This window comes from Salinispora sp. CH2A1_6 (genome assembly GCF_056820975.1).
Genome location: NZ_JBXEDG010000016.1, coordinates 169,123 through 224,915, shown reverse-complemented (window position 1 = coordinate 224,915; position 55,793 = coordinate 169,123). Strand labels below are relative to the sequence as shown.

58 protein-coding genes and 5 pseudogenes (1 of these 63 running past the window's edge) are annotated in these 55,793 nt (G+C 68.7%); 36 read left to right on the top strand and 27 right to left on the bottom strand.

What is annotated here, in order from left to right:
• Positions 1-131 precede the first annotated feature (131 nt).
• Positions 132-506 carry a VOC family protein gene (locus AC1UKG_RS22035; protein ID WP_018744683.1) on the top strand — a complete coding sequence of 125 codons (375 nt, stop codon included), beginning with the start codon at positions 132-134 and terminating at the stop codon, positions 504-506.
• A 49-nt stretch (positions 507-555) separates the two neighbouring features.
• Here the strand turns inward: AC1UKG_RS22035 and AC1UKG_RS22030 are convergent, their stop codons facing one another.
• Complete coding sequence (locus tag AC1UKG_RS22030) at positions 556-765, bottom strand: winged helix-turn-helix domain-containing protein (RefSeq protein WP_018744684.1); 210 nt, start codon at positions 763-765, stop codon at positions 556-558.
• 347 nt (positions 766-1,112) lie between these two features.
• Between AC1UKG_RS22030 and AC1UKG_RS22025 the strand changes: the two genes are divergently transcribed.
• On the top strand, positions 1,113-1,436 hold the full coding sequence (locus AC1UKG_RS22025; RefSeq protein WP_018744685.1) for a DivIVA domain-containing protein: 324 nt from the start codon (positions 1,113-1,115) through the stop codon (positions 1,434-1,436).
• Entirely contained in the window at positions 1,433-1,690 is a 258-nt protein-coding gene (locus AC1UKG_RS22020) for a hypothetical protein (RefSeq protein ID WP_018744686.1), read from the top strand. Before AC1UKG_RS22025 ends, AC1UKG_RS22020 begins: the two co-directional genes overlap by 4 nt.
• Positions 1,691-1,755: 65 nt before the next feature.
• On the opposite strand, the gene AC1UKG_RS22015 is transcribed toward AC1UKG_RS22020, so the two are convergent.
• Positions 1,756-2,610: an SCO4651 family lipoprotein gene (locus tag AC1UKG_RS22015; RefSeq protein WP_018744687.1), complete on the bottom strand. Its 855-nt coding sequence runs from the start codon at positions 2,608-2,610 to the stop codon at positions 1,756-1,758.
• A gap of 134 nt (positions 2,611-2,744) precedes the next feature.
• A complete protein-coding gene (locus AC1UKG_RS22010) occupies positions 2,745-3,269 on the bottom strand; it encodes a TetR/AcrR family transcriptional regulator (RefSeq protein WP_018744688.1) in 525 nt (174 codons plus the stop codon).
• A gap of 297 nt (positions 3,270-3,566) precedes the next feature.
• On the opposite strand from AC1UKG_RS22010, the gene AC1UKG_RS22005 reads away from it, so the two are divergent.
• A complete protein-coding gene (locus tag AC1UKG_RS22005) occupies positions 3,567-3,977 on the top strand; it encodes a VOC family protein (protein ID WP_029123340.1) in 411 nt (136 codons plus the stop codon).
• Positions 3,978-4,007: 30 nt separating this feature from the next.
• Here AC1UKG_RS22005 and ligD (AC1UKG_RS22000) read toward each other — a convergent pair whose 3' ends face one another.
• Together ligD (AC1UKG_RS22000) and ligD (AC1UKG_RS21995) are read right to left on the bottom strand one after the other, a co-directional pair.
• Positions 4,008-4,916 (bottom strand): non-homologous end-joining DNA ligase, encoded by a 909-nt coding sequence (gene ligD, locus AC1UKG_RS22000; RefSeq protein WP_482643069.1) that lies wholly within the window; start codon positions 4,914-4,916, stop codon positions 4,008-4,010.
• Positions 4,909-5,847 (bottom strand): non-homologous end-joining DNA ligase, encoded by a 939-nt coding sequence (gene ligD / locus AC1UKG_RS21995; protein ID WP_018744691.1) that lies wholly within the window; start codon positions 5,845-5,847, stop codon positions 4,909-4,911. The genes ligD (AC1UKG_RS22000) and ligD (AC1UKG_RS21995) overlap by 8 nt, the downstream gene beginning before the upstream one ends.
• A gap of 85 nt (positions 5,848-5,932) precedes the next feature.
• Between ligD (AC1UKG_RS21995) and ku the strand changes: the two genes are divergently transcribed.
• The 5 genes from ku to AC1UKG_RS21970 all read left to right on the top strand — a co-directional run bounded on the left by ku (position 5,933) and on the right by AC1UKG_RS21970 (position 10,601).
• On the top strand, positions 5,933-7,009 hold the full coding sequence (gene ku / locus AC1UKG_RS21990; protein WP_026271584.1) for a non-homologous end joining protein Ku: 1,077 nt from the start codon (positions 5,933-5,935) through the stop codon (positions 7,007-7,009).
• A gap of 116 nt (positions 7,010-7,125) precedes the next feature.
• Positions 7,126-7,812, top strand: coding sequence for an FKBP-type peptidyl-prolyl cis-trans isomerase (locus AC1UKG_RS21985; protein WP_018744693.1), 687 nt, complete (start codon positions 7,126-7,128; stop codon positions 7,810-7,812).
• A gap of 133 nt (positions 7,813-7,945) precedes the next feature.
• Positions 7,946-8,800 (top strand): SCO6745 family protein, encoded by an 855-nt coding sequence (locus AC1UKG_RS21980; RefSeq protein ID WP_026271585.1) that lies wholly within the window; start codon positions 7,946-7,948, stop codon positions 8,798-8,800.
• 35 nt (positions 8,801-8,835) lie between these two features.
• Positions 8,836-9,537 (top strand): HAD family hydrolase, encoded by a 702-nt coding sequence (locus AC1UKG_RS21975; protein ID WP_018814788.1) that lies wholly within the window; start codon positions 8,836-8,838, stop codon positions 9,535-9,537.
• Positions 9,538-9,587: 50 nt separating this feature from the next.
• Positions 9,588-10,601, top strand: a complete 1,014-nt coding sequence (locus AC1UKG_RS21970; protein WP_482643070.1) for an NADPH:quinone reductase — start codon at positions 9,588-9,590, stop codon at positions 10,599-10,601.
• Positions 10,602-10,822: 221 nt separating this feature from the next.
• Here the strand turns inward: AC1UKG_RS21970 and AC1UKG_RS21965 are convergent, their stop codons facing one another.
• Positions 10,823-11,689 (bottom strand): MmyB family transcriptional regulator, encoded by an 867-nt coding sequence (locus AC1UKG_RS21965; RefSeq protein WP_018814790.1) that lies wholly within the window; start codon positions 11,687-11,689, stop codon positions 10,823-10,825.
• Positions 11,690-11,791: 102 nt separating this feature from the next.
• On the opposite strand from AC1UKG_RS21965, the gene AC1UKG_RS21960 reads away from it, so the two are divergent.
• Entirely contained in the window at positions 11,792-13,318 is a 1,527-nt protein-coding gene (locus AC1UKG_RS21960; protein ID WP_482643071.1) for an MFS transporter, read from the top strand.
• A 52-nt stretch (positions 13,319-13,370) separates the two neighbouring features.
• Here AC1UKG_RS21960 and AC1UKG_RS21955 read toward each other — a convergent pair whose 3' ends face one another.
• Positions 13,371-15,020, bottom strand: a complete 1,650-nt coding sequence (locus tag AC1UKG_RS21955; protein ID WP_033669322.1) for a fatty acid--CoA ligase — start codon at positions 15,018-15,020, stop codon at positions 13,371-13,373.
• An 83-nt stretch (positions 15,021-15,103) separates the two neighbouring features.
• On the opposite strand from AC1UKG_RS21955, the gene AC1UKG_RS21950 reads away from it, so the two are divergent.
• From AC1UKG_RS21950 to AC1UKG_RS21940, 3 genes are all read left to right on the top strand, one after another.
• Positions 15,104-15,595, top strand: coding sequence for an NUDIX domain-containing protein (locus AC1UKG_RS21950; protein ID WP_018744700.1), 492 nt, complete (start codon positions 15,104-15,106; stop codon positions 15,593-15,595).
• A gap of 61 nt (positions 15,596-15,656) precedes the next feature.
• Positions 15,657-17,345: a D-glycero-beta-D-manno-heptose 1-phosphate adenylyltransferase gene (gene rfaE2 / locus AC1UKG_RS21945; RefSeq protein ID WP_026271587.1), complete on the top strand. Its 1,689-nt coding sequence runs from the start codon at positions 15,657-15,659 to the stop codon at positions 17,343-17,345.
• Complete coding sequence (locus tag AC1UKG_RS21940) at positions 17,342-18,202, top strand: glycosyltransferase family A protein (protein ID WP_018744702.1); 861 nt, start codon at positions 17,342-17,344, stop codon at positions 18,200-18,202. Before rfaE2 ends, AC1UKG_RS21940 begins: the two co-directional genes overlap by 4 nt.
• A gap of 57 nt (positions 18,203-18,259) precedes the next feature.
• Here the strand turns inward: AC1UKG_RS21940 and AC1UKG_RS21935 are convergent, their stop codons facing one another.
• Genes AC1UKG_RS21935 through AC1UKG_RS21925 form a run of 3 tightly spaced genes read right to left on the bottom strand, consistent with a single transcriptional unit; the run spans position 18,260 to position 20,433 of the window.
• Positions 18,260-19,390 carry a glycosyltransferase family 9 protein gene (locus tag AC1UKG_RS21935; RefSeq protein WP_482643072.1) on the bottom strand — a complete coding sequence of 377 codons (1,131 nt, stop codon included), beginning with the start codon at positions 19,388-19,390 and terminating at the stop codon, positions 18,260-18,262.
• Between the two features lie 7 nt (positions 19,391-19,397).
• Positions 19,398-19,931 (bottom strand): Hsp20/alpha crystallin family protein, encoded by a 534-nt coding sequence (locus AC1UKG_RS21930; RefSeq protein ID WP_018744704.1) that lies wholly within the window; start codon positions 19,929-19,931, stop codon positions 19,398-19,400.
• Positions 19,932-19,941: 10 nt separating this feature from the next.
• Positions 19,942-20,433, bottom strand: a complete 492-nt coding sequence (locus AC1UKG_RS21925) for a DUF2231 domain-containing protein (RefSeq protein WP_018814796.1) — start codon at positions 20,431-20,433, stop codon at positions 19,942-19,944.
• 97 nt (positions 20,434-20,530) lie between these two features.
• On the opposite strand from AC1UKG_RS21925, the gene AC1UKG_RS21920 reads away from it, so the two are divergent.
• On the top strand, positions 20,531-21,148 hold the full coding sequence (locus AC1UKG_RS21920; protein WP_026325383.1) for a pyridoxamine 5'-phosphate oxidase family protein: 618 nt from the start codon (positions 20,531-20,533) through the stop codon (positions 21,146-21,148).
• A gap of 15 nt (positions 21,149-21,163) precedes the next feature.
• Here the strand turns inward: AC1UKG_RS21920 and AC1UKG_RS21915 are convergent, their stop codons facing one another.
• Positions 21,164-22,792: an isovaleryl-CoA dehydrogenase gene (locus AC1UKG_RS21915; RefSeq protein WP_482643073.1), complete on the bottom strand. Its 1,629-nt coding sequence runs from the start codon at positions 22,790-22,792 to the stop codon at positions 21,164-21,166.
• Positions 22,793-23,232: 440 nt separating this feature from the next.
• Between AC1UKG_RS21915 and AC1UKG_RS21910 the strand changes: the two genes are divergently transcribed.
• The 3 genes from AC1UKG_RS21910 (at position 23,233) to AC1UKG_RS21900 (ending at position 26,528) form a co-directional block, all read left to right on the top strand.
• Positions 23,233-24,624, top strand: a complete 1,392-nt coding sequence (locus AC1UKG_RS21910) for a right-handed parallel beta-helix repeat-containing protein (protein WP_482643161.1) — start codon at positions 23,233-23,235, stop codon at positions 24,622-24,624.
• Positions 24,625-24,772: 148 nt separating this feature from the next.
• Complete coding sequence (locus AC1UKG_RS21905) at positions 24,773-25,267, top strand: OsmC family protein (protein ID WP_018746093.1); 495 nt, start codon at positions 24,773-24,775, stop codon at positions 25,265-25,267.
• 88 nt (positions 25,268-25,355) lie between these two features.
• Positions 25,356-26,528, top strand: coding sequence for a serine hydrolase domain-containing protein (locus AC1UKG_RS21900; protein ID WP_018815706.1), 1,173 nt, complete (start codon positions 25,356-25,358; stop codon positions 26,526-26,528).
• A gap of 85 nt (positions 26,529-26,613) precedes the next feature.
• Here the strand turns inward: AC1UKG_RS21900 and AC1UKG_RS21895 are convergent, their stop codons facing one another.
• Positions 26,614-27,705, bottom strand: coding sequence for a sulfite exporter TauE/SafE family protein (locus tag AC1UKG_RS21895; RefSeq protein ID WP_018746095.1), 1,092 nt, complete (start codon positions 27,703-27,705; stop codon positions 26,614-26,616).
• Positions 27,706-28,226: 521 nt separating this feature from the next.
• Between AC1UKG_RS21895 and AC1UKG_RS21890 the strand changes: the two genes are divergently transcribed.
• From AC1UKG_RS21890 to AC1UKG_RS21875, 4 genes are all read left to right on the top strand, one after another.
• A complete protein-coding gene (locus AC1UKG_RS21890; protein ID WP_482643162.1) occupies positions 28,227-29,564 on the top strand; it encodes a right-handed parallel beta-helix repeat-containing protein in 1,338 nt (445 codons plus the stop codon).
• A gap of 402 nt (positions 29,565-29,966) precedes the next feature.
• Positions 29,967-31,337 carry an autotransporter outer membrane beta-barrel domain-containing protein gene (locus AC1UKG_RS21885; RefSeq protein WP_482643163.1) on the top strand — a complete coding sequence of 457 codons (1,371 nt, stop codon included), beginning with the start codon at positions 29,967-29,969 and terminating at the stop codon, positions 31,335-31,337.
• A gap of 177 nt (positions 31,338-31,514) precedes the next feature.
• Positions 31,515-31,895, top strand: a complete 381-nt coding sequence (locus tag AC1UKG_RS21880; protein WP_018738489.1) for a hypothetical protein — start codon at positions 31,515-31,517, stop codon at positions 31,893-31,895.
• Between the two features lie 77 nt (positions 31,896-31,972).
• On the top strand, positions 31,973-32,527 hold the full coding sequence (locus AC1UKG_RS21875) for a GNAT family N-acetyltransferase (protein ID WP_018746098.1): 555 nt from the start codon (positions 31,973-31,975) through the stop codon (positions 32,525-32,527).
• A gap of 4 nt (positions 32,528-32,531) precedes the next feature.
• Here AC1UKG_RS21875 and AC1UKG_RS21870 read toward each other — a convergent pair whose 3' ends face one another.
• From AC1UKG_RS21870 to AC1UKG_RS21840, 7 genes are all read right to left on the bottom strand, one after another.
• The gene (locus AC1UKG_RS21870) at positions 32,532-33,032 is read right to left on the bottom strand and encodes a hypothetical protein (RefSeq protein ID WP_018746099.1); all 501 of its coding nucleotides are present in this window, start codon (positions 33,030-33,032) and stop codon (positions 32,532-32,534) included.
• 292 nt (positions 33,033-33,324) lie between these two features.
• Positions 33,325-34,638: a right-handed parallel beta-helix repeat-containing protein gene (locus AC1UKG_RS21865; RefSeq protein ID WP_080642022.1), complete on the bottom strand. Its 1,314-nt coding sequence runs from the start codon at positions 34,636-34,638 to the stop codon at positions 33,325-33,327.
• A 159-nt stretch (positions 34,639-34,797) separates the two neighbouring features.
• Positions 34,798-35,892, bottom strand: coding sequence for a glycosyltransferase 87 family protein (locus AC1UKG_RS21860; protein WP_475890602.1), 1,095 nt, complete (start codon positions 35,890-35,892; stop codon positions 34,798-34,800).
• A gap of 428 nt (positions 35,893-36,320) precedes the next feature.
• Positions 36,321-37,547, bottom strand: a complete 1,227-nt coding sequence (locus tag AC1UKG_RS21855) for an FAD-dependent oxidoreductase (protein WP_018746102.1) — start codon at positions 37,545-37,547, stop codon at positions 36,321-36,323.
• The gene (locus tag AC1UKG_RS21850) at positions 37,544-37,735 is read right to left on the bottom strand and encodes a ferredoxin (protein WP_018746103.1); all 192 of its coding nucleotides are present in this window, start codon (positions 37,733-37,735) and stop codon (positions 37,544-37,546) included. The genes AC1UKG_RS21855 and AC1UKG_RS21850 overlap by 4 nt, the downstream gene beginning before the upstream one ends.
• Entirely contained in the window at positions 37,732-38,646 is a 915-nt protein-coding gene (locus AC1UKG_RS21845) for a pyridoxamine 5'-phosphate oxidase family protein (RefSeq protein WP_018746104.1), read from the bottom strand. The genes AC1UKG_RS21850 and AC1UKG_RS21845 overlap by 4 nt, the downstream gene beginning before the upstream one ends.
• Positions 38,647-38,727: 81 nt before the next feature.
• Positions 38,728-39,192, bottom strand: coding sequence for a VOC family protein (locus AC1UKG_RS21840; protein ID WP_018746105.1), 465 nt, complete (start codon positions 39,190-39,192; stop codon positions 38,728-38,730).
• Between the two features lie 112 nt (positions 39,193-39,304).
• Here AC1UKG_RS21840 and AC1UKG_RS21835 point away from each other — a divergent pair, with 112 nt between their 5' ends.
• Entirely contained in the window at positions 39,305-39,862 is a 558-nt protein-coding gene (locus tag AC1UKG_RS21835) for a CGNR zinc finger domain-containing protein (RefSeq protein ID WP_018746106.1), read from the top strand.
• Positions 39,863-40,068: 206 nt separating this feature from the next.
• Positions 40,069-40,194 (top strand): hypothetical protein, encoded by a 126-nt coding sequence (locus AC1UKG_RS21830; RefSeq protein WP_018746107.1) that lies wholly within the window; start codon positions 40,069-40,071, stop codon positions 40,192-40,194.
• Here AC1UKG_RS21830 and AC1UKG_RS21825 read toward each other — a convergent pair.
• The 3 genes and pseudogenes from AC1UKG_RS21825 to AC1UKG_RS21815 form a co-directional block, all read right to left on the bottom strand.
• Positions 40,178-40,914 (bottom strand): annotated as a pseudogene (locus AC1UKG_RS21825) (phosphatase PAP2 family protein). The gene AC1UKG_RS21830 and the pseudogene AC1UKG_RS21825 overlap by 17 nt on opposite strands.
• Before the next feature lie 685 nt (positions 40,915-41,599).
• Positions 41,600-42,082, bottom strand: coding sequence for a Clp protease N-terminal domain-containing protein (locus AC1UKG_RS21820; protein ID WP_018746110.1), 483 nt, complete (start codon positions 42,080-42,082; stop codon positions 41,600-41,602).
• Between the two features lie 2 nt (positions 42,083-42,084).
• Positions 42,085-42,312, bottom strand: coding sequence for a helix-turn-helix domain-containing protein (locus AC1UKG_RS21815; RefSeq protein ID WP_033669511.1), 228 nt, complete (start codon positions 42,310-42,312; stop codon positions 42,085-42,087).
• Between the two features lie 437 nt (positions 42,313-42,749).
• Here AC1UKG_RS21815 and AC1UKG_RS21810 point away from each other — a divergent pair, with 437 nt between their 5' ends.
• On the top strand, positions 42,750-45,509 hold the full coding sequence (locus AC1UKG_RS21810; RefSeq protein WP_482643074.1) for an ABC transporter permease: 2,760 nt from the start codon (positions 42,750-42,752) through the stop codon (positions 45,507-45,509).
• Positions 45,510-45,587: 78 nt separating this feature from the next.
• Positions 45,588-46,214, top strand: coding sequence for an ABC transporter ATP-binding protein (locus tag AC1UKG_RS21805; protein ID WP_482643075.1), 627 nt, complete (start codon positions 45,588-45,590; stop codon positions 46,212-46,214).
• A gap of 140 nt (positions 46,215-46,354) precedes the next feature.
• On the opposite strand, the gene AC1UKG_RS21800 is transcribed toward AC1UKG_RS21805, so the two are convergent.
• The gene (locus tag AC1UKG_RS21800; RefSeq protein ID WP_155244552.1) at positions 46,355-46,537 is read right to left on the bottom strand and encodes a hypothetical protein; all 183 of its coding nucleotides are present in this window, start codon (positions 46,535-46,537) and stop codon (positions 46,355-46,357) included.
• Between the two features lie 583 nt (positions 46,538-47,120).
• Positions 47,121-47,524 (bottom strand): annotated as a pseudogene (locus AC1UKG_RS21795) (hypothetical protein).
• A 106-nt stretch (positions 47,525-47,630) separates the two neighbouring features.
• Between AC1UKG_RS21795 and AC1UKG_RS21790 the strand changes: the two are divergent.
• The 8 genes and pseudogenes from AC1UKG_RS21790 to AC1UKG_RS21755 all read left to right on the top strand — a co-directional run.
• A pseudogene (locus tag AC1UKG_RS21790) lies at positions 47,631-47,768 on the top strand (helix-turn-helix domain-containing protein); the annotation flags it as partial.
• A gap of 27 nt (positions 47,769-47,795) precedes the next feature.
• Complete coding sequence (locus AC1UKG_RS21785; protein ID WP_482643234.1) at positions 47,796-48,767, top strand: NsdA family TPR-like regulatory protein; 972 nt, start codon at positions 47,796-47,798, stop codon at positions 48,765-48,767.
• Between the two features lie 95 nt (positions 48,768-48,862).
• Entirely contained in the window at positions 48,863-49,045 is a 183-nt protein-coding gene (locus tag AC1UKG_RS21780) for a hypothetical protein (protein WP_482643076.1), read from the top strand.
• Complete coding sequence (locus AC1UKG_RS21775) at positions 49,045-49,275, top strand: hypothetical protein (protein WP_482643077.1); 231 nt, start codon at positions 49,045-49,047, stop codon at positions 49,273-49,275. Before AC1UKG_RS21780 ends, AC1UKG_RS21775 begins: the two co-directional genes overlap by 1 nt.
• A 194-nt stretch (positions 49,276-49,469) precedes the next feature.
• Positions 49,470-49,766 carry a putative ATP-grasp-modified RiPP gene (gene tgmA / locus AC1UKG_RS21770; RefSeq protein ID WP_482643078.1) on the top strand — a complete coding sequence of 99 codons (297 nt, stop codon included), beginning with the start codon at positions 49,470-49,472 and terminating at the stop codon, positions 49,764-49,766.
• A 5-nt stretch (positions 49,767-49,771) separates the two neighbouring features.
• Positions 49,772-50,728: an ATP-grasp ribosomal peptide maturase gene (tgmB, locus tag AC1UKG_RS21765; protein WP_482643079.1), complete on the top strand. Its 957-nt coding sequence runs from the start codon at positions 49,772-49,774 to the stop codon at positions 50,726-50,728.
• Entirely contained in the window at positions 50,725-51,879 is a 1,155-nt protein-coding gene (tgmC, locus tag AC1UKG_RS21760; RefSeq protein WP_482643080.1) for an ATP-grasp peptide maturase system methyltransferase, read from the top strand. Before tgmB ends, tgmC begins: the two co-directional genes overlap by 4 nt.
• A 153-nt stretch (positions 51,880-52,032) precedes the next feature.
• Positions 52,033-52,358, top strand: a pseudogene (locus AC1UKG_RS21755) (hypothetical protein).
• A gap of 107 nt (positions 52,359-52,465) precedes the next feature.
• Here AC1UKG_RS21755 and AC1UKG_RS21750 read toward each other — a convergent pair.
• Positions 52,466-52,719, bottom strand: a pseudogene (locus AC1UKG_RS21750) (hypothetical protein).
• 31 nt (positions 52,720-52,750) lie between these two features.
• On the opposite strand from AC1UKG_RS21750, the gene AC1UKG_RS21745 reads away from it, so the two are divergent.
• Positions 52,751-53,059: a hypothetical protein gene (locus AC1UKG_RS21745; RefSeq protein ID WP_482643081.1), complete on the top strand. Its 309-nt coding sequence runs from the start codon at positions 52,751-52,753 to the stop codon at positions 53,057-53,059.
• 92 nt (positions 53,060-53,151) lie between these two features.
• Here the strand turns inward: AC1UKG_RS21745 and AC1UKG_RS21740 are convergent, their stop codons facing one another.
• Together AC1UKG_RS21740 and AC1UKG_RS21735 are read right to left on the bottom strand one after the other, a co-directional pair.
• Positions 53,152-54,369, bottom strand: a complete 1,218-nt coding sequence (locus AC1UKG_RS21740) for a tyrosine-type recombinase/integrase (protein ID WP_482643082.1) — start codon at positions 54,367-54,369, stop codon at positions 53,152-53,154.
• Positions 54,369-54,767, bottom strand: a complete 399-nt coding sequence (locus AC1UKG_RS21735; RefSeq protein ID WP_482643083.1) for a helix-turn-helix domain-containing protein — start codon at positions 54,765-54,767, stop codon at positions 54,369-54,371. The genes AC1UKG_RS21740 and AC1UKG_RS21735 overlap by 1 nt, the downstream gene beginning before the upstream one ends.
• Positions 54,768-54,987: 220 nt before the next feature.
• Here AC1UKG_RS21735 and AC1UKG_RS21730 point away from each other — a divergent pair, with 220 nt between their 5' ends.
• A complete protein-coding gene (locus tag AC1UKG_RS21730) occupies positions 54,988-55,257 on the top strand; it encodes a helix-turn-helix domain-containing protein (RefSeq protein WP_482643084.1) in 270 nt (89 codons plus the stop codon).
• Between the two features lie 139 nt (positions 55,258-55,396).
• Positions 55,397-55,793 carry the 5' portion of a phage antirepressor gene (locus tag AC1UKG_RS21725; RefSeq protein ID WP_482643085.1) on the top strand. It continues 395 nt past the right edge of the window, so the window shows 397 of its 792 coding nt (coding positions 1-397); the start codon lies at positions 55,397-55,399; the stop codon falls past the right edge of the window.

Sequence of the window (55,793 nt, the reverse complement as noted above, 5' to 3'; positions counted from 1 at the left end):
GAGGAGCGCAATCGAATGGGTGCCCCTTTTCACCACCCTGCACTACTTCACCCGCTATGCGACCGACCCTTTCGAGGACCGCTCTTTCGTAGCGGCGACTTTGGTCGTACCCGGCGGGCACGATCTGGTGCATGACCGACTCTGTGACCCACCGTCAGCACGCCATCGACTATGTCGAGTTCGCCGTCACCGACCTCGCGGAGGCGAAACGGTTTTACGGCGAGGCCTTCGGCTGGCAGTTCACCGACTACGGGCCGGAATACGCCGGCATCCGCAGCCCGCACGGCGACTCCGCACCCGAGGTGGGTGGACTTCGGCAGGACACTCAGGTGCAGGCGGGCGGCCCACTGGTCGTACTCTTCTCCACCGCACTGGAGGAGTCGGTCCAGGCGGTGACCGGGGCCGGCGGCACCGTGGTCAACGGCCCATACGACTTCCCGGGCGGGCGTCGGTTCCACTTCACCGACCCGAGCGGCAACGAGCTGGCCGTCTGGGCCGAGGCGTAGCGACCACGGGAAAGACGGGGGTGCTGCCCGACCGGGGGCAGCACCCCCGTCAGCGATTCGATGACTCGGCGACGAAGACGCCGCGCCCCGGACGCCCCACCAACACCCCCTGCTCCCGCAACCGCGCCACGGCTCGACTGATCGTGGACTGAGAGGTGTCGTACTCGTCCGCCAGCACCCGACCGGAGGGCAACTGCGAACCGGGCGGATAGGTCCCGTTCTTGATCTTGCTCAACAGGTCTTCGAGTAGCTCGTCCATCGTGGGTGGAATAGGCACGTCGGGCCCCTTGCAGTCGGTTGGCCCGCCCAGTATCGATCAGCCCTTCGCCACAGGCAACATATGTTGCATGGATGACGTAACTGGGTAGCTGGGTCCTTGACATAGGTGACTCAGTGTCAGTAGCGTCGCTGTCGGTGATGCGGTGCCGCTGCGGTCGGTTGGCGCCTCTCGTACTGGTCTCGCATCGCCGCCGAGACCGCACCTCCGCGCCACCCCAGGCGCGGCCCGGCTGTCGTACCGCCAATTGAGGCTGCGATGGCCGGGCGAACGCTCCGCCGGCCGCGACCGACGGAGCACCCCTCCGCCTAACTGCGACTCGACGAAGGGTGGCCACCTTGCGCAACCTGATCCGCCGACTCACGCACCGAGCGAGCCCCAGCCCGAACAGCGGGGTCACCCACCACCACAAACCCACCGCGCCGACGCACCCCCGGCTGCCGCTGCGACCGGGGCAGATCCGGGACCGATACTTCTCGGTCCGGCGCCGAGGGCTCGACCCAGTGGAGATCCGCGACTTCCTGCACCGGGTCGCCGACGAGTTGACCACCGCGCAGACCGCTCTGGTCGCGGTGCAGGAGGAGAATGTGCGGATCAAGAACGCCCTGCGGGAGTGGCAGAGCGCCCAGTCGGCTCGCCACCACTACCGATGACCAGCCGCTGGGTGATCCACCTCCCGGTCACCGCTGCCGACCTGATGCGAGCCCGAATCCTGGCCCGGATCGCCGCCCGGGTGCTGATTCGGATCAGCGCCCGGGTCGAACCCGGCGGGGTAACCGTCTCCGCCGAGGACCAGCAGGATGTGCGCCACTGGGTCTTCTGCGACCGGCTGTTGCCGGAGGGACGTGGCCGGTGCGTACTCGCGGTGGACCACACCTCCCGCTGCCGGCCGCGCCCACCCCGGTAACGAATCTGCCCGGCCGGTGAGCCCGGCCGGGCAGAGCGTGGCGATCAGTAGGACCGTGCGTACGGTCAGGTCGTGGTGCTGACTTCCTCCCCGAGATCTTCGAAGAGGTCGCCGAAGAGGTCGGCGAAGTCAGTGGTCTCGGCGGCTGGCGGCGTCTCGATGGTCACCGGCTCGTTGTAGTCGGTGTAGTCGACCGTCATCACGCCCATCTCGCCCATGGTCACGCGGGCCCGGCGCGGCCAGTACCGCTCGTCGATCCACAGCTCGGTCTTGATCTCCGTGACGCCGAACTCGGCCATCTGGTCCGCGGTGTTCGCCAGATCGGCGGAGTCGAGCTTGCTCTGCTCCTCCAGCAGAGCGAGGTGCTCCTGCGTGGTGGCGGTGACGCTGTAGTGGACCGTGGGCACCCCGTCCACCGTCTCCTCGCCGACAACGGTGACTCCCTCAAGTTCCAGCAGTGTCTTGACCTGCTGGACCGGGTCGGCGTCCCGCATCTGTTCGTCGATGCCCATCTCCGCGGCGGCAGAGAAGTCCATCTTCATCCAGCGCTTACCGTCGGTGAGTTCGTGTTCTGCCTCGGGAATCTCCACGTACGCCACGGAATCGATCATGCGGAAGGTGGTGACTTCTCCCTCCATCTCCATGACCATCTCGACCCTCACGGAGTCACGCAGATCCATCGCGATCTGCATCTCGAAGTCCTCGGGGCCCGAGCCCACCATCGTCGCCCGTACGGTCTCGACCTCGGCGGTCCGGTCCGCCGCCTCCTGGAGGGAACCCTGGAGGTCGTTGGCGAGCAGCTCCAGCACGCTCGACTGCTGTGCCGCTTCCTGCGAGGCCGTGCTGGGCCCGCAGCCGGTCACCGCGACCGCCGTGGCGGTCGCAGCCGCCAGGACGGCGATGTTCTTCCAACGTGACACGTGAAGCCACTCCCCCGGAGGATGAAATTGAACGACGGGTCACGCTATCCCAGTCGACGGAACTCGGCATCGCCCTTTCGGGCATGCCGGGCAGGCAAACCGACCATCGCTGAGGAAGCGCCCATGGTGGGAAATCAGGTGCGCAGGCCCACAAGGGCGACAGAGAGGAGCCGCTCCGCCCGGGCAGGGCTATCCGCAGCCAAAGCGATACCGATCGCCAGTTGCAGGATGTCCTCGACCTCAACGTCAGCACGCACGGTGCCAGCCTCCCGGGCTCGCGCGACCAGGCCCGCCCCCGCCGTACGCAACTTCGTGGCGCAGTCCGGGTCGGAGCCCGACGGCGCCCTCATGACTGTTTCGGCCAGGCCCCGATCCGTCAGGCAGTGCTGGAGGAAGGCCTCCAACCATGCCTCCACCGCGTCGCCCGGCGGCCGCATCTGGGCCAACTCCCGGGCGCGCACGCACAAGGTCTCGATCCGGGACGTGAAGACCTCGAGCAGAAGTGACTCCCGGGTCGGGAAGTGCCGGTACAGGGTGCCGGCTCCGACGCCGGCCTGTTGCGCGATCTCGTTGAGGGAGGCGGCGGGGCCCTGCTCGGCGATGACGGCGGTGGCCGCCGCCACCAGCCGGTCCCGATTGCGCTGTGCGTCGACCCGCATCCTTGTGCTCCTCCCGGGAACCAATCAGCAAGCGGAGAATCCCTCCGGATGTTACGTTACCCCTATGCGGAGAACCTCTCCAGATTGTCCCGGGTGACATCCACCAAGGGGCACCGACACGAACCACAGGCACCGGAGGCTCGGTCGAGTCGGAGCGGGCGTCGCCAACCTCGCCGCACGAGATCCGATCGCGATGACTGCGGCCCACCGCGCGCTGGACGACGCAGTCGCGGGACGGTTCGTGCCGGGACTCCCGACTCCATCGGGACCGAGATGACGGAAAGGACCGAAAGCTACATGAACGCCGAACCACCGACGACGACAGGTGCGGACAGCACAGTCCTCGCCTTCCCCCACCGAATCGGAGTCACCATCGACTGCCCTGATCCGGACTCGGCAGCGGCCTTCTGGGAACGGTTTCTCGGCTACCGGCGGCGCCCACACTCCGAAGGGAGCGCCTATGTCACGGTCGACTGCCCAGAAAGCGTGGCGGGACCACCACACCTGACGTTCCAACGGGTTCCCGAGCCCCGGACCAGCAAGGTGCGGGCCCACCTCGACCTCTTCGTCGACCACGCACGACCGCTGACGCGACAGATGGTGGCCGCCGGCGCCCACCAGATCAGCGTGACCGACGCCGGCGAGTGGACGACCCGTGTCCTGACCGATCCGGCGGGCAACGAGTTCTGCATCATCGGCCCGGACTGACCGACACCAGGCACAGGCCCCGGGCTCCGCCTAGCCCGGCAGCTCGGGGCCCCCGTCAAGCAGCGGGGCGAGCAGATCTCCCCGCTCCTCGACCCGGGTGAGCACCTCGGCCGCCGGATAGGGCTTGACCGCCGGGCGCTTGCCGGCCGCCCCGGCCGTGACCTCGGCCCAGGTCAGCGGGGTGGACACCGCCGGCACCGACTGGGCACGCAGCGAGTACGGCGCCACCGTCGTCTTCGCCGCGTTGTTCTGGCTCCAGTCAATGAAGACCTTTCCCGCCCGCAGCTTTCGGGCCATCTTGGACACGATCAGCTTTGGATGGTCTCGCTCCAGCTCCTGGGCGATCCGTCGGGCATAGCCGGAGACCGTGTCGGCGGTTTGGGTGCTGGCGATCGGGCAGCAGAGCTGCATGCCCTTCTTTCCCGAGGTTTTCGGGTACGACTCGATCCCGTCGTCGGCGAGCCGATCGCGCAGCAGCAGGGCGACCTGACAGCACTGCCTGAGCTCGGCCGGCGCACCGGGATCGAGATCGACCACCATCAGGTCCGGATGCGCCCCGATCTGCCACTGTGGCGTGTGCAGTTCGAGGGCGGCGAGGTTGGCCAGCCAGACCAGGGTCGGCAGCTCGTCGGCGACCACGTAGTCGATCGTCTCCCGGCCCTTTGCCGAGCCGGGGACCGGCAACGTCTCGGTGTGAACCCAGCGCGGTGTCGCTGCCGGTGCGTTCTTCTCGAAGAAGGAGCTGCCGTCAACGCCGTTCGGAAACCGGATCCGGGTCAACGCCCGGCCGGCGAGGTGCGGCAGGAGCACCGGGGCGACCCGGGTGTAGTAATCGATCACCTCACCCTTGGTGAATCCGGTCGCTGGGTACAGCACCTTGTCCAGATTCGACAACTCCAGCGTGCGGCCAGCCACCTCGACCCGAAGCCGGTCAGGCATCGTCAACCTCCTCGGCGGGTTTGTCCGGGCGCAACCGCAACACCCGGGGAAACCGCAGGCGTCCATCCGGGGTGAGCTGGCCGTACTTCACCTCCACCACGATCCGGGGCGCGACCCAGACCACCGCCCGGGTGTCCGCGCGGGGAAGCGCACCGGCGAAGGGGGAGCCATCGGTGCGCAACGGCTCCAGCTCGCGCAGCAGCTCCCGCTCCAGTGCCGCGCCGATGCCACCGCCGACCCGCCCCCGGAAGGTGAGGCGGCCGTCCGGCCGTGGCACGCCGACCAGTAGCCCGCCGAGCCGGCGGGCGCCCGGCCGCCAGCCACCCACCACGAAGTCGCCGGTCGTCTCCAACTTGACCTTGACCCAGTCCGGTGAACGCGTACCCGGCCGGTAGACCGAACCGACCCGTTTGGCCATCACCCCCTCCAGGCCGTGCTCCCCCGCCGCCTGCAAGGTCGCCGGGCCGTCCGAGAAGGCGGGCGGAACCGCCCATCGGGGCCCGGCCAGCCCCAACTCGTCGAGCACGGTTCGCCGCCGCTGCCACGGGTAGCCGGTCAGGTCGACGCCGTCGAGCCGCAACAGGTCGAAGACCAGGTAGGTGACGGGCAGGGATGCCGCGAGCCGCGCGGCCCTGGCCCGGTCCCGGACGTGCATTCGCTCGGCGAGCGCCGTGAACGAAGGCTGCCCGGTCGCGCCGAAGAGCACCACCTCGCCGTCGAGGAGAGCGTCATCCACCTGCGCGGCGAGGCCGGCCAGTTCCGGGTAGGCGACGGTGACCTCGACGCCGGAGCGGGCGTACACCCGCTGCCGGCCGTCGCCGACGTCGGCCAGCGCGCGAATTCCGTCCCATTTGAACTCATAGGCCCAGCCCGGGCCCACCGGCAGCTCCCCGGTGGTCGCGAGCATCGGCTTGGACGGCACGCCGGGCACGAACCGACCTTAGTCGAATGCGGAACTGCTCGCGCCCGGTTCCATCGGATGAGAACATGGTCGATACCGGCGAAAGGAGCGCAGGGTGCGGGCCATTTGGAAAGGAGCCGTGTCGTTCGGGCTCGTCTCAATCGGGGTGAAGCTGTATTCAGCAACCGAGGAGAAGGACATTCGGTTCCACCAGGTGCACCGGGATGACGGGGGTCGAATCCGCTACAAGCGCACCTGCCAGGTCTGCGGCGAAGAGGTCAGCTACGACGACATCGCCAAGGGATACGACCTCGGCGGCGGCGAGTTGGTCATCCTCACCGACGACGACTTCGCCGACCTGCCACTGAGCACCTCACGGGCGATCGACGTGCTGGAGTTCGTCCCCGCCGAACAGGTCGACCCGATCCTCTACAACAAGGCGTACTTCCTCGAGCCGGAGGGCACCGCCACCAAGCCCTACGTGCTGCTGCGCAACGCGCTCACCGACTCCGAACGGGTGGCCATCGTGAAGGTGGCGATCCGGCAACGCGAGCAGCTCGCGACGCTGCGGGTCCACCAGGGCGTCCTGCTGCTCAACACGATGCTCTGGCCCGACGAGATCCGGACGCCGGAGTTCGGCTTTCTCGACGAGGACCTGAAGGTCCGCCCTCCGGAGCTCGCGATGGCCAGCTCCCTGATCGACTCCATGGCGGGTGACTTCCAGCCCGATGTCTTCACCGACGACTACCGGACCGCGCTGAAGGAGGTCATCGACGCGAAGGTGGAGGGCCGCGAGGTCGTCCAGCCGGAGGAGGCCGAAGAGGCTCCGGCGGCGGCGGTGGACCTGATGGCGGCGCTGAAGGCATCGGTGGAGCGGGCCCAGGCGGCACGCGGTGAGAAACCCGCCGGCCCCGGCGCGGGCGAACCGACCCCCATCTCGGCGGCGCGTTCCGCCCAACGAAAGGCCGCCGAGGAGCAGGCCCCACCGAAGAAGGCCGCCGGCAAGAAAAGCGAAAAGACAACCCCGGCGAAGAAGACAGCTGAAAAGGAGAAGGCCGAGGAGAAGAAGGCCGGCAAGAAGACTCCCGGGAAGAAGACGGCGACCAAGACGACCGCCAAGAAGGATGCGGGACAGCGGGCGGAGCCGGCCAAGAAGGCCACGGCCCACAAGGGTGCGCGCAAGACCGCCTGAGCGGCGAGACGGCCACCACCGGCGATACCGGCTTCCACCGGACAAGGGGGCGTCCGGCACCTGCACCACGGGGGCCCCGGCGGGTACCGTGTTCGTCGGCCTTCCTCCGGCACGCGGTGCCGGCCACCATCTTCGAACAGGGAGTCGACGCCGTGAGCGAGCGGACGCAGAACCGGGCACAGAAGTCGGAGCGGCGGTTGGCCGCGCAGCTCGCCGAACAGAAGGCGGCCGAGGCGAAGCGCCGCCGACGACAGGCCTGGGCCGGCGGTCTCGCCGGGGTTGCCGTGGCCGCCCTCCTGGTCACCGTGTTCGTGCTGGTCGGCCCGGTCGGTGAGGAGGAGAGCAACCCGACCGCGGGCCCGTCGGCGGCTGCTCCGTCAGCGGATGCCCCCGACCCGGCTGCCGGCGGCACCGAGCTGCCGGACGGGGCCGACCCCGCGCTGAACACCCCACCGACGGTGGAGGCGGGCGAGGGCGAGCTGACCGAGCTCGTCGTCACCCCGCTGATCGAGGGCACCGGGCCCGCGGTGGAGAGCGGTCAGACGATCACCGTCAACTACGTCGGCATCCTCTACAACGAGGGCGAGGAGTTCGACTCGTCCTGGTCGCGCGGGCAGCCGGCGAGCTTCCCGATCGGGGTCGGCGGAGTGATCCCCGGCTGGGACCAGGGCCTGGTCGGCGTGACCATCGGCAGCCGGGTGCAGCTGGACATCCCCGCAGAACTGGCGTACGGCACGGAACCGGATGGTGGCCGTCCAGCCGGTCCGCTGCGCTTCGTCGTGGACGTGCTCGGCGCGCAGTAACCCGCCGCCTGCCCCCGCCCCGCCACCGGTGCGGTTGGCCACAGTGGGCTTCCACGCCGTTACCGAACGGCAGTAGGTTCGTCGAACCGGGGGCAGATACCCCCAAGAGGCCGGTACGGACGCGGAGGTGCGCATGACAGACGATGCGGGGCGGACAGCCCGGTTGATGTGGACCCACTTCGAGCCGGTGCACGCGGTGACATACTTCCACCCCCGGGCCCGCGCGGCGTACGAGGCGACCGGGCTACGCGGCTACTGGCGGGGCTACTTCGCCGGCCGGTCCGCGCCGCTCGGCGCCGCCACCGCGGCACCGGTGACCGCGGCGTTCTACCACTTCGCCCCGCACATGGTGCAGCGCGCGCTGCCCGCGGTCTGGCAACTGGCATCCCCGGAGGAGGCCCTGCGCGCCCGACTCACCGGCGCCGTCCAGGCCCTCGCCGAGCTCACCTACGAGCTGCCCGAGTCCCACCTCACGGAGACCGCCGACCTGATGGAGGCCGCCGCGGCCGAAACCAGGACGGCGGGGCGGGTGCTGGGGGCCGCGAACGCGGCACTGCCGCGCGGTGAGTACCCGCTCGCCCGGCTCTGGCAGGCGGCGACGGTCCTGCGGGAGCACCGTGGGGACGGGCACATCGCCGCGCTCGTCGCGGCCGACCTCGACCCGGTGGAGACGCTCGCCTGGCGAGTCGCGGTGGGAATGCCCGTGGCCACCCTGCTCGGCCGGGGCTGGACCGAGCAGGAGTGGGCGGCGGCCAAGAGTCGGCTCCACGACCGGGGGTGGCTGACCGCCGACGGCGAGCCCACCGAGCGGGGCCGGGCCGGATTCGACACCGTCGAGGCGGCCACCGACACGGCAGCGGTCCGCCCGTGGCAGGCGCTCGGTCCGGAGCGCAGCTCCCGACTCCAGGAACTGCTCGACCCGATGGTCCGGGCCGGGCACACCATCATCCCGCCGGATAACCCGATCGGCCTGCCGTCCCTGGGTTGACCGGCGTCGCTGAGACGGTCCGGCAGGATGAGGCCATGACAGCTGCGGTGATCTTCGACCTGGATGGCGTTATCGTCGACTCCGAACCGGTCTGGGAGGAGGTCCGGCGGGCGTATGTTTCGGCGCACGGCGGCACCTGGCAGGTCGACTCGCAACGCCGGCTGATGGGCATGAGCACCGGCGAGTGGTCCCGCTACCTCAGCGGCGAACTCGGCGTCGACCGGACGGCCGAGCAGGTCGCCACCGAGGTGATCATGGAGATGTCCCGGCGATACGCGCACCGCGTACCGCTGATCGACGGGGCCGTTGACGCCGTGCGCCGGACCGCTGGGCGGTGGCCGCTGGGCCTGGCCAGTTCCTCCCCCACCCAGCTGATCCGGACGGCGCTGGACGCGACCGGGCTCAGTGACACCTTCGGCGCGACGCTGTCGACCGAGGAGACCCGGCACGGCAAGCCGGCGCCGGATGTCTACCTGGCGGTTGCGGAACGGCTCGGTGTCGACCCGACCCACTGCGTCGCGGTCGAGGACTCCGCCAACGGCGTCCGGTCCGCGGCTGCCGCGGGGATGGCCGTGGTGGCGGTACCACACGGGGCGTACCCGCTGGAACCGGAGGCCGAGCGGCTCGCCGCGGTGGTGCTCTCCTCGATCGGCGAGCTGACGCCGGAGGTCGTGGCGACGGTCCACGGCGGTATGGGCGAGGGACGGCCGGGTACGGCAGACCAACGAGGCACTTGAGGAGACGACATGAAGGCGATGGAGACGAGCATGAAGGCGATGGAGACGGCATGAAGGCGATCGTGTACGAGCGCACCGGCGACCCCACGGTGCTGCGGCCGGTTGACCGGCCGGTGCCCGAGCCGGGGGCCGGCGAGGTGCTGGTCCGGATGGCGGTCTCGGGAGTGAACCCGACGGACTGGAAGGCACGACGAGACGGCCAACTGCCGGCCGGCTGGCAGACGCCCGGCCAGGATGGCGCGGGGGTGGTCGAGGCGGTCGGCGAGGGGGTCGACCGGTCCCTCATCGGCGAACGCGTCTGGGTGTGGGAGGCCGCCTGGCAGCGGCCCTGGGGAACGACCGCCGAGTACACGCTGCTCCCGGCCGGGCAGGTCGTCCGCCTCGGGGCCGCCTCCTTCGACCTCGGCGCGTGCCTGGGTATTCCGTTCCTGACCGCGCACCGGTGCCTGACCGCCGGTGAGTACCTGCCAGACGCACTGCACGCTGGGGCGCTCGCTGGTCACACCGTGCTGGTGCAGGGTGGAGCGGGCGCGGTGGGTAATGCGGCGATTCAGCTCGCGCGCTGGGCGGACGCCTGCGTGGTCACCACGGTGAGCAGCGCGGAGAAGGGGAAGCTCGCGGCGGCGGCCGGGGCCGACCTGGTGGTCAACTACCGGGAACAGGACGTGGTGGCGGAGGTCCGCAAGATCGCGCCAGCGGGGGTCCACGCGATCGTTGAGGTCTCCACGCGGAACAGTGAGATCGATGTCCAGCTGCTCCGGACCGGCGGCGCGGTGTGTGTGTACGCCGACGATGGCGGCGGCGAGGTGACCCTGCCGGTCCGGCCCCTCATGGCCTTGAACGCCCGCTGGCAGTTCGTCCTGGTCTACACCGAGCCGAAGGCCGCGAAGGCGCAGGCGGTCGTGGATGTGGCGGCGGCGGTCGAGCAGGGTGGCGTCCGGGTCGGTGAGGAGGCGGGGCTGCCGCTGCACCACTACCCGTTGACGGCAGCCGACGCGGCACACCAGGCAGTGGAGGAGGGGGCGGTCGGCAAGGTGTTGATCAGCACCGCGAGCGACCGGTGAACCCGGATCGAGCCGGGCGATCCTCCCCCGGTATCAAGTTCCCAGGTATCGAGGACAGAGACGAATCTTCCTCGCGAGAATGACGGTGCGGGTCATCCCGCGTTGAACGGCGGCCCCGGCGCGGTGCGAACGCCGGGGCCGCCCCCTTGGCCACGACAGCGGCAACCCTCCCGTGCACCGGTCCGCACCCGGCCGGCCGGGTGCGGTGGTGAGCCCATCGATCAGTCGTCTCGTGGGGAGTCGGCGCCACGGTGGCTCTGCTGGGACAGGATCCGCAAGGCGTCAGCGGAGCCCGAGTCGTTGGGCGTGTAGACCTCAAGGCGATGGTCAGGGCTGTCCGGCTGCAACCAGACCTGGTAGTCGACACTCAGGCCACCCACCGTCGTGTGCTGTATGTGCATGGTTCCCGTGGTGCAGTCCGCGACATCCCGATCCGCCCACAGCGCCGAGAAGTCGTCGCTGCGCATGGTGAGTTCACCGATCAGCCCCGCCAGGCGCGCATCGGTGGGATAGCGGCCCGCGGTGAGCCGGAGGTACGCGACATGCGCGCGGGCGAGCGTGTGCCAGTTGCCGTACAGGTCGCGCGTGACCGGATCGAGGAAGAACATGCGAGGCATCGACGGGCGACGTTCCGACTCGTCCGGTGTCTCGAAGGCGATGTGCTCGGCGAGCAGCGCGTGCCCGCTGCGGTTCCACGCCAGCACGTCCCCACGGCGCCCCAGGACGATCGCCGGCGTGGCCTCGCCGAGAGACTCCAGGAGCGCGAGGACCCGCTCGTGGGGTTCCTCCGCCGGGGGTTCGACGAGCCGTGGCGTCGCCGAGTGCCGAGCGAGATTGTGCAGGTGCGCCGTCTCGGTCGAGTCGAGCAGCAATGCCCGGGCGAGCGCGTCGAGCACCTGCTCCGACGCCGTCTCGGCCTGCCCCTGTTCCAGCCGCGTGTAGTAGCCCGCGCTCACTCCGGCGAGCTGGGCGAGTTCCTCCCGTCGCAGCCCGGGAACGCGACGCCCCGTGCCATAGGTGCGCAGCCCGATCTCTTCCGGGGTGACCCGGTCACGACGACTCTTCAAGAACGTTCCGAGACTCCCCACGTCGGCCAGCGTAAGCCGATCGTGAGTGCCACTGGGTATACCTGTCTGGTGTACCCACAGCAGGGGGGTGGCTGTCGACAGGCGATTGCCGACGATCGAGGCATGTCGGAAGAGCGCACACACAACTCACCCGGCCTGCGCGCGTGGCTGGGACTGCTGGTCGTACTCGGGCCGGTCCTGCTGGTTTCTATGGACGGGTCGATCCTGTTTCTGGCGATGCCGCGAGTCAGTCAGGACCTCACCCCCACCGCCGGTCAGGCCCTGTGGATCCTGGACAGCTACGGCTTCGCGGTCGGCTCGCTGCTGATCGCGTTCGGCAACATCGGGGACCGGTACGGTCGGCTGAAGTTGCTGATGATCGGGGCGACCGTATTCGGCCTGGCCTCCGCGGCATCCGCCTTCGCACCCCACGCGGACCTTCTCGTCGCGTCCCGCGCCCTGATGGGTGTGGCTGGCGCGACTCTCCTGCCGTCGGCCCTGGCTGTGCTGAGCGAGCTGTTCAGCGACCCCAAGCGGCGCGCGCAGGCCATCGGTATCTTCGCCGCGGCCTTCGCGGCAGGGTTCGCCATCGGCCCCGTCACGGGTGGCGTCCTGCTGGAACGCTTCTGGTGGGGCTCGGTCTTCCTGATCAACCTGCCCGTCATCGCCCTGTTCCTCGTCTTCGCGCCCATCCTGCTGCGTGAGGTGAGTACGACCCGACCCGGCCGCATCGACGGCTTCAGCCTCGTGGCCTCGGCGGCCGGACTTCTGGGTGCCGTGTACGCCCTCAAGCACGCGGCCGCCGAAGGGTTCTCCACGCTCTCCGTCGTCGTGGGACTGGGCGGCCTCGTGCTCTTGGCCTTGTTCGTGCGTCGGCAGCGGCATCTCGAGTACCCGTTAATGGACTTCTCCCTCTTCCGGGACCGGGTCTTCACCGTCGCGATCATCACCGGCCTGCTGCCGCTGGCAGCCTGGTCGGCGGCCGCCTACCTGTCGGGTGTCTACCTCCAGTCCGTCCTGGGCCTTCCTGTCCTGCAGGCAGCCCTCCTGGCACTTCCCGGCGCGGTGGTCCTCATCGTCACCTGCGTCGTCACACCCATGGTGGTCGACCGCATCGGTAAGCGGACGGTCTTGATCATCTGTCACTTCTCCATCGCGACCGGACTGCTGTTCCTGCTGCCCACCACCATCACCGGCGGGGTCGGCTGGTACATCGCGTCCACGTCCATCGCGGGCCTTGGCTACGGCATCTCCTTCAGCGTCGTCGCCGACACCGCGGTCGGCGCGGTGCCCGCCGAACGAGCCGGGTCAGCCGGGGCCATCGCCGAGACCAGCAACGAGATCGGCAACGCCCTCGGGATCGCGCTCATCGGTTCCCTCGCCGCGCTGCTCTTCCGGCTACACGGGCCTGACCTCGCTCCCACGCTCGACGAGACCCTGCACCTGCCCGGTCTCACGTCCGCAGTGATCACGGACGCGAAGTCGGCCTTCGTCACCGGCCTGCACGCGGCGGTAGCGGTGGCCAGCCTCCTGCACGTCGCACTCGGCGTCCTGGCACGTCGCTGGCTGCCCAAGGCCGCGACTGAGCAGCCGGCCTCGGACTCCCTGTCCGAAGAGAAGGCCGATCGCGTGGAGAGCATGCCTCGTTGACGACACCAGCCCCGGCGTCACCCGGCGGGGACGGCTCCCGCGACGCCGTCCACTAGGAAGAGGTCAACTCCTGGACGGCGAGATCCCCCTCGGCGTACCGGGACCGAACCGCCTTCTTGTCGAACTTACCCACGCTGGTCTTCGGCACAGCGTCGATGACCGCCCAACGCTCGGGGAGCTGCCAGCGGGCCACCGACTCGGCGAGGAAGCCCCGCAGCTCCGCAACCCCGGCCTTCGCCCCCTCCCGGAACACCACGGTCGCCAACGGCCGCTCGCCCCACCGTCGGTCCGGGACCCCCACCACGCAGGCCTCGACCACATCCGGGTGGGCCATCAGCGCGTTCTCCAGCTCCACCGAGGAGATCCACTCACCGCCGGACTTGATGACGTCCTTCGCCCGGTCGGTCAACGTCAGATAGCCATCCGGGGAGAGGGTGCCGACATCACCCGTACGCAGCCAGCCATCCCGGAACGTCTCCTCGTCCGGGGTCTCGTCGCCGACGTACCGCCCGGTCACCCACGGCCCGCGGACCTCCAGCTCCCCCACGGACGTGCCGTCGGCGGGCAGCCGCTTGCCCTGCGGGCCAACGATCCGGGCCTCGACCCCGGCCGGGACCCGCCCCTGGGTGTAGCGGTACTGCCAGGCCTTGGCCTCGTCGACGCCAGCCGGCGGGCGGGCCACCGAACCGAGCGGAGAGGTTTCGGTCATGCCCCAGGCGTGAATGATCCGGATGTCGTGCCGCTCCTCGAAGGCGTGCATCAGCGCCGGTGGGCACGCCGACCCACCCACGATCACCTCTCCCAGGGAGCTGGTGTCAACCTCGTGACTGTCCAGGTGGGCGAGCAGATCGGTCCAGATGGTGGGGACGGCACCGGCGATGGTCGGCCGCTCCGCGGCGATCATCTCGGCGATCGGGGGCGCCTGGAGGAACCGGTCCGGCAGGAGCAGCGACGCACCGCAGAGGAACGCCGCATAGGGCAGCCCCCAGGACATCGCGTGGAACATCGGCACGATGCCCAGGACCCGGTCCTGCGGCCCGAGGCGGAACGACTCCGGTAGGCAGACCTGGAGCGAGTGCAGATAGATCGAGCGGTGCGAGTAGGCCACCCCCCTGGGGTTGCCGGTGGTCCCGGAGGTGTAGCAGAGCGCAGCGGCGGAGCGCTCATCCACGTCCGGCCAGTCGTAGGTGTCGGGCCTGCCGGCCAACAGGGCATCCCAGTGATGTACGTAGATCCGGTCGCCGGCCGCCGCGACCAGCGGGGCGGGGTCACCACCGCCGACCACCACCACGTGCCGGACGGTGGTCATGTCGCCGATGACCTTCGCCAGCAGCGGGATCAGGGTCGTGTCGACGAGCACCACCCGGTCCTGCGCGTGGTTGGCGATGTAGGCGACCTGGTCCGGGAGGAGGCGGATGTTGAGCGTGTGCAGCACCGCGCCCATGCTCGGCACCGCGTAGTAGGCCACCAGGTGCTCGGCGTTGTTCCACAGGAAGGTGGCGACGCGCTCGTCCCCGGTCACACCGCACTCGTCTCGCAGCGCGTGCGCCAGCTGGGCGGCCGAGCGCGCCACGTCGGCGTAGCTCATCCGGCGCGGCTCGGCACCGGTCCAGGTGACCACCGTGGCCGCGCTGTGCACGGTGGCTCCGTGGTCAAGAATCCGGGAGACCTGGAGGGGGGCATCCATCATCGTGCTCCGCATGAGCAACAAAGTAGTGTCGCCGATCACATCTGGGAACCCCGGATCTCCATCTCGCCTCGGCGGCGATGCGTAAATTAGCCGGGGTGAGCATTTCCTGGGCAGATTCCTACGTCGGACAGCTCCGTGCCCTCGCTGGCGACCGGACGCTGATGTTCGTCGGTGCGCGCGCGGTGGTGCGGGACAGCGCGAGCCGGATCCTGCTGATCCAACGCGCCGACAACGGGCACTGGGCCATGCCGGCGGGGGCGATGGAGCTGGGTGAGTCGATCGCCGACTGCGCCGTGCGGGAGGTTCGGGAGGAGACCGGGCTGCGCGCCCTGCGGGTCAGCGCCTTCGCCCTCTACACCGGGCCGGACCGCACCCACACCAACATGTACGGGCACACGTACCAGATCTTCACCACCGCGTTCCGGGTGGAGGAGTGGGAGGGGGACCTCACCCGGATCACCGATGAGACCACCGATGCCGCCTTCTTCGACCGTGGCCACCTGCCCAGCCCGCTGTCGTCCAGCGTCCCGGAGACTCTTGCCGACCTGGATGTCTTCGAGCAGACGAACCGCCTGATCCTCAAATAGCCCGCCGCCGCTCCCGCACCGCCAGGTTTGGCCCGGCGGACCGGCGGGGACCCGGACGGACATGGCAGGAGCAGCAGCGGAACAACACCGACTGGCCGCCGTGGTGGAGAGCTGGCTGGGACGCCCCGTCCTGGTCGTCGGGGACGCGATGCTCGACGAGTGGCGGTTCGCCGACTCGGATCGACTCTGCCGGGAGGCGCCAGCCCCGATCCTCACCCTGCGCCGACGGATCTCCGCTGCGGGCGGTGCGGCGAACACCGCCGTCAACATCGCCGCGCTCGGTGGACGGGCCGCGCTGGTCGCGCCGATCGGCGCGGACGTGGCCGGCGACGAGGTGCACGACTGCCTGGACCGGGCCGGCGTGTGGGACCGCACGGTCAGCCAACCGAGCCGCCCGACCCCGGTCAAACGGCGGATGCTCGCCGGCAGCCAGATCCTGCTGCGGGAGGACTCCGGTGGTCCCGCGGAGCCCCTGGACGACGCGGGAGTGGCGCGACTGCTCGACGCCCTGGCCTGCGCGACCACGGAGCTGTGCGCGGCAGGCGGTGCGGCGCCGACCCTGGTGGTCTGCGACTACGCGCTGGGGGCCCTGCCCGCGCCGGTGCGGGCGTGGCTGGTGGCAAACCGAGAACGGTACGCCACGGTCGCGTTGGATGCGCATGACCTCGCCGACTGGCGTGGGCTCGCCCCGACCGTGGTCACGCCGAGCTTCGCCGAGGCGAGCCGACTACTCGCCCACACCGCGGCCCGGCCCGGAGGCGGGGGCGGGGGCGGGGGCCTGCACCTGAACCACCCGGACCGCGCCCGCTCCGACGGCCCCTCCGAGCTGACCGTGGGTGTCGCACCCGGCGACGGTCGAGTCGCCGACGGGGAGATCGAACCGGGGGCGCGCGGGGACGCCGTGGGACCGGACCGGGCGATACTCGCCGAGTCCCGCCTGGCGGAACTGCGGCGACACACCGGGGCGGACGTCGTGGCGGTGACGCTGGACACCGAGGGCGCGGTTGTCGCCGGCCCGGACGGCGAGCCCAGCCGCAGCCACAGCAACCCGATGCCGGCCAGCCACACGGTCGGGGCCGGAGACGCGTACCTGGCGGCGATGACCCTCGCCCTGGCCGCCGACGCCCCCCTACCGACCGCCGCGCAGCTCGCCCAGCTCGCGGCCACCATCACCGTCTCCGACACCGGCACCTGTGTCTGCCGGCGGGAGGACCTGCTCACCGCGCTCGACCGTGCCGAGGGCGGCGACCACCCGACCCTCGTCGGCGCCGAGGAGTTGGCGACGATCGCCGGGGCACACCGCCGCGCGGGCCGCTCGGTCGTCTTCACCAACGGCTGCTTCGATGTCCTGCATCCCGGGCACGTCCGCTACCTGGAGCAGGCCCGTGCCCTCGGCGACCTGCTCGTGGTGGCGGTCAACGCCGACGGTAGTGTCCGCCGCCTCAAGGGCGCCGACCGGCCGGTCAACCCGGTCGAGGACCGGGTGGCCCTGCTGGCGGCGCTGACCCACGTTGACCATGTGGTGGTCTTTGAGGAGGACTCGCCCGCCCGACTCATCGAGGCCATCCGGCCGGACATCTACGTCAAGGGCGGGGACTATCCGCCGGAGCTGGTGCCGGAGGCACCCCTGGTACGGCGACTCGGCGGCCAGGTCCGCACCCTCGGCTACGTGCCGGACCGCTCCACCTCGGCGATCATCGACCGGATCCGCGCGTACGGCGGTGGCGCACCGGTGGCGGGGCAGGCGTGAGCCGACCCCTCGCACACGGCACCTCCGACGAGTTCCGCGCCGAGCGACACCTCGACGTGCTGGTCCCCACCCGGAACCGCCCCGCCGAACTGGCGGTCACCCTCTCCGGGCTCGCCGCCCAGGAAGGCGTGCCCGACTTCGGGGTGGTGGTCAGCGACCAGTCCGACCACGCCCCCGCCTACGCGCACCCGGCCGTGGCCACGATGGTCCGGGTCCTGCGCCACCGGGGGCACCCGGTCCTGCTGACCCGCCGGCTGCCCCGGCGCGGGATGGCCGAGCACCGGGCAGCGCTGCTCGCCGCCTCGACCGCCCGCTACGTGCTCTGCCTCGACGACGACGTGTGGTTGGCGCCGGGGGCCCTGCACCGGCTGGTCACCGCGATCGCGGAGCTGGGCTGCGGGTTCGTCGGCAACGCCGTACACGGCCTGTCGTACCGGCACGACATCCGCCCGGAGACGCACCGGCACTACGAGGAGTGGGACGGGCCGCCGGTGCCGGAGCGGATCCGCCCGGGCACCCCGCAGTGGGAGCGCGCACTGCTGCACCCGGCCGCGAACCTGCTCCACGTCACCGAGCGGCTGCGCCTGCCGCCGGACTCCTGGCGGGCGTACAAGGTGTCCTGGATCGGGGGTTGTGTGCTGTACGACCGGGAAAAGCTGGTTGACGCGGGTGGCTTCGACTTCTGGCGACGGGTGCCGGAGCGGCACCAGGGGGAGGATGTCGCCGCTCAGCTCGCCGTGTTGGAGCGCCACGGCGGCGCCGGCGTCCTGCCCAGCGGAGCATTCCACCTGGAGTCACCGACCACCGTCACCGAACGTGAGGTTGAGGCGTGGGAAGTGCTCCTCGAACAGGCGTAACCGGTGGGCGGTAGACCACGGTCGTGCCCGCACCTCGGGGCAGAGCCCGGCCCCGACTCAGGGCGTCGAGGCCGGCTGCGCTCCGTCGGTGAGCAGGTCGCGGGCGGCTTCGAGGACCTCGATCACCGGGACCTCGGCCACGAACGAGTCACGGTGCGGGCACTCGCCGTCGCCGGGCCGGTGCGGATAGCTGCCCGGGGTGCAGTCGACCCCACAGACCGGGCAGTGCACCGTCCAGGACGTGATCGGGCGGTGCCGGCCCCGCAGCGGACTCGCCGTGGTGATCAGGTTGCCGACCCAGAAGACACCCACCGTGGGAGTACCGACCGCGGCCGCCAGGTGCAGCGGCCCGGTGTCGTTGGCGACCACCAGCGCGCAGCCGACGTAGCAGCCGGCCAGCCCCCCGAGGCTGAGCGTGCCGACCTGTGGCCGCAGGGGCACCCCGGCCGCCGCCACCACCCGCTCCACCACCTCCTGCTCCACCGGTGTTCCGGTGACCAGCACCTCGTATCCATCCCGGTGCAGCTGCCGGGCGACGGCCGCGAAGTGTTCGACCGGCCAGCGGCGACGGGTGTCGGTGGCGCCCGGGTGCAGCGCCACCCGCGGCCGGTCGGGCGGGCCGAGCACCTCGGCCGCCTCGACCCGGTCGGCGTCGGTGACCGCCAGGGTGGGGACGACCGCGGTCGCCGGGGCCCCCACCAGGGCCGCCACCTCCAGGTAGCGAATCACCTCGTGCTGGTAGTAGACGTACCGCAGCCAGCGGTCCAGCGGCGGCGCGTCCTCGGCCCGCAGACCGGCCGTCACCCGGGCACCGAGGCCGGCCACCACCGGGTTGGAGTTGGCCCCGCCGCCATGCACCTGCAGCGCCAGGTCGAAGCGCTCCGCGCGGGCCCGGGCGAGGAAGTCCGCCAGCCCGGACTCCGGCTCACCCGGCTCCGGGCGGCGGATTCCGGGAGCCGGCGGGACCACCAGGACCCGGTCCACCGGACCCGGCCGATCGCGCCAGAGCTTCGCGTGCCACGGCGCGCCGAGCAGGACGATCTCCGCCGCGGGGTACGCGGCCCGCAACGCGGCCAGCGCCGGCAGGACGAAAATGAAGTCACCGAGCGCGTTGGCCCGCAGCACGGCGATCCGCTCCACCTCGGGTATGCGCTGCGCGGTCGGGCCGAGCAGGTGCGGGGCGACCATCGACGCGCTACGGCCGGTCGGTCTCGACGTTCGGGTGGTGCAGCTCCCGGTTGACGGCGGGGTCAGCCGGAACCGGAAGGTCACCGTCGGCGCCGCGCGCACCGCTGCGCCCGACAGTGATGGTGCGGGGCTCAGGTCGGGCAGTCCGGGGCAGCCGAATCCGGAGCAGACCGTGATCCATCACCGCGTCGATGGCCTCCGGGTCCACCCGGGACGGCAGCTCCACCCGGTACACGAACGCCCGGGCCTCGGAGCCGTCGAGGATCCCGTAGTCGGCGTTGACCTCGGCCTCCGACCGGGCCCGTACGCAGAGCTCCCGCTCGTCCAGCTCGACCGCCACCTCGTCGGGGGCCACCCCGGGCAGCCGGACGATCACCTCCCAGCCGTCCTCGGTCTCGTCCAGTTGGAGGTCCGTCGAGTCCGACCGACCCCCGACCAGCCGACCCAGTTCGGCGCGGAGCGAATGCCACTCGCCCGCCGGGTCCCACCCCTGCTGTCGGCCGCGCCTGCCCTGGCCGATCCCGCCGCCGAGGTCACTCATCACACTTCTCCTATTCACTGGGGTTTGCCGAGGGCCGCAGGGAGCTGGGCGCGTCCAGGTCGGCGTCCCGGTCGACGCCGACGCCGAGCCGGTCCACCAGTTCTCCGCCGAGCCACGCGCTGACCCCGAGGATGGCCAGGGCGACGATCTCGATCGCGACGAGCGCGCCGCCGGCAGCCCGGGAGTCGGCGTTGAGCCGGACCGCCCAGACCGCGGCGAAGAGCAGGATCAGCGCCACGTTCGCGGCGGCGTGGGTGAGCGCGACCCGCTTGGCGCGGGTGCCGGTGGGGATGGCGAGCAGATCAACCGTCCCCGCCGCCGCGGCCAGCAGGCCACCGACCAGGCCGACGGTGAGGTTCCAGTAGGCGACCTCACCGAGGAAGTCGGGCCCGCCCACAATGTCGACCACGTCGAAGAGCACGGCGGTGGCGAGCAGGGCGACCGGGAACATCACCAGCATCGGGTGGAGGGGGTGACCCAGCACTTTGAGTCGGCTCTCCATCCGGGCCTCCACTGGTCGGCAATTCTCGCCCCGGCCGATGCCACCTAGGCTGTCGATGACGCACCGCCGCCATGGTCAACGGATGAGGGAGGGGCACGTGACGGTAGATATCACCACTCACGAGGAGTTGCGGGAGTTACTGGGCGTACCGACGGCTCGGGCTGCCACGAAGGAGCGAACGCACCTGCACGAGCGGGACCGGCAGTGGCTGGCCGCCTCCCCGTTCTGTCTGGTGGCGACGGCCGGCGCGGACGGCACCTGCGATGTCTCGCCGAAGGGGGACCCACCCGGCTTCGCCCTGCCGATCGACGACACCACCGTCGCCATCCCGGAGCGACCCGGCAACCGGCGGGCCGACGGCTTTCACAACATCCTGGACAATCCACACGTCGGGCTGATCTTCCTAATTCCCGGGCGCAGCGATACGTTGCGGATCAACGGCCGGGCACGGCTGGTGCGGGAGGCGCCCTTCTTCGACTCGATGACGGTCAAGGGCCATCGGCCGATCCTGGCGCTGGTGGTAGCGATCGAGGAGATCTTCTACCACTGCGCGAAGGCGTTCCTCCGGTCGCAGTTGTGGAGCCCGCAGACCTGGACGCCCGAGGTGCTGCCGTCGCGGGCCCGCCTGGTCAAGGAGGTCGAGGCCCGCACGGAGAGCCTGGCCGAGCTGCAGAGTCACTACGGCCCGGAGTACGCGCGCCGCCTCTACGCCTGAGCCACCCGCGGCGGGTCAGCCCACCTTCGGCGTGGCGCGGTCGATGATCGCGGCGAGGTCGATCCCGGCGGGGAGCGTGCCGTACGCGTAGCCGTGCGCGCCGCCCAGCCGGGACGCGCAGAACGCCTCAGCGACCGCCGGGTGGCCGTGTCGCACCAGCAGCGCCCCCTGCAGGACGAGGGCGAGCCGCTCCACCAGGTGCCGCGCCCGCAACTGCGCGTCGGTCGGGTCCGCCAGGCTCGCCCGCAGGCGCCGGACCGCGGCGTCGAGCCGGGCATCCGCACCGGCGGCGGCGTCCACCTCGGCCTCGAAGGCGGCCAGCACCCGCGGCTGGCGGGTCAGCGCCCGCAGCACGTCCAGGGCGGCGACGTTGCCGGAGCCCTCCCAGATCGAGTTCAGCGGCGACTCCCGGAACAGCCGGGGCATGCCGGACTCCTCCACGTACCCGTTGCCACCCAGGCACTCCAGGGCCTCGGCGGCGTGCCCCGGCCACCGCTTGCAGACCCAGTACTTGCCGACCGCGACGCCGAGGCGCCGGAACGCGGCCTGATCGACGTCACCCCGGGCCGAGCGGTCCGTCGCACCGGCGAGCCGCAGCATCAGGACGGTCGCGGCCTCCGACTCCACCGCCAGGTCGGCGAGGACGTTGCGCATCAACGGCTGGTCGGCCAACGGGCGTCCGAACGCCCGCCGGTGGCGGGCGTGGTGGACCGCGGTGACGACTCCCTGGCGCATCCCGGCGGCGGCCCCGATCAGACAGTCGAGCCGGGTGAGGTTGACCATGTCGATGATGGTGCGGACGCCGCGCCCCTCGTCGCCGACCCGCCAGGCCACCGCGTGCTCGTACTCGATCTCCGCGGAGGCGTTCGACCGGTTGCCCAGCTTCTCCTTGAGCCGCATCAACCGCAGCGGGTTGCGCGTGCCGTCGGGCAACACCCGAGGCACCAGAAAGCAGGTCAGCCCACCCGGCGCCTGACCGAGAGTCAGGAAGAGGTCGCACATCGGCGCGGAGGTGAACCACTTGTGCCCGACCAGCCGGTAACTGCCGTCCGCCGCCGGCTGGGCGAGGGTGGTGTTGGCGCGTACATCCGAACCGCCCTGCTTCTCGGTCATCGACATGCCCGCCAGCAGCCCGTGCTTGCCGAGCGCCGGACGCAACCCCGGGTCGTACGTGGTGGCGGTCAGCAGCGGCTCGTACCGGGCGGCCAAGTCGGGAGCGTGCCGCAGCGCCGGCACCGCCGCGTAGGTCATCGAGATGGGGCAGCCGTGCCCGGCGTCCGGCCGCCAGGTGTAGAACTTCGCGGCCCGGGCGACGTGGGCTCCGGGCCGGTCGTCGGCCCACGGCGCGGCGTGCAGGCCGTAGGTCACCGCGGTCCGCATCAGCTCGTGCCAGGACGGGTGGAACTCCACCTCGTCCACCCGGTGCCCGTAGCGGTCGTGGCTGCGCAGTACGGGCGGGTGCTCGTTGGCCAACCGGCCGTGCTCGACCGCCGCCTCCGTGCCACCGAGCCGGCCGAGTTCGCGCAGCTCGGCGCTGACCCAGCCGGCTCCCTCCCGGGCCAGCCCGGAGCGCAGTGCCGGGTCGTCTGACACGTCGTAGTCGACCAGGGGTGGCACCTGGTTGAACACCTCGTGCGTGGACACAGTGGCCCTCCCCACCCGGGTCAGCTCAACCCGCTCGACACGGTTCGCACGGGGCCACGGTGGTGGCCGGTGCGGCTACTCCGCATTCACTGTCGCGGAGACGGAGGGACAGCGGAAGGGGTTGTCGGGGCCTCGGTGTCCGGAGTCACCGCCCGTCGCGTCGCCGGGTCGGCCTCCCCGACGCCCGCCACCCATCCCGGCGCGAATCCCTTTTAGTCATCTTTCTTCGTGTTCGTGTTTATTTGGGTGCGGTGTCGGTTTAGGTTTGCGGGTGGCTGCTACCGCCGGTCGGTAGCCGAGGAGCCGTCCGCTGCCCGGTGCGGTGGTGGGTTCCTTGTCGCTCACGGGGGAAGGACATCGAGTTGACGATGAGGTACCAGGACCACACCCAGGGGCCGGTACGGCCGGGCGGGGGTCGAACGAGGTCGCGGTGGTGGGCGGTGGGGCTGGCCGGGGTGACCGGTCTGGCCCTGAGCACCGTCGGCGGCGTCGCCGCCAGTCCGGCAGCGGACGCGGTAGGGCGCACCCTGACCGCCTCCGATGATCACGGCGACGACCGCGGTAAGCACGACGACAAAGCCAAGTACGACGAGAAGGCCAAGTACGACGAGAAGGCCAAGGGCAGCGACAAGGGCAAGCGGGACAACACGGGTAAGCGGGACGACAGGGGTAAGCGGGACGACAGGGGTAAGGGTTCGGAGAAGAAGCCGACCGGTATCCCCGTCCCGTGTGACGCCGACGCGTTGATCGCCGCGATCACCCTGGCCAACGCCCGCGGTGGTGCGGTGCTCGACCTGGCCAAGGACTGCACCTACCTACTCACCTTCGACATCGACGGCGCGGGACTACCGATGATCGTCACCCCGATCACCCTCAACGGCGGCAAACACACCACCATCGAACGGGCCGCCGCCGTCGACGAGTTCCGTATCCTCACCGTCGGCGTCGGCGGCGACCTCACCCTCAACAAGCTGACCGTCTCCGGCGGACAGACCGACGACGAGGACGGCGGCGGAATCCTCGTCAACGCCGGCGGAGCGTTGACCACCCACCACACCACCATCACCCGCAACATCGCCAGCGGCGGCCTCAACTCCGGCGGCGGCATCGCCAACTTCGGCACCACCCGGATCAACCACTCCGCAGTCGTGCGAAACACCGCCAGCTTCCAAGGTGGCGGCATCTACAGCGCCGGTCTGCTGGAGATCGTCAAGTCCCACATCGACAACAACACCAGTAGCGACAACGGTGGCGGCATCTTCTCGACCAACAGCACCGTCACCATCAAGGGCGGCAGCATCTCCGGCAACCAGGCATCCAACGGGGCAGCGATGTTCCTGTCCACCTCCATCAGCACGGTCACCGGCACCAAAATCACCGGGAACACCGCCAGCGGCAGCACCGGTGGTATCCGGGCCAGCGTCGCGAGCCAGCTGACGATGCGGCATGTCAGCCTCGCTGACAACAACGCATCGGGCCTGGCCGGCGGCTTGTTCGTCTCCGCTGCCGGAGAGGGGGAAAGCTTCGCGACCGTCGAGGACAGCGTGATCAAGAACAATGTGACCTCACTTATCGGCGGAGGAATCTTCAACGGGGGGCAGACGGTGCTGCGACACACCAAGGTGATCGGCAACCAGGCGAGCCAGGGTGGCGGCATCCAGAACGACGGTACGATCAGCCTCTACTCCACAAAGGTGGTCGAGAACATCGCCACCACCGACGGCGGGGGCATCTACAACAACGGCACGGTGAACCTCAACACCGCCACCGGCACCATCGTGATCAAGAACCGACCCAACAACTGCGTCAACGTCCCCGGCTGCGCCGGGTAGCGATCAGCGGATTCCCGAGGGCCCGTTCCGCCGTCAACCGGCGGAACGGGCCCTCCCCCACCCGCCGACTCGAGAGCAAACTGTCCCGTACCCAGGAAAATCCATCGTGGCTGGTTGACGCCCACGAGTCGCCTGCGAAAATTCGTCCGTGACCCGGAACCACACCTACGAGGTCTCCACCACCTGGACCGGCGACCGTGGGCACGGCACGACGGGCTACCGCGCCTACGACAGGTCGTACGACACGGTGAGCCCCGGCCGCCCCCTCCTCGCCGGCTCCGCCGACCCGGCATTTCGTGGCGACCCGCGACAGTGGAACCCCGAGTTACTCCTCGTCGCCTCGCTCAGCCAGTGCCATCTGCTGTGGTACCTGCACCTGTGCGCGGTCAACGAGGTCGTGGTCCTCGGCTACCAGGACGCCGCCCACGGCACGATGAGCGAGGATGACACCGGTGCCGCCCGCTTCACCGACGTCCTGCTCCGCCCGCGGGTGACCGTCGCCCACGCCGACATGGTCGAGCGGGCGACCGCGCTGCACGTTGACGCGAACGCCCGCTGCTTCATCGCCGCCTCAGTGTCCTTCCCGGTACGGCACGAGGCGCGCACCGTGGTCCGGCTACCACCACCAGAACCGGCCAGGTAGCTGCATCGATCTCGACGCTCGTTCCGTCGACACTGGGTTCCTCCCAACGAGCCCGCCCTCAGTTCGAGGGCAATGAGGAGTTGTTCCCATGTCCGATCGGAATAGCCCGCACCGCCGCCCGCCGGTGTTCTCGAGCCGGCGACGCGTGCTGGCCGCTGTGACGTCGTTCGCCCTCGTCGGCGGTCTTGCCGTGAGTGGGGCCGCCCCCGCGGCGAGCGCCGATGCCGTGCGCCACCGCGACGGCGTGCAGGCAGACCTCGACCGCCTGGTGCGGGAGGAGAAGTTCCCGGCCGCCCTCGCCGCCGTGCGCACCTCCGACGGTCATACCCGTAACTACACTGCCGGGGTGGCCGAACTCGGCACCAAGCGGAAGCCACCGGTCGACGGGCGGGTACGCATCGGCAGCAACACCAAGACCTTTGTCGCCACCGTGGTCCTGCAACTCGTCGGCGAGGGCAGGGTCGATCTGGACGAGCCGATCGAGACATACCTGCCCGACCTGATCCGCGGCGACGGCATCGACGGCCGGCAGATCACCGTACGGCAGGTGCTGCAGCAGACCAGCGGCCTCCCCGGCTATGTCGACGACATCGCCCCGGACTTCTTCCGCCTTCAGCACACCTATTTCGAGCCGCGCGACCTACTCGACCTGGCCCTCACCGACAAGGCGAGCTTCGCACCCGGCACGAAGTGGGAGTACAGCAACACCAACTACCTCGTCGCCGGGCTGCTCATCCAGAGGGTCACCGGCCGTCCGGTGGCCGAGGAGATCACCAACCGGATCATCGTCCCCCTCAAGCTGCGCGACACCTACTTCCCGAACGTCGGCGAACAGGGCATCCGGGGCCGGCACCCGCACGGCTACTACACCGACGACCCGGACAAGCCGCTGCAGGATGTCACGAAGATGGACCCGTCCTGGGCCTGGGCGGCCGGCGCGATGATCTCCAGCCCGAGTGACACCAACCGCTTCTTCGCCGCCCTCCTCGCCGGTGACCTGCTCCGGCCCGCCGAACTCGACCAGATGCGTACCACCGTCCCCGCCTTTCCCGGCCGCGGCTATGGCCTCGGCCTGATGAGCTGGGATCTGCCCTGCGGCGACCGTGCCTGGGGCCACGGCGGGGACATCCCCGGCTTCACGACCCGTGGCGGCGTCACCGAGGACGGCCGCGCCGTCACCCTCGCCGTCACCTCGACGCCGACAACCGAGACCAGCGCCAGCCAGGTGGATGCGGCCACCAACGCGGCTCTCTGCGAGTAGTCCCTACCAAAGCTGCCGCGCCTCGTTCTCCGGAAAGTTCCGTGCCCCGCTCCCGGGAGCGGGGCACGGAGGCCGGCCGGGGCATCTACCCGACATCCTGCAGGTCCTCCCGGGTGCGGGCATCAGCGTTGGACCCAGCCGGCCGTCCCGCGGCCTCGGCGCCCAGGTCCGCCCAGGTGGCATCCCCGAGTCGGTCCGGCCCTGGCCGGGCGTACGTGTCCTGACGGATCAGGACCAGGCAGACAATCGTGAACACCACGAGCACGGCGACACTGCCAACGGCCAGGGCAGGAGTGAACGGCACCAGCAGGAGGGTGCTGACCAGCTCCGCAAAGATCAACACGAACAACACCCCGCGGATCGTCAGGGGTGTCAATCGGGTGCAGATCCAGGCCCCCAGCGGGGCTCCCACGGCCACCACCGGCGCGGCAGTGATCCAGTAGTCAACCACAAACCCGGTGAAATCACGGACGACGAAGACATGCGTCAGAAACGCCGCGATCGACACCAGCGTCATCATGACCACCGTGGTCGGGGTTGCCACCTTCTCCGACACCCGAAAGAGCAACACGAGCAGCAGGAACATGACGCAGTTCTCACCCACCCCGGCCACGCCGCTGAGCAGTCCGCCAGCGAAGCCGGCACCCAGGACCAGATTGCGCTCCCGAGCGGTCCACATCGGCACCACGAAATTTCGCCGATATCCGCGCTGACGCAGTTGCACGAGTAGCGCTACCGCGAGTGCAACGAGCAGCATCGTGAACAACACCCGCACCAGCTTCAGCGGCACATGTGGAGCGATCATCGTCACGCTGAGTACCACGCCGAGCATTCCGGCGGCCGAGCCGTACAACACCACCCGCCGCTCTATCGGCACCCGGCACAGCAGGATTGACAGCGAGGCCGCGGTCATGCCGATCGACTGGATGGCAAAGGTGAAAATACGCGCCTGGTCCGGGGGCACGGTCAGCACTTTTGTCATCACCGGAAAGGCGATAGCACCACCGCCCTCGCTGGTCCCACCGCCAACCAGTGATCCGAACACCATGGTGAGCGCCACCGGCCAGTGCTCGTCAAGTCGAGTAAAGTAGCTCCACCCCCACACTTTCGCCCAGATCAGCCACACGATCGCCGCGAGGACGGCGTTGACCAACAAAACCCGGGGTACTCGCACCATTTCCGCCGTCCCGCCTTCCACAGTATTCCCTGAATCATCGGCCACGGTCTAGTCGTTCACAGTCCCCGATGTTCGGCAAGGGCCAAAAAGAGCAAAACAAAAGAATTGAGCGGTGGGACGGTGCGGGGCACAACTCGAGTTACGCACGGCGCCCTCCCGTGGCTGAGCTGGGTTGGGCCGACAGGGCCGGGAAGCCACACACCGCCCCTTGGCGGACCGGGGCTCCGGTGGCGCGGCGGACGGCACAGCACGGCACTGACCCCGCCAGAGGCCACCACCAACAAACGTGTGACTGTTTCAGGTACTTATTTCGTGTTCGTGTCTGTTTGTTCTTCATGTCGGTTTAGGTTTGCGGGGGTTGCTACCGCCGTCCGGTAGCCGAGGGCGATCCCCCGTTGGCGCGGGTGGTGGGTCCTTGTCGTTCGCGGGGGAAGGGCATCGAGTTGACGATGGGGTACCAGGACCACACCCAGGGGCCGGTACGGCCGGGCGGGGGTCGGGCGAGGTCGCGGTGGTGGGCGGTGGGGTTGGCCGGGGTGACGGGTCTGGCCCTGGGTGCCGTCGGGGTCGCTGTCGGCCCGGCCGCGGGCGCGCTCGGGCGTCCGCTGACCTCCGCCGATGACCGCGGCGGTGACCGCGGCATGCAGGAAGCGGGCAAGCACGACGACGCCAAGGGCGGCGACAAGGGCAAGCGGGACAACACGGGTAAGCGGGACGACAGGGGTAAGGGTTCGGAGAAGAAGCCGACCGGCATCCCGGTCCCGTGTGACGCCGACGCGTTGATCGCCGCAATCACGCTGGCCAACGCCCGCGGCGGCGCCGTACTCGACCTCGCCAAGGACTGCACCTACCTGCTCACCTTCGACATCGACGGCGCGGGACTACCGATGATCGTCACCCCGATCACCCTCAACGGCGGCAAACACACCACCATCGAACGGGCCGCCGCCGTCGACGAGTTCCGCATCCTCACCGTCGGCGTCGGCGGCGACCTCACCCTCAACAAGCTGACCGTCTCCGGCGGACAGACCGACGACGAGGACGGCGGCGGAATCCTCGTCAACGCCGGCGGAGCGTTGACCACCCACCACACCACCATCACCCGCAACATCACCGGCGGCTCGGGCGGCGGCATCGCCAACAACGGCACCACCCGCGTCACGCACTCCACCGTCAGCCGCAACACCGCCGCCGAAGCAGGCGGCGGCATCTACAGCACCGGCCTACTGGAAATCGTCACATCCCACATCGACAACAACACCGTCACCGGCGGCAACGGTGGCGGCGTCTCCGCGACCAACAGCACCGTCACCATCAAGGGCGGCAGCATCTCCGGCAACTTCGCGGACAACACCGGTGGGCTGTACGTCTCCGGCGGCATCGGCACGGTAACCGGCACCACAATCACCGGAAACACGGCCCGTAGCAGCGGCGGCGGTGCCGCCCGGTCCGAGAACAACGGACAGCTCACCATGCGGCACGTCAGCATGACCGACAACACCGCATCAGCCCTCGGCGGCGCCTTGTTCGTGGCGTTGGACAGTTTCGCCGTCCTCGAGGACAGCCTCATCAGGAACAACACCAATACGGGCTCCGTCGGCGGGGGGATCTACAACGCAGGGGAAACGGTCTTGCGGCGCACCAAGGTCAGCGGCAATCAGGCCGACCAGGGTGGCGGCATCTACAACGAAGGAACCGTCAACCTCTTCACCACGAAGGTGGTCGAGAACATCGCCATCACCAACGGTGGAGGGATCTTCAACATCGCCGGCACGGTGAACCTCAACACCGCCACCGGCACCATCGTAATCAAGAACCGACCCAACAACTGCGTCAACGTCCCCGGCTGCGCCGGCTAGCGATCAGCGGATTCACGAGGGCCCGTTCCCACCGTCAACCGGTCGGAACGGGCCCTCACTGCGCGCCAATTCGAAATCGAGGACGTCCCAAACCCGTCCCGCCGCGGCATCACCGACGCCGGCGCGCCGGCGTGGACGCCGCTCGCCGCAGGAGCACCACCAGGGGAACCGCCCGTTTCAGGCATCTTATTCGTGTTCATATTCCTTTGGGTGTGGTGTCGGTTTAGGTTGCGGGTGGCTGCTACCGCCGGTCGGTAGCCGAGGAGCCGTCCGCTGCCCGCTGCGGTGGTGGGTTCCTTGTCGCTCACGGAGAAGGACATCGAGTTGACGATGAGGTACCAGGACCACACCCAGGGGCCGGTACGGCCGGGCGGGGGTCGAACGAGGTCGCGGTGGTGGGCGGTGGGGCTGGCCGGAGTGACCGGTCTGGCCCTGAGCACCGTCGGGGTCGCCGCCGGCCCGGCCGTGGGTACTCAGGGGCACGCCCTGACCGCCGCCGACGATCACGGCAACGACCGCGGCAAGCGCGACGCGGGCAAGACCGACAGTCAGCGCGGCGCCAAGGGGAAGAGCGGGCACGACGACAAGAGCGGGCACGACGACAAGGCCAGGCACGACGACAAGAGCAGGGGTTCGGAGAAGAAGCCGACCGGTATCCCGGTCCCGTGTGACGCCGACGCGTTGATCGCCGCGATCACCCTGGCCAACGCCCGAGGCGGCGCCGTACTCGACCTCGCCAACGACTGCACCTACCTGCTCACCGCCGACATCTTCGACAGCGGGCTGCCCGCCATCACCACCCCGATCACCCTCAACGGCGGCAAACACACCACCATCGAACGGGCCGCCGCAGCCGTCGGCCAGTTCCGGATCTTCACCGTTGACGTCGGCGGCGACCTCACCCTCAACAAGCTGACCGTCTCCGGCGGACAGACCGACGACGAGGACGGCGGCGGAATCCTCGTCAACGCCGGTGGGGCGCTGACCACCCACCACACCACCATCACCCGCAACATCGCCAGCGGCGGCCTCAACTCCGGCGGCGGCATCGCCAACTTCGGCACCACCCGGATCAACCACTCCGCAGTCGTGCGAAACACCGCCAGCTTCCAAGGTGGCGGCATCTACAGCGCCGGTCTGCTGGAGATCGTCAAGTCCCACATCGACAACAACACCAGTAGCGACAACGGTGGCGGCATCTTCTCGACCAACAGCACCGTCACCATCAAGGGCGGCAGCATCTCCGGCAACCAGGCATCCAACGGGGGAGGGATACTCCTGTTCAGCTCCATCGGCACGGTCACCGGCAGCCGAATCGCCGGGAACACCGGCGGTCAGGGTGGCGGTATCCGAGCCGACTCCGTGAGCCAGCTGACGATGCGAAAGGTTGAGCTGGCGGACAACACCGCAACCGTTATCGGCGGCAGTTTGTTCGTCTCCGGAACCGGGGAAGGGGAAAGCTTCGCGACCATCGAATACAGCGTCATCAGAAACAACGTGGCTTCGACTTCCGGCGGAGGAATCTTCAACCTGGGGCAGACGGTGCTGTGGCACACCAAGGTGATCGGAAACCAGGCCGACCTGGACGGCGGCATCTACAACGAAGGAACCGTCAACCTCTTCGCCACGAAGGTGGTCGAGAACATCGCCACCACCGACGCCGGGGGCATCTACAACGACAACGGCACGGTGAACCTCAACACCGCCACCGGCACCATCGTGATCAAGAACCGACCCAACAACTGCGTCAACGTCCCCGGCTGCGCCGGCTAGCGATCAGCGGATTCACCAGGGCCCGTTCCCACCGCCAGTCGGTGAGAACGGGCGCCGCTGCTGGGCGGCCCGCCTCCGGCCTCGCACCACAAACCCGCCGTGGCGAGCCAGGCCGTGCGGAAGGAGAAGATTGGGCGGTTGGGGTGTTGGGGGCCCCTACCTGGGTACGGTCAAGAGATGGTGTACATGCCGTCGCTGCCGCAACCACAGCGGTTGCTCCTGGCTGAGCTGGCCGGCATAGCCAACCGGTACAGCATCGGGGAGGGCCGGGGCCTTCCGCCGGAGGTGGCGATCGCCGCGGTACGGGCGATCACCGACGACCCGGTGCTGCTGGGCATCCAGGCCGGGGTGGCGATGGCGGATCCGTACGGGGTCAGCCAGCCGACGGTGGAGCTACTTCAGGCCGCCGGTGCTGACATGACCATCGCGCGGCAGCACGCGACCGAGGTGCGGGAACGCCTGGAGCGGATCGGAATCGCCAGTTCGTCCGCGGGTGGCGTAGCCGAGGGCCGGCCCGGCGAGCATGGGGACGGGCGGCCGGACGGCGAGCGTGGGTAGGACCCTGGCTCCGCCCCGTCATCCCGGCCAACAAATGCGGTGTCGAAGCAGCGACGCGGTCGCTACCGTCCTACCCTGTGGCGAGCACGAACCTCCGCACCGAACGCCTCGAGCTTCGGCCGGTACGCGACGACGACATCGACCGCATCCTGGAATACCGCAACCTGCCGGAGGTCAGCCGCTGGCTCCTGCGCACCGAGGTCGATCCGGTCGCCTACCGGGCGAGCTGGCGACACGCAGCGGAAGACCCGAACGACCACAGCGTTGCGGTGACCCACGATGGCGTCGTCATCGGGACGGTCTCGCTCGACGTACACGACAGCATGGGACAGCCCGGCACTCCGCCGAACACGGAGGCCCAGATCGGCTACGTCTTCGACCCGGGGTACGGCGGCCACGGCTACGCGACCGAGGCGGTCACCGCGATGGTCGCGTACTCCTTTGACCAGTTGGGCGTACGCCGGATCACTGCCGGCTGCTTCGCGGACAACCTCCCCTCGGTGCGCCTCCTCGAAAAGATCGGCATGCGGCGGGAGCAGCACGGGGTCGGCGACTCCTGGCACGCCGAGTTGGGTTGGGTGGACGGCTACACGTATGCCCTGCTGGCCGAGGAGTGGCGCCAGCAGCCGTAGACCCCTACCCCACCGGCTGTCCGGGGCTCTGCCGAATCGTCAGCGGCACCGCACCGCGGCGGTAGTGGACGACCGCGAACGGCCACCCGTCTCGCAGCCACGCCCCCACGATCTCGGTCAGCGGAGCGTCCAGCTCCGCTCGCGCGGCGGTCACCCACGACGAGGCAGCCACCTCCTGTTCCCCCGTCGGCGACGGCTCAAAATAGACGCAGCCGACCACGTCCCCGGTGGCGATCTCGATGACCGAGTACGCGAAGTCCACCCGCTGCCGTGACCGCTGCGCATGCCCCACCAGGTCCTCGCGGTTCTCGGCGAGCGTCATCCCGGCCACCGGTGGCCAGCCCTGGTCGAAGCCCGGCGTTGACCGGATGTGCGCGATGCTCGACATCCAGGCGGCGTGATCCGCCTCGTTGTGCTGCGGCCCGAGCAACTCAAGCCGCAAGCCCTGGGAGACAAACGCCTCCGGCACGACGAACGCGTCCTCAACCAGCGGTAGATCGGTCATGTCGAGAGCCTAACGGCCCCGACGCCGCCGTTTCGGGCCACCACGGTCGAGCCAATCCCTGCCCCGCCGGCACCGATGGTGGAAAGAGCGGAGGTCCCGAACCGCCGCGCTCGGCAGGAACGGGACCCCAGGATCCAATGTATTCGGATCGCTACCCGGCGCAGCTGGGAACGTCGAGCGGCCCGACACCGGGGTCGACGCAGCGGCCCTCCGAAGGGCGTGGCGGTACCCAGCGGCAGGCCAGTCCGCCCGGGCCCCGCCCACCTGTCAGTCAGTAGTGCACGGTGGAGGGTCAGCCGGCGCAGGCCGGAACGTTCACGCAGTTGTCTGGTCGATTCTTGGCGACAGTGGTGCCGGTAGCAGTGGGGAGATCGACCGTGCCGCCCACCTCGTTGAAGATGCCGCCACCGTCGACGCCGGCGACGTTCTCGGTGACCTTCGTACGCAGCAGGGTGAGCGCGCCGCTCGCTCCGTTGAAGATTCCGCCACCCGACTCGGTAGCCTGATTACCGGTGACCTTCGTGCGTAGTAGCGTCAATGTGCCAAGGTTGTGCACGCCACCACCGTCAACTCCGACATTCTTCTTGATGACGCTGTCCTCGACGAGTGCGGCTCCACCTAGCAGAAACACCGCACCCTGACCACCGCCGGTTGCGGTGTTGTTGGCGACGGTAACCCGGGACACCGTGAGCTGGAGAGGTGCACCGGCGATGGCGGAGCCGCCCAAGCCCGTTGTCGTGTTCTTTTCGATGCGCGTGTCGCCGATGGTGCCGGTCGACGCGCCAAGGATGAAGATGGCGCCACCCTCGGCGGCCTGGTGACCGACCAACTCGCTCCGGGTAATCGCCAGGTGACCACTGACGGTCAGGGCTCCGCCCGTCAGCGCGGTGTTCGCCTCGAACCGTGACTTGTCGATGGAGATCGCGCCGATACTGAAGATGCCACCACCGATGTTCGCCGCGATATTCCTACTGACGACGGAGTGTTCGACGTGGAGAGCACCGCCAATATTCCCAATTCCGCCAGCATCACCCTCACTGGATACATTTTCAACAATCTTACTATTCTTGATAGTGGCACCGCCACCTGGATTGATGAGGATCCCGCCGCCGTCGGTGTCACCGGATATCCTCCCACCAGTGACGGTAAGGTGGTCCAGAGTGAGTCGACCGTTGGCCTCGACGGTGAGGATTCTGAATTCGTCGGCTGCGGCGGAGCGTTTGAGGGTGGTGTTCTCACCTCCGTTGAGGGTGATCGGAGTGGTGATCGCGGGCAGACCGGCACCGTCGAGGTCCGCGGTAAGCAGATAGGTACAGCCCGCGGCGAGGTCGAGGACGGCACCGCCCTGGGCGTTGGCTCGGGTGATCTCGGCGATCAGCCGACCCGTGTCACAGGGCACCGACGCGCCCTTCGACTTTCCGAGCCGGTCATCGGCGACGGCGCGGCCGACAGCGTCCACGCCGGGAACGGTGATGCCGGTGGCGACGGCGGTGGTGAGCGCTAGACCGGCCGCTCCGGCCAACCCGACTGCCCACCACCGTGACCTCACCCGACCTTCGTGGGGATGCTCCGAGTTGGCTCCGGTCGTATGGCGCTGATGGTTCATCGCGGTCTTGACGCCCTTCCCCGTGAACGACGAGGAGCCCGATGGCCCGGGCCTTCCTCGGCTACCAGGCCGGCGGTAGCAGCCACCCGCACGCTAGACCGACACCAACCTCACACAAGCATAATTCTGCAAAGACTACTCAATTCGGTCTAACAGGCATTAGCCGGACATTGAGCTACCGCGCACATTCGTCGGGCCAGGATGCAGACGGAACCACGCGGCGATGGTCAGCGGCATCAGGAGGTAGCCGAACCGGGTGGCGGGGGCCAGGCAGATGGCCACCGCGAGGGCGAAGGCGAGCCGGTCGGCGGCGGCGAGCAGCGTCCGTGGTGGTCTCGTCACCAGTGCGACGGCGATGGCCACCGCGGCCCAGGCGAGCAGTACCAGGGCGAGCGGGCGCCCGCCCGGCAGCAGCGTGGCGATGAGGTGCCCGGGCAACGGACTCGCGGCGGGCGAGGCGACCTGGCCCGCTCCCAGCGGATAGCGCAGAACATGTTCAACGAAGGCCCCCGGCGAGGCGAGGAAGCTCGGAACCGTCAGCACAACGAGGACCACGGCGGCCACGGCGCCCGCACCCGACGCGGCCCGTCCGCCCCGGCGTACCGCGAGCAACACCAACGCCACCACCAGTACGGGCCAGGCCGTCCACTTCATCGCTGCCGCCGCGCCGGCGGCCAGCCCGGTCTTCGCGGGACGGCCCACGGCGGCGGTCGCGAGGGCGAGGCACATCAGCGCCGTGACCGGCAGGTCGATGCCCCCGCTGGCCAGCGGCAGGGCCAACAGTGGAAGTGCGGCCAGGAGTGCGAGGGCCCGGGGAGCACAGTGACCGACGGCGAGCCGGGCGGCCACCGCCAGGGCGAGCCCGAAGACCAGCGCGAACCCCCAGCGCGCGTCGCCCACGGGGCTATCACCGAGCAGGGCGTACGGCATCCCGAACAGCGCCATCGCCGGCAGGTACGGGTTGTAGTCCTCGAGCTGGGATGGCTCGGGCAGGTACGGGCTGCCGGTCTGCAACAGCAGCACACCGGAGTGGTGCACGACATCGACCTCGAGCTGCCCCTGCCGGTGCACGACCAACCACACCATGGGTACGACGGCCGCGCCCACCGCCGCGACGAACGGCGCGGCCCGGCGCAGCCGAATCGACGGACCAGCAGCCAAGATCGCGGCCAGCGCGTAGCCGATGGTTGCGCAGAGCCCCCAGATCCGGTGCGGCCCCTGGTCAGTCACCGCGGCCATAAGCGCCGCCGCCACGGCGCTCCCCGCCCAGAGCAGCGGCCACGGCCTGGTGCGGGCAGGGCCGAGGGACCGCCGCCGGGTCGCGGGCACGGCGAGCGGCTGACGTAGTAGCGGAGTCCTGGTCATTACAGCGCCTTCCGTCTTGGATAAGCACCAGTGTCGGAAGGCGACACGCCCCGATCGTCACCCCGCAGTGCGATCTTCGGCCTCGGCCCGGAGTATGACACCGGCACAATAGATCAAGCCCGCCGGTGAGGCATTCCCCAGGGGGACGGCGCCAGGACAATCAGCACCCTGCTCCGACCGCGCCGCTCCGCCGCCCTGTGCCGGGCAGACGTACCACGTCAGCCCTGACCTCCGGCCCTGAGCGCAAGCGTGGTCGCCGCGCTGCTCAGCTTCCTCGTTTCCGCCCGAGCTGCTGCTCCGCACCGGCCACGCACCACTCAGTCATGAACCGACCGAGTGCGGGTAGGTCGACTGTCGAGGTGGCGCTGGACTTCCGCACGGTAGGAAGCGAGCTGGCTGGTGCGGTTGGCGGTGAGCGCGCCGACGAGTGCGCCGTTCCGGTGGTAGGTCACGATGAGGCGATGTGCGGCGGGGTCGTGGTCGACCACCTCGCTGACGTCGGCAAGGTGCGGCAGCCCGACCGCGCGGATTCGCGCCCCGTACAGGTCTGACCAGAACGACGGCACGGGCAGGTAAGCGGGGGCTGTGTCGGGCTTCAGCAGAGTCTGCGCTGCGGCGGTGGCCTGCTCGACGGTGTTGCTCCAGTGGCCGGGTGAGATCAGCTCATGCCCCGCCAGCGGATGCGGCCATCGGGTCACATCGCCGGCGGCAACCGCATCCGGCGCGGGCAATCGGTCGTCCCGGAGCGGCCGGCAGTGCTCGTCGCAGACCAGCCCCCTGTCGGTGACCAGGCCGGACCCGGCGAGCCATTCGATGTTCGGCGTGGCGCCGAGCGCGAGGACTGCCAGGTCCGCTTCGACGTGGGTCCCGTCGGTCAGCTCGGCCCCGGTCAGCTCGTCCCGCCCGTTGCTGGTGAAACCTTGCACCCTCGCGCCGAGGTGTAGGTCGACGCCGTTGGCTCGATGCAGCGCGGCCACGAACCGCCCGACGTGCGGGCCGGTTGGCGCGAGCAGTGGAAGTTCCTGGGGCTCGACGAGTGTCACCGCGACACCGAGGGCTCTGGCCGCCGCGGCCACCTCGCCGCCGAGAAAGCCGGCACCGACGATGAGTAGTCGACGGGTGCGAGACAGCGCCTCGGCCACCGCCACCGCGTCGTCGAGCCCTCGGATGGTGTGCACTCCGGCGGGTGTCATGTGGCCGGGCCAGGGCCGAGCGCGAGCGCCGGTGGCGAGGACCACCCCGTCGTAGTGGAGCAGCGAACCGTCAGCGAGCCGCACCGCGTGGTCGGCCACGTCGAGTCCGCTGGCGGGTACGCCCAGCCGCCACGTGATGTCGAGCCCCGGTGGAATGGGAAGCGCGATCTGCTCGGGTCGCCACCCGTCGTTGAGGAACTGCTTGGTGAGCGGCGGTCGATCGTACGGCAGGTGTGGCTCGTCGCCGACCAGCACGAGTTCACCCGCGTAGCCGTATCGGCGCAGCGCCTCGGCGGCGCGTAGCCCGGCGAGTGAGGCACCGACCACCACCACCCGGCGCAGGGGGCTCATGGCTCGCGCACCAGGATGGCGCGGACGGGGCAGGCGGCGACGGCGGCGCGCACCCTGTCGTGTTGCGACTCCGGAGGCTCCGGCTGGTATGTCAGGTTTTCCTCCTCGTCGAAGGCGAACACCTCGGGTGCGGCGTACACGCACTGTCCGTGGTTTTGGCACAGGTTGAGATCGACGATCACGGTCATGGTGTGTCCGCCTGCGGGTCGAGGGTGGGATTGAAGCGGGAGTATCTCGGCGCGCTCCAGGTAAAGGGGCTGGTGTGGTCGATCTGGACAACTCGTTCCACGTGGAAGTCGACCGTCCGCTGTGCACCGGGCATCGGGACAGCCGGATCCCAGTCGACCTCGGCGGTGCCGGTGAGGTGCAACGTCGTAGCGGAGGACCAGTCGACCAGCAGCACGCCGGCGGCCGGGTCCTGCTGGAGATTGCCCAGCGTCATCAACATCGCGTTGCCGCCGTAGTCCGGCCAACGCAACCGGTCGGGTGAGAGCACGTGCGTGAAGCCGGGGTTGCCGCCTCGGTGCGAGGCGTCGCACGCGCCCGCTGCGGATCGGGTGGCCACGAAGAAGGTGTCGGCCGACCGGACGGTCTCCTGCTGGGTCGGCGTGAGGTTCTTGCTGATGACGGGCGGCGTGGGTGATCGGGTGTGGGTGGCGCGCCGCGGGGTCCGCTGCTGGATGTATTTGGGACAGTTGGCATAGACCTGCGCGGCCCGGACCCGGAGCCCACCGGGCTTCGGGTGGCTGACCCCGTTGAGCCGCATCCGACGCCGCGTGCCGGGCTCAATGGCGATCGAGCCGACCTCGGTCGGGTGGGCGAGCACTGGGGCGAGCGGATCGCCAGGCACCGGTCGGGCGCCGATGTCGATGGTCCGCTCGTCGGAGGCGCTGATGAAACCGGGCGGCCCGGTGAGCAGGCTTGCCCACATGCGCCCGCCGTCGTCCGCCGCACCGACGACGATCATGGGTTGTTCGGCCAGGAACTGCACGGCCGGCGGCGGGAGCGTCGTGCCGATCCCAAGGCGGGAACGCTCCGCCTGTTCGACGACTCCGGCCCGCCGCTGCGCGGCGAGTTCCCCGGGGTGGTAGTGGACCATTGCCGCCTCTCTGTGGCGCTGTCGCTTGGCGGGGCGGTGGTGCCGGGCCCGGAGCAGCGGACCCGGCACCACCGGGTCGGCTTAGAAGAAACCGCAGGTGGGGGCGCCGTTGACTGGGACGGCGACCGCATCGGCACCGGTCGGTGCGTATACCTCGAGCCGGATGCCGTCGGGGTCGGTGAAGAACACTCCACCGGAGGTCACTCCCTCGCCGTGGGGAACCACACCGTCGTAGGCGAACTCGACACCGAGCGCCCGCAGGGTCGCTTGGATGGTCTGCACCTCGGCGATCGTCTCCACCTGGAAGGACAGGTGATGCAGCCCGGGACGGTCAGTGGGGAAGCGGCCGTCCGACTGCTGCCAGAGCGTCACGAGCGGGTGTCCGTCTCGGCCGAGGAACGCCCAACGCTGCGCCCCCTTGGCGCCCGTGGCCTGCAGGTCAAGCCCAAGCGCGGCTCGATAGAAATCGATCGAGCGGGCGAGGTCGGTGACATTGAGCCCGATGTGCCCGGTCTTCAGGGTGATCGGTGTGGTGATCGTGGTCATGGGCTACCTCCGTAACGGCGCGCCGGAACAACGGCGCTTCTAACCGGTGAACCCTACGCTAGGGGTTAGCATTCGACCTGTCAACCCGCCTCCATCGGTTAGAGTGGCGGGCATGAGTGACACCGGCCCGCCGCGCGATCCACGCCCACTCATCGGCGAGCCACTCGGCCTGGACCTGCTCAACACGATCTGGGTGGACGCCGAAGGCCCCCATGACCTGCTCGGCGACCTTGCGGGAACGCGGCTCTGGCTCGCCAGCAACGACCGCTCACACTGGCCGGCCACCGAGCCGGTCCGCCAAGCGCTGCTCGTCGCGCGCGAGGCGATTCGGGCACACCTCACCGACCCGGCCTCCCCGGCAGCACTCGCCGCCCTGAACTCCGTACTCGCCTGGGGACACGTCACACGTAGCGTCGGGCAGGACGGCCCGACAACCGTGGTGTGGGTCGAGGACCCGGTTCATCTGGCGGCCTGGCACGCGGCGGACAACTACCACACTCTTTTGACCGAGCACCCCGATCGGCTGCGACGCTGCGCTCACCCGGACTGCGTCCTGCACTTCCTGGACACCAGCCCGAAAGGCAATCGTCGCTGGTGCTCGATGGCAGGCTGCGGAAACCGGGCCAAGGCAGCCCGGCACTACGCCCGCAGCCGCCGCGCGGCCAAGTGAGCGCCCAATACGTGAAAATCACTTAATTCGTACGATCGGCGATGCCCCCCGACGAAGAGCTGCCGCGCACTCGCAGGGCCGGGGGCAGACGGAACCACGCGGCGATGGTCAAGGGCATCAGGAGGTAGCCGAATGAGAACCACGGCGCCCGCACCCGACGCGGCCGAGTGACCGCCGCCGGGCCGTGGACCGGGGAAGCGGCTGGGGTGCAAGCGCAGTTCTGGTCATGCACCGACCGCATCAACCGACTCTTCGCCAAACTCGGCGCCCGCGACCGCGCCCAGGCCGTCATCGCCGCCTACGAACACCGCTACATCACTCCCGGCCAGTGACATTCCAGGTGACGCGGCGGGCCGCTGCTACTCCGGGCCCATGACGCTCCGCTGTGAGCAACCGCCCCAGACCTGGCCTCTCCCGCAGCGAGTCGACCAGCCTGGTTGTTGGAGGGGCCAGCAGCGCCGCCACGACCAGGGTCACCGCCGCACCGATCAGGAACCCGGCCGCCACGTCGTGCGGATAGTGCACACCGACGAAGATCCGAGAGAAGCCGGCCAGCACGGCGAGTGGCAGCGCGAGCAAGCCCACCCGCCAGGAGACCAGGAAGATCGCTACGGCCAGCCCGAAGGCGATCGTGCTGTGGTTACTGGGGAAGGACCAGTCACCAGCCGTCGGGCACTTCTCCGCGATGATCGGCGGGCCGGACAGTGTCCGGCAGGGACGCTCCGCGGCCAGATAGGTCTTGGACCACTCACTCATGCCGTACGCGAGCACCACCGCAACCCCACTGACCAGTGCCACCGCCATCGGCCGGGGGCCGGCCCTCTGCGGGCACGCCCGAGGACCAACAACCAGGTCGCCGCCAGGAGAACGATGCCGAGATCGGTGAAGTGCGCCATGAACCCCTGGACGATGCCGGGGGTGGTGTTGGCCCACTCGACGATGTCGCGGTACCACTCGCCAGCGATGTCCGGAACATCTTTGATCTTGTCGGCACGGGCACCAGGGGCCGCTTGGGTCGGGTTCGGGGCCGCGGCAACCGCTGCCAGCACCACCGAAGCTACGACAAGGGCCACATACTGCGGTTTCGTCCTCACTCCCCCATCCCCCGATCCGGCAACACCATCCCGTTCGCGGTGTTTGTTCCCATCGTAGGCTCCGGTAACCGCTAGCCCATTGGGCGTAAGTCAGGGATACCGCTTACCAAAGTGGGGTCGACCGGTCGCCCGGGACCGCGCCAAGGGGTGGTCGATGACTTCGGATGACTCGACGCGGACGCGACTCCTTCGCAGCTGGTGACGGGTAACAAATTAGCATATCGGCGTAAAGTACCATCCGAGTACAGCCATCGCGTTTTACCAAATTAAACACTTTTGTCCGTTTGTGTGGTTGCCGCCACCGGCCTCAGCTGGCACCTCACCCACGACGGGGGATGGACAACGACACCGCGATGACCACTCCACACCACCATCCCGAGCCAGACCAGCCCGGTGCGCACCGCGCAGAATGACGATGGCGGTTCGCTGGGCTAGCCGGAATGACCGCTAGCCGCCATTTCTGCGACCCCAGGAGTGATGCAGGATGGCGGCAACCGGAGCTGCAGCGATGACACTGACGCAAACTGCAAAAACTCCGGTGGCATCGGCGAAAAACGCATTCAATAACACAAAGTACGCCGCACAACCGATCCAGAACAACCAAAACACGCCAGCCCTGATTCCCTTCAACGACTACCCCTCGTCAGCCATCCTGGACGGTGAGCGCATCGATCACCCGCATCGTGAGGTCGGGCTGGTTGATCCCGGCGGTGGCGAGCGCTCGCGGCACGACGCCCTCCTGGGCCTGCAGAACACCGAGCAGCAGGTGCAGCGGTCGCCACTCACTCCGGCGCTTGCCCACACCACGCTCAAGTGCCAGTTTGGCCGAGGCACCGAGCTTGGTGGGACGGGCGTGACTCACCCCGGGACGAGCCACCATGCCGAAGGCGGCCAGGGAAACTCCGGCCACACCAAGACTCTGCTCGAACTCCCGCTGCAGCGCGGTACGAATACTCTGGTGGTCGAGACCAGCCGCGCTCAGCACCTGCTGCGTCTTCGCCTCCGGATCCGCGGCTATCGCCAGGAGGAGGTGCTGAGCCTCAATAGATGCGGCACCTTCCTTCTGGGCCTCGGTCCCGGCCTGGTCGATGACGGCCTGCACGTAGCGGCGGATTGTCGTGGACATGGTCAACGCCTCCTTAGCGCAACGCCGGCAGCAACGAGCCGCTTGGCATGCTTTTTGTGCACCGCCTGCCGCGTCACACCGAGCGCCTCCGCGACCTGCGGCCAACTCCAACCGGATCGCATGGCGCACTCCACGGCAGAATCTTCCAACTGGTCAGCCAGGCGCCGTAATGCCGTGACAGCGGCGAGTGCAGCGCCGGGATCCTCCGAGGACTGGACTTCGACCGTCATGCGAGCAACCTTAGTTGACTAGCAATGGATAGTCAACCAGAGTTGCTCGGAGCAGGACGCCAGCGATGAGCCCCCTGGTAGCGGACGACCACGTGCTCCACCAGGTCCGCCACGTCGCGCCCGGGGAAGGCGGTAGACGCCCCAGCAAGATCAGGGTGCCGCACCCGTCTTGCTCCACAGCGAACACGACTGCACCAACTACGCGGGGAATCAAGGCGTCGTATGGCATCCACTTTCGACGTGCGCCTCAGGGTAGGAGCCCGGTACGGAAATTTTCCTGCTCGCTGGGCTCCGTGCGGGGCCACCCAAAGGGTGGGATGACTTAGGCTTCCGTGAATTGGGTTAAGTGCTGGCCACCCGGATGATGCATGTCTCGCTTCGCGCCGACGAAGGTATCGTGGGTGGATTCACGGACCTGGCTAGGGGGAGGCACCTTGATGGTGCGGATGGTCATTGCCCAGGTGCGGCGCCGACTCGGTCGGGCGGTGGCGTTGTTTGTGGCCGTGCTGGTGGCGACCACCGGGTTCACGGTTTTGACGGGCAGCGCCGAGACGTCGCGTCTGACGGTGTCTGGTGTCGTGGAGGCTGATTTCCGGTCGGCCTATGACATCCTGGTCCGTCCGGATGGCAGTCGGACTCCCTTGGAGGAGCAGCAGGGCCTCGTCCGCCCCAACTTCCTGTCAGGGCAGTTCGGCGGAATCAGCATGCCGCAGTATGAGGAGATACGCCGGATTCCAGGAGTCGAGGTCGCGGCGCCGATCGCGATGATCGGTTATGTCACGGTCAACGGCGGGGTCGCAGTGGATCTCACGGACGCGGTGGACCCGGGGCTCGATCGACAGGTCATACGCCTGGGACTGTCGTGGAACACAGCGCGAGGGCTATCGATCCTGGATGGTGACGCCCCTCGCTACGCCTATGTCACCCGGAACACCATTGTGTGGCCGGAGGTGAGCGCGACCAGCGCAACCTGGTCCGACGGAAGGAACCGGCCCCCGACATCCGCGTGCGCGGGCCGCCCGTCCCCGATCGAGATCCTCGCCGACGGCGGCGAACGCCCACTGTGCCTGTTTTCCGAGGGAGACATGGGACCACTCGGCAATCAGGAGTTGCGGTCGCCCTTGGATGTTGTGCACCTGAGGGCCGACGGGTCGTTCGTCACCGGTACGCGCGAGAGGGCTCCGGTGGTGTCGGACCGGCTTACCAAAGGCGTCAGCTGGCCGATGTCGCTCCTGTTGGCCGCGGTTGATCCCCGGGCCGAGGCCGACCTCGTCGGTCTGGATCACGCAGTCACCACGGGCCGCTATCTTGAACCCGACGATGCACCCGAGCCGCTGGAGGGGACACCGCGGATATCGGTTCCGGTTCTCGCCACCACCACTCCCGCCCTCGATGAGGGACTGGTGGTGGCGCCTGGTCGGATCATCGGTCCCGCCGTCGCCCAACTTCCTGGCCGGGACTGGTCCGATGCCCAGGCCGAGCTCGACGCGGCCACCGCCGTCCCGGTCGGCGAACGGACCGAGGCGCACGTCACGGACGCCTACGCGCCACTTGTGACCCCGGGCAACCAGATCGGCTCGCTCAACCACATCATCCAGTCTGGTGCCGTGACATACACCCAGAGCGATTCTGGGCTGACGCCCACGATCGCACCTCACCACCCCGGCGTCTTCACCGACACCGTGCACGGAAACCCGGCCACGTCGTGGTTCGGCGCCGATCGAAAATTTCGGCCCTTGCGTAAGGCACCGTCGGCGAGCGACGAGCAGCTGGTGGCCACCGCAGTGGGCACGTTCGATCCGCAGGAGCTTTCCGGGTTCAGTGATCTGTCCGCCGTACCGCTGGAGACATACTTCCCACCAGCGGCGGACGGTGCCGACGCGCAGTCACGGCACCTCCTGGGCGGACAGCCCCTCGAACCAGACAGCAACCCGGGCGGCTACCTGGCCACCCCGCCGCTACTGCTGACAACGCTGGCCGGATACCCGGGCCTCACGAGCTCGCCGGACCCCCTGTCCGCGATCCGGATCCGGGTGGCCGGTGTCACCGGCCCCGACGAGGTGAGCCTGGAACGCGTCCGGTCCGTCGCGCAGATGGTCTCCACCAGAACCGGGCTGGACGTCGACGTCACGCTCGGCTCGTCGCCCGCCCCGCAGAGCGTGACCTTGCCAGCGGGATCCTTCGGGCGCCCCCAGCTGAGCCTGCAGGAGCAGTGGACGAAGAAGGGCGTCGCCACGCTCGTCCTGAAGGCGATAGACCACAAGAGCACCTTCCTGTTCGGGCTGATCCTCATCGTCTGCCTTCTGTTCCTGGTCAACGGCGTGTCGGCAGCGGTGCGTGACCGGCGACGAGAGCTGGCCATCCTGGCCACCCTCGGCTGGCCCCGCAGACGACTGGCCTTCCTGATCGTCACCGAGACGGGCCTCATCGCAGTCGCCGCAGGATGTGTCAGCGCCTTGATCGCCTGGCCGCTGGCCCAGTTGGTGGGAGTACAACTGACCGCTGGGCACGCGGCTCTGGCCGTGCCGCTGGCCATCGGGGTGTCCCTCGCCGCCGGCGCCGTGCCCGCCTGGCTCGCCGCACGGACCCGCCCCGCCACCTCGATCCGGCCCGCCGTGCGGCCACCTCGACGAAAAGCGTGGACAGGACGCAGCGTCCTGAAAATGGCGCTCACCAACGTGTCGCGGACGGGCGGGCGAACCCTACTCGCCGCAGCCGCCCTCGCCACCGGCGTCGCCGCCGCCACCATCGTAGCCATCGTCACCACGAGCTTTCATGGGTCGATTACCGGCAGTCTTCTCGGTGAGGCGGTCTCTATTCAGGTCCGCGGGGTGGATCTGGTGGCCGTGGTCGCCACCCTCACCCTGGGACTGGCCGCGATCGCCGACGTGCTGTATCTGAACATCAGAGAGCGGGCGGATGAGTTCGCGGTACTCCGGTCCTCCGGGTGGCCCGTGACGGCACTGGCTCGCCTCGTTGTCTTCGAGGGCACCACCCTCGGGCTCATCGGGGCGCTCCCCGGAGCCGCCCTGGGCATCGCCGGTTCAGCGTTGTTCGCTGAACAGATCCCGCCCGGAATCGGTCCGCTGCTCCTCATTGTGGTGCTCGCCGCGGCGATCCTGTCGGCGGTCGCCGCCCTTGTTCCCGCCCTCCTGCAGTTGCGGGTACCCGTGTCCACCCTGCTGGCCGAGGAGTGAGCAATGCCGCACGGCACATCCATCGAAATCTCTCAACTTTCGAAACACTTTCCCGCCGGGTCGACGAGGATCCCGGCGGTGGACAACCTCTCGGTCACCTGTGATCCGGGAAGCATGACGGCGGTCACCGGCCCCTCCGGCTCAGGCAAGTCGACCCTGCTGCATCTCCTCGGCGCCATCGAGCAGGCCGACTCAGGCACGATCCTGGTCGACGGCGAGGACATCACGTCGATGCGCCGACCTCGCCTCGAGGCATTCCGTCGCAGCGTGGGCTTCGTTGTCCAGCGCTACCATCTGCTGCCAGCGCTCACCACACTGGACAACGTCCTCGCACCGTTGGTTCCTTACCGGGTCGCGTTCGACAAGGTGGCCCGAGCCCGTGAACTACTCGATGCCGTCGGGCTCGGCGGTCGCTACAACGCCCTTCCCGGCGAACTGTCCGGCGGCCAACAGCAGCGGGTCGCCATCGCAAGAGCCCTGGTCGGCCGACCCCGGCTACTGCTGGCCGACGAGCCCACCGGCAACCTCGACTCGCGCACCGGCGACACCATCCTGGACCTCCTCATCCAGCTCAGAACCGAGCACGGAGCACCCACCATGCTGTTGGCGACCCACGAACTCCGACTCGCCGACGCCTGCGACCGCATCATCCACCTGACCGACGGCCGGCTCGTCGAAGACACCGCGGCAACCCGGGTCGGGTAGCCGCACGGGTCGGGGGCGGTGCGAACCCATAGCTAAAATCCTGCCCTGACCAGCAGTCCTGCTGGTCAGGGCATCTCCTTGAGCCGCTGCCGGAATCGAACCTCGACTTCGCCACCTGCATCGAAACTGGTGGGAGATTCCTAGCTCTCCCGCCGCTTTTCCAGTCTGCCATCGACAATTATGAGGACGCCACCGATCATGGCTACTCCGAGCAGCGCAAAGGACAGCGGGGATATCCTAGCTCCGTTTAGGGCGATAGAGGCTAGCGATAGGGCACCCCCGGCTTTCATGAGAATCCTGGCGACGCGGTTCAGGCGTCCCATGCCGCCCTCCTTTCAGGAGTGTGTACTACTGCCAGAAACAGCCGACACTCCCCATCGACTGTCCGCCTGCAACGCGTACGAAGCTTAGCGGCACAACGTAAATGTGAGACTTGCCGCGCGACGGGTCGCACGCGGCTCGACACCCGGCAGCAACCATGCTGCTGGACTCCGGGCTAGGCACCTCCACCGTCCAGCAGGCCATGGACTGGCGAGCATTCGTACCGCCCGTCGGTACGCGGCGCCAAGTCTCGGTCAGGTGAAACGTGCTGCGGAGACTGCGGAGGCGGCGACGGCACTGTTTCCCCGTGTCCGATCTTGCTGAGCATCGGCTCGGAAAGAGTGCCGGGTAGTTCTGTCCTCAGATAGTGAGGATACGATGCCCTTGATCGCCACCCGTCGACCCCAGACATGACGAAGACCCTGGTCAGCGGTGTGACCAGGCCCTTCGTCGTCCCGAGCCGTCTGACGGAATCGAACCGTCGACCTACACATTACGAGTAAGTCGAAAACGGCTGCACTGTTCCGCAGTTCTTGACGTGTCTCCTGGTCAGACCGCATCTCGGTAGAGAATTCACAGCATGTCTCACCCCTTCAGGGGGGAGGAGTTGTCACCGCTACTGTCACTGCTCCTCGCCGGTGGATCGCCCAGCATCCCAAAGGTCCTCCAGCACGTCGGCGTACACCTGCCAGTAGAAGCTGCGCCGATCCTCCGAGGCTTGAAGATCGACCCCCCGCCAGGGCGAGCCAGTGTCGCGACTGCCGTCTGCCTGTGGGCGTCTGCCTGGGCGAGCAGCTCGCCCAGGACGAATTCCCGGCGCCGCGCCTCCATGTCGTGGCCATCGCGTCGATGGCATCCCGACAATGCCGGACCTCGTTTCGGAGCCATGCGTTCTGCCGGAGGCGCCGGTTTTCCTGCTGGTGCAGACCTGTTCGGAACCACCATTCCGTGGTCGGGCGTACGGCGCGACGCGCCGGAGTCGTCCACACCGCTGGATGGCGGCGTGACGTGCGGGCGGGGAGTACCGTCGATGGCGGCGGCCCGCCGGAGTGAGGCCGGCGGCCCACCGCTCACTCCTCAACCTGGGGGAACCCAATGCTGGCGATCGTTGACCCCTGTTTCGGAGCCGAACTACGCCAGCTGCGCACAGTCGCGGGAGTCAGCCTCCGCCAGCTCGCGTCCTTTGCCCTGTCCAGCCGAGGGCATCTGCATGACATTGAAACTGGCCGTCGACAACCCACCCTGGATCTCGCTAAACGGTTGGACGACGCACTCAACAGCGACGACCGGCTTACCAGCTTGATCCGTCCAGCCCCGTCGGTAGGCCAATCGACTGACCGCCTGGCCTCTACCCAAGAGCGCCCTCGCCGGGTTGAGCCAGCCACTCTCGACGCCCTCGCCGATACACTCACCGCACACCGCCGCCTCGAAGACAGCATTGGCGCTGCCGCGGTGCTCCCAGCAGTCCGCATCCAACTTAACTTCCTCGCCACCCAGATCACCGAAGTGCACGGTGACTCGAGGGCCCGTCTCGTGGATTTAGCCGCCCAGTGGGCCCAGTTCGGGGGCTGGCTAAACGCCGCCGCCGGACATCCGCGCGTGGCTGGTCACTGGTACTCCGCTGCTTTGGAATGGGGCACCGAGGCCGGAAATTCGGACATGATCGCCACGGTGCTCAGCATGCGTGGACACCTGGCATGGCAACACCGCCGACCAGGACCTTTGATCGGGTTGTCGGCAGCAGCCCTGTGCCAACCAGCCAGCCCAGGCGTACGGGCGCTCGCCGCTCAGCAGGAGGCGCGAGGTCATGCTCTGGTCGGAGCGGCTTCCACCGCGATCGGGCTACTCGACCAGGCTATTGATCTCGCCACGCAAGCGACCGAGGCCCCAGACCGGGAGCCACCATGGATCTATTTTCACTCTCTGGACTACCTGAAGATGCAGCGCGGCCTGACCTATCGGCTGCTCGGCGACAACGCCCTGGCAGTCGAGCACCTTCGCACTGGCCTGCACGGATTGCCGCCGTACGCGCAAGGTGCGGCATGGACCGTCCCCTACAGATTTGACCTCGCGGCGACGTTGGCCGAACTCGGCGACGTCAGCGCCGCACTCGAGGCGTACGAAAGCGTACAGGCCATCGCGGAGACGACCGGAACAGCGCACCTGGCTAGGCGTGTCGAGTTCGCCGTCCGCAGCCTGTCCGCAGGAAACCTGCGGACATACACCACCTAGCAGTAGTCTTCCCCTCACGGAAAGCTCCCAAATGGGGATGGCCACAGCCAGAGAACGGGCCGTCTCACCACCATCGATGGTGAGGGAGCACGCGAATGATCCGGCTACTCCGCCGACTCCGCCGCCGACCCACACGGCTGGACGCGGTCGGCCCCGCCACCCGGTACGAGGCGCGGGCCGGCGCCTACTCTTCGCTGCACAACCATCCGACGGTGCTCCTCGATACGCGGCCGTTGCTGACCCCGCTGGCCCGGCAACGGGCCAACCGCCGCCGGTGATGGCCACCCACGCCCGGCCCAGTCCGGCCGGCCTGTCGGCGGCGCAGCTACGCGCCCGAATGATCCTGTCCGCCCGGCGGATCATCACCGGGCACTGGCCCCGGGTGGACCAGTGCCCCGTGTGCGGTTGCGGGTGGCCGTGCCCACCCACCGAGACCGCATACGACTACCTCGCCACGGTCGGGCAGAGCAACTGGGCGCCCCCGCAACGGACGCGGGCACAACGGTGAGGCCGGCCGACGCGACCGTCCGCCGCTGGTGGCGGGACCTGGCCGAGCATCACCAGGTTGACGGACGCTGCCCGGTGTGCGGCACCCCGCGGCGGTGCTGGCCCTGGGCGGAGGCATACGCCGGGCTACTCACCCACGACCTGCTCCGAGCACCGCAAATCGCAAGGTAAACCCCTCAAATGATGGAGGTCGCTATGACTACGTTCGCTCCGGACCGTTGCCTGCTGCCGCTCTACGACAACCGCACCGAGCAGGGACGGGTGAGCCCGGCTCGTCCGTTTGGGCTGACACTGTCCACGCAGGTTGGTGATGAGGTTCCGGTGGTTGACCTGACCGACGCCCAGCTGGACCCGGTGACGCAGACCGTGATCGGTGTCGACGGCACTACCCTGGGTAAGCCGCAGACCACGCAGAAAGTCGCCACGAACAGCAAGACCTCCTACGATCACCAAAACTTCAACGACTCCACCCCGGACACCTACCAGGACTGACGCCCGTGACGATCCTGGTACTGACCGAACCCCGCGATGTGACCGCTGACCTGGTCATCACCGCGCTACACAACCGTGACGCGAAGGTGCATCGTGTCGACACCGGCGACTTCCCCCAGCTCCTCACCCTGGCCGCGGAGAACGGCGGTCAGGGAGGCTGGTCCGGTGTCCTGGCCGATGCGCACCGGCAAACCCGACTGGAGAATGTCACCGCGGTCTACTACCGGCGGCCCGGCCCGTTCCGGCTAGCCGATGGCCTCGACGACTACGAACGGCGGTGGGCCACCCAGGAGGCCCGAATGGGATTCGGTGGCCTGGTGGCGGCGCTGCCAGTGCGGTGGGTCAACCACCCCCACCACATGGCGGCAGCCGACTACAAACCCGTGCAACTCGCGGTCGCCGCCCGCTGCGGGCTGACCACCCCCCACACGCTGATCACCAACGAGGCGCAGGCAGCACGGGCCTTCGTCGCCGCCGCCCCCAACAGGGCGATCTACAAACCGCTGCACGTGCGCCCCTACCTCGACACCGACACCGGACACCTGATGGCGCTGGCCACCACCCCAGTCACCGCCGAGCAGATCGCCGACGCGGTTACCGGCACCGCGCACCTGTTCCAACACCAGATACCGAAAGACCACGAGCTACGCGTCACCACCGTCGGGCGGCGTGTGTTCGCCGCCCGCATCGACGCGCACTCCGAGGCCGCCCGTATCGACTGGCGCACCGACTACGACAACCTCACCTACACACCGGTCACACTGCCCGACACACTCACCGACCGGCTCCTGTCCCTGACCAACGCCTTGGGACTCGCGTTCGCCGCGATCGACCTGATCGTTACCCCGACCGGCGACTACGTGTTTCTAGAGGTGAACCCGGGCGGCCAGTGGGCCTGGATCGAAGCCGAGACGGAGCTACCCATCGCCACCGCGATCGCCGAGTACCTGGAGACGCCGTGACCCTCACCGACGCCGGCTACCGGCAACGACGACAACACCTCGTCGCCAACCTGCACACCACAGGACATTTGACCAGCCCCATCGTGGCGGGAGCGTTCGCGTCGGTCGCCCGCCACCCGTTCGCCCCCGCCGTCTACGACGTGAACTCCCACGGGCAGGTCGGTGACGCGCTACACGCCACTCGGCCGGAGCACCAGGATGCCTACCTCGCCGCCGTCTACGGCGACGAAGCCATCGTCACCCAGATCAGCGCGGACGGTCGGCCGACCAGCTCATCCACTCAGCCCGGGGTGATGGCGGTGATGCTGGAAGCCCTCGACCTGCAACCCGGCATGACCGTGCTGGAGATCGGCACCGGCACCGGCTACAACGCCGCCCTCCTGGCCCACCTACTCGGCGACGCAGCGGTCACCTCCGTCGACATCGACCCGCACCTGATCACCACCGCCACCACCGCCCTCCACCAGGCCGGCTACCAGCCAACCGTGGTCACCGCGGACGGCCTCGCCGGATACCCAGCACGGGCACCCTACGACCGACTGATCGCCACCTGCTCGGTACGCCGAGTCCCAGCCGCCTGGCTACGACAAACCAAACCCGGCGGACTGGTCCTGGCCAACCTGTCCTACGGCGTCGTACCACTGCGAGTCGACGACACCGGAGCCGGTCACGGCCGGTTCCTACCGCAGGTAGCCGCGTTCATCGAGGCCCGACCCGCCGACGGACCCGTCGGACCGACCGTGGCAGACATGGTGTCACTGTGCATGGGTAGCACCGGCACCACATCACCAGGCCACCACCGCGACGTCGCGCTGTTCGGCGACCCACACGGTGAGTTCTGGTGGCGCCTCGCCGAACCGAGCATCTACCACTGCACCCTGCTCCCCGACGGGGAAGAGGTCCACTGCCTCGTTGACGCCGACACCGGCTCCTGGGCCCGAATCCACGCCCAGGGCACGACCGTCACCGTCGCACAAGGCGGACCACTCCAGATCTGGAACGCGGTCACCAGCGCCTGCCGCCGATGGGCCGACGCCGGCCACCCCAGCCACGACCACCTGGGCCTCACCATCGACCGCGACGGCACCCACACCCTCTGGATCAACACACCCGACGGACCACACACCTGGAACCTCGACCCACCAAGGTGAGCACACCAAAGCACGCGGCCCCGCTCTCCCCAGGTCGGGAGGACGGGGCCGCGTCGTGCCGTGGTCCCGACTGGTGCGCCCCCTGGTCCGACGCGTGCTACGGCGGCCTGGTTTGACGGCTGGGCGTACGGTGCGGTAGCGAACCGCACACCGATCGTGATCACTGCTGTGGCAGTTGCTGCACTGGGTGCCGGCATCACCGGCACGGCCCTCTATTTCACCGCCACGGAGGCGGACACGCCGACCTCGCCCACATCGCAGGCGCCGGTGCCGTCGGCGGAACCGGCCGCGGACACGGTTGATCCGTACGAGGTGTACCTAGACCGGGCCCGTCGGGCGAGCCGACGCTGTCTCGGGAGGACGCCCAGACCCGCGCGTACCTCGGGTGCGGGCAGCCGTGGGCGCCGGGGACCGTGGACGCGGCACTGGCCGAGGCGTACGCGGAGCTGTGCGCGGATCTCGAAGACCGCACGGGATAGCCCGGACGCGACGAAGCGCCCCGCCTGGCCTCACAGCCGGGCGGGGCGCTCATGTTTGGTGGTCGGTGCCGGCCGGGACGTCACCGGCGGCACCGCATCGACGACCCCTACCGCCCCGGCGCCTCGTACGTGGGTGCGGCCGGCGTACCCAGTAGGAGGCCCAGCCGTGGCCAGCGTGCCTCGGCAACCCGGATGAGGGCGTAGTAGCCGGCCATCGTCAGCGCCACCACACCAGCCGTGAGGGCGGTGGACGAGTCGGCGTCGAGGACGATGCCCGCCTGCGAGGCCAGCCAGGCGAGCAGGGCGCCGACGGCTGCGGGACCGCGGTACGGACGAGGGAGATCAGGTAGCCGTGCGTCATCGGGGGTCAACCCCCTGGGTACGGTCGGGGGATGGTGAACGTGCCGTCATCGCCGCAAACGCAACGGCTGATCCTGGCGGAGCTGTCCGGCGGGCTGCGACCGCCATGGAGGCGGGGACCTTCGGATCCGACCATGCTCATCCAGCCGCCGGGAATCTGGCGACTGTCACCGATCTTGTCACCGAACGGCGCCGACGGCGATCTTCCTAATCGCCACCCGTCGACCTCGGACATGACGAAGGGCCTGGTCAGCGGTGTGACCAGGCCCTTCGTCGTCCCGAGCCGCCTGACGGAATCGAACCGTCGACCTACGCATTACGAGTTAGCGGCCAATTACTGAAACAGACAGATCCGCCCTGCATACCGGCCAGATCGTCACTCTCATTCACCCCTATTCAGCGGGGTTCAGTACACGGATCCGTACACGGTTGATCATGCTCCGGACGCCCCGAACAGGTGCTGGCCCATCCGTCTCATCGCCTCGGCCATCAGTTCCTGCGCACCCTGCGTGTACCCATCCGTGGTTCGGATGTCCCGGTGCCCCATGACCTCCTTCACCACACGAATGTCTACACCCTGGGCGAGCAACATCGTTGCCGCTGAATGGCGCATGATGTGAAGCTTCTTATGGGATACGCCGCATTCTTTCAAGATGGCTACCCACTCGTCATAGTCGGCGCGTGGGTCCAGCAGTCGGCCATCCTCAGTGACAAATACGGCATCGTGTTCGTTCCACTTTCCGCCGATCTTCATTCGTTCCTTGCGTTGCGCCTTTCGATGCGCTTTGAACGCCGGCAACAGCTCGGGCGGAATTGGGATCGAGCGCCGACTCTTCCCCTTCGTCTTCACGAACATCAGCCCTCCCCCGCCCCGTTTCGGACAGTCGGCGCCACGCTTCCGACCACACGTCCCGGCGCAGCCGTGTTCGTAAATTCGGCGTCGCAACTGCCACCACACATGGATGACCCCTGCATCAAGGTCAACTAGCTGTTGACCGTCGTACTGCCATCGCAGGCCAATTGCCTCGCCCTGCCGTAGCCCCAACGCGAACGCTATCGACCAACGCACGCTGTTGCGCCGTTGCAGCGCAACGTCAAGCACTCGCCGGGCGTACTTTTCCGCTAATGCCTCCACCTTCGCCGGATCCACAGATGGAGCGTCGACCAGCTTCGCCACATTCCGGACTACGTGCCCACGCCGGAGCGCGATCTCCAATGCTCTGCTGAGGATGCGGTGAACCTTTAGCTGATGCGATGGGGCCTTGCCGGCCTGCGCCATCGCTGTATACATCGCGTCCAGGTGCTCGGGGGTCAGCTTGTCCAGCCGCCGATGGCCGTGCTCCGGGTACACCCAGTTGCGCATCTTCGACCGGTAGTCGTAGACCGTGCCCGGATTACAGCGGCGAGGGGCGATGGTGTCCAGGTAGTTGTCCATCCATTGCTGCACTGTCAGCTTTCCGGCCTTCGGTACAGCTCCTGCCGATCGAAGTTGGTCCAGCAGTTCGTCTGCGGCGCCCTCGGCCTCCGCCTGCGTGGGCCGGGAGATGTGTCGCTGATCGGGCCGGCCGTTGGGCTTCGTGCCGACCGTGACCCATACGTGCCAGTAGCCGTCCTTCCCCTCGCGAGCGGTGGGCCGCCTACGCCGGGGCATCAGTCGACCTCTGTCCTGGATCGGGCCAGGAGGCGGACGGTGTGCCGGATCGCCTGTTTCTCCGCCTCGCTGACACCTGGGTCACGCAGTCGGCGCGCCAGACGCAAAAGGTCCGGATCATCGAACGCCTCTGGCTCCGGTTCGCGAACCCGATCGGAGATCCCGAGAGCGGCTGCGGCAGCGGTGACCGGGATGTCGAGGCCAGCGCAGAACTGCGCGACCTTCTCCCACCGGGGGAGGCCACCCTCGGTTGTCTGCCACTTGTGGAACGTTGACGGCGAGATGCCGGTAGCCCGGTGGATGTCTTTGTCGGTCATCTGCCGGTCACGGGCATCACGGAGGGCTCGCTGCACGAATCGCGCGAAACGAGCACGGGCTACTGCTGGGGACACGGCCACGCGGACACCGTAAGTCCGATTCGTCGGACGACGCTCCGCACCACGAGAGCGCTCCGACCTGCGGTAGTGCCGCCAGGGGTGCCGCTTAAGGACGACACTCTCTGCCCTTCTGGGGCGATAGCAGCAAGTCATGGCACTGACGGTAGCTGCCGCTGTTCAGTTGAACATCAACCGAACGTATGAAGTGCTCCGTTACATCGGAGCATGTAAGGTCACTCCTATGAATCGGAGCGAGATCGTTCACACTCCATCACGAAGGAGTGACGAAATCCCCGGTCGCCTCGCGTACTCGGTGCCGGAGGTGGCCGTTCTCCTGGGCGGTGTTACTGAGCGGTACATATGGAAGTTGATCGACAACGGCCGCGGGCCTCTGCTGTCATTCCTGCTCGGCAAGCGACGTGTCGTCTACCACGAGGACTTAGACGCCTTCATCCGTCAGCTGCGTGACGACGAGTTGCGAGCGCGGGCGGCCGTAGCGGAGGCGGCGTGAACCGGCCGCCCGCGGCGGCAAATAGTCCCGGTGGTGCTGGGACTGGCCCGGGTAACGGCACAGGGGCTGGGTCCGGCACGCGGCCAACTGGCGGCAGCGGTAGCAGCCCGAAGGGCAACGAGAAGCCCCGGGGGGCGCTATGACATCCATTCTGACGAATCATGAGTTCCCTACGACGGGTCAGACTGTCCGGTCGGTACTGGACGAGTCCGCCAAGCCGTGGTTTGTCGCGGCCGACGTCCTAGCCCTGCTAGACCTCCATCGTTCCTCGCTTGCCGCCCTCGACGAGGACGAGAAGGGGGTACACAGTCTGGACACCCCCGGCGGCCAGCAACGCTTCACTCTCATCAACGAGCCGGGGCTGTACTCACTGATCCTCCGCAGTCGCAAGCCGGAGGCGAAGGCATTCAAGCGGTGGGTGACTCACGAGGTGTTGCCCGCGATCCGCCGCACCGGTAGCTACACAGCCCCGGCCGCCGAGCTGGATGAGCTGGAGGTCGCCCGGCGGTACGTGCATGCGCTGGAGGCTAAGGCCG

Bases quoted from the DNA above. Each gene is read 5' to 3' on its own strand.
- AC1UKG_RS21870 (WP_018746099.1), bottom strand. From the start codon at position 33,032: ATGACCGATCTACCGCTGGTTGAGGACGCGTTCGTCGTGCCGGAGGCG.
- AC1UKG_RS21955 (WP_033669322.1), bottom strand. From the start codon at position 15,020: ATGCGGAGCACGATGATGGATGCCCCCCTCCAGGTCTCCCGGATTCTT.
- tgmA (WP_482643078.1), top strand. From the start codon at position 49,470: ATGACTACGTTCGCTCCGGACCGTTGCCTGCTGCCGCTCTACGACAAC.
- AC1UKG_RS21970 (WP_482643070.1), top strand. From the start codon at position 9,588: ATGAAGGCGATCGTGTACGAGCGCACCGGCGACCCCACGGTGCTGCGG.
- AC1UKG_RS21780 (WP_482643076.1), top strand. From the start codon at position 48,863: ATGATCCGGCTACTCCGCCGACTCCGCCGCCGACCCACACGGCTGGAC.
- AC1UKG_RS21925 (WP_018814796.1), bottom strand. From the start codon at position 20,433: ATGGAGAGCCGACTCAAAGTGCTGGGTCACCCCCTCCACCCGATGCTG.
- AC1UKG_RS21800 (WP_155244552.1), bottom strand. From the start codon at position 46,537: ATGGGACGCCTGAACCGCGTCGCCAGGATTCTCATGAAAGCCGGGGGT.
- AC1UKG_RS21730 (WP_482643084.1), top strand. From the start codon at position 54,988: ATGAATCGGAGCGAGATCGTTCACACTCCATCACGAAGGAGTGACGAA.
- AC1UKG_RS21820 (WP_018746110.1), bottom strand. From the start codon at position 42,082: ATGTCCACGACAATCCGCCGCTACGTGCAGGCCGTCATCGACCAGGCC.
- AC1UKG_RS22030 (WP_018744684.1), bottom strand. From the start codon at position 765: ATGGACGAGCTACTCGAAGACCTGTTGAGCAAGATCAAGAACGGGACC.
- AC1UKG_RS21930 (WP_018744704.1), bottom strand. From the start codon at position 19,931: ATGAGTGACCTCGGCGGCGGGATCGGCCAGGGCAGGCGCGGCCGACAG.
- AC1UKG_RS21850 (WP_018746103.1), bottom strand. From the start codon at position 37,735: ATGACCGTGATCGTCGATCTCAACCTGTGCCAAAACCACGGACAGTGC.
- AC1UKG_RS21815 (WP_033669511.1), bottom strand. From the start codon at position 42,312: ATGACGGTCGAAGTCCAGTCCTCGGAGGATCCCGGCGCTGCACTCGCC.
- ligD (WP_482643069.1), bottom strand. From the start codon at position 4,916: ATGCCTGACCGGCTTCGGGTCGAGGTGGCTGGCCGCACGCTGGAGTTG.
- AC1UKG_RS21980 (WP_026271585.1), top strand. From the start codon at position 7,946: ATGACAGACGATGCGGGGCGGACAGCCCGGTTGATGTGGACCCACTTC.
- AC1UKG_RS21880 (WP_018738489.1), top strand. From the start codon at position 31,515: ATGGTGTACATGCCGTCGCTGCCGCAACCACAGCGGTTGCTCCTGGCT.
- AC1UKG_RS21740 (WP_482643082.1), bottom strand. From the start codon at position 54,369: ATGCCCCGGCGTAGGCGGCCCACCGCTCGCGAGGGGAAGGACGGCTAC.
- AC1UKG_RS21865 (WP_080642022.1), bottom strand. From the start codon at position 34,638: ATGAACCATCAGCGCCATACGACCGGAGCCAACTCGGAGCATCCCCAC.
- rfaE2 (WP_026271587.1), top strand. From the start codon at position 15,657: ATGGCAGGAGCAGCAGCGGAACAACACCGACTGGCCGCCGTGGTGGAG.
- AC1UKG_RS21840 (WP_018746105.1), bottom strand. From the start codon at position 39,192: ATGACCACGATCACCACACCGATCACCCTGAAGACCGGGCACATCGGG.
- AC1UKG_RS21835 (WP_018746106.1), top strand. From the start codon at position 39,305: ATGAGTGACACCGGCCCGCCGCGCGATCCACGCCCACTCATCGGCGAG.
- AC1UKG_RS21845 (WP_018746104.1), bottom strand. From the start codon at position 38,646: ATGGTCCACTACCACCCCGGGGAACTCGCCGCGCAGCGGCGGGCCGGA.
- AC1UKG_RS21975 (WP_018814788.1), top strand. From the start codon at position 8,836: ATGACAGCTGCGGTGATCTTCGACCTGGATGGCGTTATCGTCGACTCC.
- AC1UKG_RS21935 (WP_482643072.1), bottom strand. From the start codon at position 19,390: ATGGTCGCCCCGCACCTGCTCGGCCCGACCGCGCAGCGCATACCCGAG.
- AC1UKG_RS21895 (WP_018746095.1), bottom strand. From the start codon at position 27,705: ATGGTGCGAGTACCCCGGGTTTTGTTGGTCAACGCCGTCCTCGCGGCG.
- AC1UKG_RS22035 (WP_018744683.1), top strand. From the start codon at position 132: ATGACCGACTCTGTGACCCACCGTCAGCACGCCATCGACTATGTCGAG.
- AC1UKG_RS21960 (WP_482643071.1), top strand. From the start codon at position 11,792: ATGTCGGAAGAGCGCACACACAACTCACCCGGCCTGCGCGCGTGGCTG.
- AC1UKG_RS21745 (WP_482643081.1), top strand. From the start codon at position 52,751: ATGGTGAACGTGCCGTCATCGCCGCAAACGCAACGGCTGATCCTGGCG.
- AC1UKG_RS21810 (WP_482643074.1), top strand. From the start codon at position 42,750: ATGGTGCGGATGGTCATTGCCCAGGTGCGGCGCCGACTCGGTCGGGCG.
- AC1UKG_RS21855 (WP_018746102.1), bottom strand. From the start codon at position 37,547: ATGAGCCCCCTGCGCCGGGTGGTGGTGGTCGGTGCCTCACTCGCCGGG.
- AC1UKG_RS21775 (WP_482643077.1), top strand. From the start codon at position 49,045: ATGGCCACCCACGCCCGGCCCAGTCCGGCCGGCCTGTCGGCGGCGCAG.
- AC1UKG_RS22020 (WP_018744686.1), top strand. From the start codon at position 1,433: ATGACCAGCCGCTGGGTGATCCACCTCCCGGTCACCGCTGCCGACCTG.
- AC1UKG_RS21900 (WP_018815706.1), top strand. From the start codon at position 25,356: ATGTCCGATCGGAATAGCCCGCACCGCCGCCCGCCGGTGTTCTCGAGC.
- AC1UKG_RS22010 (WP_018744688.1), bottom strand. From the start codon at position 3,269: ATGCGGGTCGACGCACAGCGCAATCGGGACCGGCTGGTGGCGGCGGCC.
- AC1UKG_RS22005 (WP_029123340.1), top strand. From the start codon at position 3,567: ATGAACGCCGAACCACCGACGACGACAGGTGCGGACAGCACAGTCCTC.